Here is a 55,825-nt window from a genome sequence, read left to right as displayed (position 1 = left end):
TGTCGTGGCTGGCGCGGTCTGGCCGATCCTCATCCCGCTGTGCGTGGCGATCATCGGCACGCGCCAGCTCGGACTGGCCATATTGATGCACGAGGCGGCGCACGGCGGCCTGTCGCCCAATGCCCGCCTGAACGACTTTCTCGGCCACTGGCTGTGCGCGGTCCCGGTGGGCGCCTCGCTGCCGCTCTATCGGCCCTATCACCTGTCGCACCACAAATACGCCCAGCAGCCCGAAGACCCCGACCTGGTCCTCTCGGCCCCCTTCCCGGTCACCCGCGCCAGCCTGCGCCGCAAGATCATCCGCGACCTGACCGGCCAGACCTTTTTCAAGCAGCGCGTCCTGTTCGCCTTCAAGGCCTTCGCCAGCCGGCGGGACGAAGACCTGGCCGAGGGCGCCGTCGTCACCGGACGCTCGATCGCTCCCTTCCTGCTCGTCAACGCCGCCCTGCTGATCGGGGCGACGCTGGCCGGCGTCTGGTGGGCGTATTTCGCGCTCTGGCTGCTGCCCCTCGCGACCTGGTTCCCCATGGTCACCCGGCTGCGCAACATCGCCGAGCACGCCTGCGTCGAGGGATCATCCACCGACCCCTTCCGCGCCGCCCGCACGACCCGCGCCGCGTGGTGGGAGCGCGCCTTCATCGCCCCCTACTGGGTCAATTTCCATGCCGAGCACCACCTGTTCATGCACGTGCCCTGCTGGAAGCTCCCGGCCCTGCACCGGGCGGTGCGCGCCCTGCCCCAGGGTGGCCGGATGGAGGTGGCGCCTGGCTATCTGGCGGTTCTGGGCAAGGCGTCGGCCCAGGCGTGATCCCCGACCCCGCCGCCTTCATCCTCGCAAACACCCGCCTCCAGCCCGTGCCCCACGCGCCGGAGATTTCGCTGTGGCTGGCCGATGAGATCACCCCGATCTGGCGGCTGACGGAGGAAGAACTGGGCGAGATGGGCCTGCCGCCGCCGTTCTGGGCCTTCGCCTGGGCGGGCGGGCAGGGGCTGGCGCGCTGGCTGCTCGACCACCCCGCCGAGGTCGCGGGCAAACGGGTGCTGGATCTCGCGACCGGTTCGGGCCTGGTTGGGATCGCCGCCATGCAGGCGGGCGCGGCCGCGGTCCTGTGCGCCGACATCGACCCCTTCTGCGGCGCCGCCGTCGCGCTCAACGCCGCCGCCAACGGCGTGACCCTGGCCTTCACTGATGCGGACCTGCTGGACGCCCCGCCGCCGGACGTGGATGTGATCTGCGCCGGCGACGTGTTCTACGAACAGCCGATGGCGGGCCGGGTTCTGGCCTGGCTGACCGGCGCGGCGAACCGCGGAATCCGCGTCCTCGTCGGCGATCCCCTGCGGACCTATTTTCCGAAGACCGGCTTTGACCTTCTGGCCGAGTACGCCGTCCCCACCACGCGCGAGCTTGAGGACGACGCGGTCAAACGCACGCGTGTCTGGACCCTGGCCCGCCCCGGCTGACGGCCACGCTTGGAGGTCAGAGCCGCAGGCGCCATCTCTACAGACATGATCGTCCTTCGCGCCCTGCTCGCCCTCACCGTGCTCGCCGCCGCACCGGCCGCGGCCGAGGCCCAGACCTGGCAGCCCCGTCCCGGCGCGCCCGCGGTCGATCCGCATCGCTACCAGGCCGACCAGCACCGGATCGAAATGGACCGGCTGCGCGCCCAGGCGGATCAGCGCGAGGCGTTCGCGCGCCAACTGGAGATCGAAACCCGGCTCAATCGCCTGCGGATCGAAGCGGCCCGCCAGCCCGAGCCGATCCAGCCGCCCGCGCCGCGTCCCCTGCGCTCGTCGGAGGAAGAAGCGGCCCTGCGCCGCTCGGCCTCGGAGCGTCGGGCCGACGTCAGCTCGGACGTGGGCCAGATCGACGCCTGGCTCGACCGTCCCCGCGACTGAAGACGGCGTGTCGCCGTCACTGCATCCCTTCCCCTCGTCCCGCGTTCCGGCCTAGCTTGGGCATCAGGCTGAGGGAGAACGACCATGCGTTGGCAGGGTGGACGGCGCGGCGGCAATATCGATGACCGGCGTGGCATGGGCGGCGGCACAATCGCCGGCGGCGGCATCGGGGCGCTCGTTCTCGCCGCCATCGGCTATTTCGTCTTCGGCATCGATCCCCAGACCACCACCCAGCTGGCCAGCCAGTTCGGCGGCGTCGGCGCGTCCGAGGGTCGCCAGGGCAGCCCCACCGACCAGGCGGGCGCCTTCGTCGACGTGATCGGATCCAATATCGACGACGTCTGGAAGACCAGGCTTCAGGGCTATCAGCCGCCCACCGTCACCCTCTACGAACAGGGCACGAGCACCGGCTGCGGCTTCGGCCAGTCGGCGATGGGACCCTTCTACTGCCCGACCGATCGTCATGTGTATCTGGATCTGGCCTTCTGGAGCGACCTTGAGACCCAGCTGGGCGCCTCCAGCGCTGATTTCGCCCGCGCCTATGTCATCGCCCATGAGTACGGCCATCACGTCCAGACCCTGACCGGCGCCTCGCAACAGGTGCAGGCGGCCCAGCAGCGCGCCTCGGGTCAGGCCGAGGCCAACCGCTATTCGGTCGCGCTCGAGCTCCAGGCCGACTGCTACGCCGGCGTCTGGGCCCGCAACGCCGCCCTCGTCTCGAACGGCGAGGTCGCCCTCGAAGCCGGCGATCTGGAAGCCGGGATGCAGACCGCCTCGGCCATCGGCGACGACACGCTGCAACGCCGTCAGGGTGGATCGGTCCAGCCGGACGGCTTCACCCACGGCTCGTCGGCCCAGCGGGTCGAATGGCTGCGGCGCGGCTATGAATCCGGCGACCCGGCGTCCTGCGACACCTTCGCCGCCCTCTAGGGATCAGCGGACCGTCAGGTCGAGCGGGCGCGAGACGAACAGGGCGCCGGAGCCCAGGTCCATGGCCACGCGCCGGCCCGCAAAGGCCTCCATGCCGACAAGCCCGCCCGGGAAGTTGGGCAGCGGCGGCTGGTCGAAGACGCCGACGGAGACGCGACGGTACATATGATCGGCGAAGGTCACCGTCCGGGCCACAACCGTGGCCGACCTCAGGGCGCCGCCCAGCACCAGGCTGACCTCGCTCTGCTGCGGCCGTCCGTCCAGGAGACCCGCCCCGTCGGCGGCGTCCCGACTGAGACCCAGCAGGGCCGAGGCGCCGGTATCGACCACGGCCGTCACCGCCGCCCCCTCGACCGTCACCTCCGTGGTCATCGCTCCACCCTGGCGCCGCACCGTCGCCGGGGCCAGATCGGGCGGGCGAACGAAGGCCTCGCGCCGGAGCAGCCGCGCATGCCGCCGCCGAGGGTCGAGCGCCAGCACCGCCTCGCCGAGCACGTCCTGACCCAGGATCAGCGGCGTGCGCAGCCCCTCGTCTGACGCCAGCGGCCCGAGGTCGAGGATGGCCGCGCGCAGACCCGTGATGGCCAGCCCCGGCAGATCGACCTCCAGGGTCGTGCCGCGGCCCACCTGCGCCCCGCCGCCCACGCCATAGGCGACCAGCGGCATGTCGAACAAAGACCGGCCGGCGGGCGGCAGACTGGCGAACAGCGCGCGATCGATCACGGAATACTGGGCCCCGCTGTCGATCAGGGCGACGACCTCGCGCCCGCCGAGCCGGACCCGCACCGTCGGCACGAGCGCATTCCGTGCATAGGCCAGCCACGGCGTCGCCCCGCCTTCCCCGAACGTCAGCGTCGGCTCGGGCCACAGCAGGGTCTCGCGCGCCCACCAGGCCCCGCCGACGATGGCGGCCAGTCCTGTGGCGCGGATCAGAAGCGAGCGGCGGTTCATGCCCGCCCAAGATGGCGCGTGCCCGCCCGCCGCGCCAGCGTCGCCTTCGTCGCGGCGGCTCAGGCCGCCGGCCAATGGTTGGCGGTCCGGTCCGCGCCCCCCGACGCCATCCGGACCGCCACCGCGAGCGCCTCTCCCCCAAGGCCCCGCGAACTCATGGTTAACAACCACTTAAGTCCCATCGAAACGCATCTGGCTTGGCAACCGCGTGCGAGTCGACAGGCTTCACCGTTCACGCGAACCGATCGCCGGCTACCTGTGGCCGAAGGGAACCACCTTGTTCTCGCGATCGTGACCGACATCGGCGGCCCCGAGGTACGGGATGCCGGACCTCTGGCACCAATAGCGGGCGATCTCGTCCGCGGTCAGGCCGAAGTCCGGGTCATTCTCGACGATGTCCGACACCCGCCCCATCCGGATCCCCGCCACCCGGCGGATCGAGGCCTGGCCGGTCAGGTGGAACATCATCCGGTCGATCCGGTAGAGCGGCTCCGACACATCCTCCAGCATCAGCACATGGCCCGTCAGGTCGGGCTCGAGCGCCGTGCCGACGAGGGCGTCCAGAATGCTGAGGTTGAAGGCGACGGCCGGACGGGGGTCCTCCGCCAGCGTCGGCTCCCATGAGGCCGGATCGCCCGACCTCAGCCAGTTGATCGCCCGCCACGCCGTGGCGTCGTTGCGCACCGAATCCGAGGCCATCGGCCCATGGGCGACATGCGGGAAGCCGGCCTTGTAGAGCAGGGCCAGGATGCTGCCGGCGTCGGAATAGCCCAGATACCGCTTCTTGCGCGCCGCCGCCGTCAGACGGGGCAGGACCGCCTCTGCGATCCGGCATGAGCCGTAGCCGCCGCGCGCGAACCAGACCGCGTCCAGCCGCGGATCGTTGGCGTATTCCACGAACGCATTGGCCCGGCTGGCGTCGTCGCCGCCGAAATGGCCGTGCTTGCCGAAGCTGGCGGGGTGGAAGGTCGCGGTGACCGACCCATCGGGAAAATTGGCCGCGATCCAGGCCAGAACAGCCTCGGCGCGCGCCTTGTTGAAGCGCGAACTGGCGTTGACGATGCCGATCTTCATGCTCAGCCGCTGGCCTCCAGCCTCGCCCGTGCTAGTCAGGCCGCCGGACATTCCCCGGTTTCGCCCTCATGAATCAAGACGACTATTTCTTCTGCGGCATTGGCGGATCGGGAATGCTCCCGCTGGCGATGATCGTCCAGGCGCGCGGCGGCCGGATCGAGGGGTCCGACCGGTCCCGCGACCAGGGCCGCACGCCGGAGAAATTCGCCTGGCTGGAAGCCCACGGCGTCACCCTTCATCCGCAGGACGGCTCGGGCGTCACGCGGTCGGACCAGACGGTCGTCGCCACCGGCGCCATCGAGGACACCGTCCCCGATATCGGCGCAGCCAAACGCGCCGGGGCCCGCATCGTCACCCGGCCGGAACTCCTGTCGCAGCTCTTCAACGCCGCCCCGACCTCGATCGGCGTGGCGGGCACCAGCGGCAAGTCGACGATCACCGGCATGATCGCCTGGATCCTGCATCAGGCGGGCCGCGCGCCGACGGTCATGAACGGCGCGGTGATGAAGAATTTCGCCGACGCCGATCATCCCTTCGCCAGCGCCCTGATCGGCGGTCCCGACCTGTTCGTCTCCGAGGTCGACGAGAGCGACGGCTCCATCGCCCGTTACGATCCCACGGTCGCCGTGGTCTCGAACATCTCGCTCGATCACAAGTCCATGGAGGAGCTGCGCGACCTGTTCGGCGGCTTCACCGGCCGGGCGGCGAAGGCCGTGCTCAACCTCGACAATGTCGAGACCCAGGCGCTGGCCCAGTCCCTTCCGGCCGACAGGGTCATCACCTTCGCCCTGGGCGAGGAGTCCGCCACCCTCAACGCCCATGACCTCGAGCCCCTGCCGACCGGGATGCGCTTCACCTTGACGGAGCTGGGCGGCGCCCCCGTTCCGGCCGTGCTGAACGTCCCCGGCGCCCACAATGTCGCCAATGCGCTCGCCGCCCTCGGCGCCGTCCGCGCCATAGGCCTGCCGCTCGATCAGGCCGTCGCCGCGCTGGAGACCTTCGCGGGCATCCGTCGCCGCATGGAGGTGGTCGGGACCGCGGACGGCGTCACCGTCATCGACGACTTCGCCCATAACCCGGACAAGATCGCCGCCACCCTGAAGACCCTGCACGCCTTCGACGGCCGGCTGCTGATCCTGTTCCAGCCGCACGGCTTCGGACCGCTGCGCCTGATGAAGGCCGAGTTCATCGAAGGCTTCGCCGGCCTGATGCGTGAGGACGATGTCCTGCTGATGCCCGAACCCGTCTACTATGGCGGTACGACCGACCGCAGTGTCGGCAGCGAGGATATCGCCTCGGGCGTTCGCGCCGCCGGCCGCACCGCCGAGGCCCTGGCCACGCGCGAGGCCTGCGGCGACCGGCTCACCGACCTCGCCCGCCCCGGCGACCGGATCATCGTCATGGGGGCCCGGGACGACACCCTGTCCGTGTTCGCAGCAGGGCTTCTGGATCGCCTCATTCGTCCGCTTAGGGATTGATTTTCAAAAGACTTTCCGAAAAGTTTCACGCCCGGCAAAGCCGATGTTAAGGGCCGCCGTCTATTCCCGAAGTTCAGCGGGAGTTGTTATGGCCAGGATTGGTGACTTTGCGAGTGCTGCGGCGCCGATCGGTCCGGAGACGCCCGGCGCGGATGTGTTTGACCGCTTTCAGCGCGAACCTGACACCCTGATCATCGCCGTTGTCGATGGCGATCAACGACCGGTCGGCCTGATCGAGCGCAACGCCTTCACCCTCAAGATGGCGGCCGAGTTCGGGCGCGCCCTCTATGCCAAACGCCCGGCATCGACCTTCATGGATGCCGCCCCGCGCATCCTCGACGCCGAGGCCGACGCCGAGACCCTGTTCCAGTCGATGGACGACACCAATCTGGGCGGCCTCCTCAACGGCTTCGTCGTCACTTCCGCCGGCCTCTATTTCGGCGTGGGCGCCGGCGTGCACGTGCTTCAGGCCGGCAACGCCATTCACCGCCGCCGGGCCGAAGCCATGAGCGCCCTGGCCAGGGATCTCTCACGAGCCGAGGCCGAAGCCCGGGCTTCCAGCCGAGCCAAGTCCGAATTCCTGGCGGTCATGAGCCATGAGATTCGCACGCCGCTGAACGGCGTCCTGGGCGTCGCCGCCCTGATGGAACGCGAGCTGACCCAGGAGGCCATGCGCCCCTATGCCCGGACCATCCTGGATTCCGGCCAGAGCCTGTTGCGCCTGTTGACCGATGCGCTGGACATGTCCCGGGCGGAGGCGGGGCTGATGACCTTCGAAACGGCGCCGGTCCACCTCGATTCAGTCGCCGCCGACCTCAAGGCCCTGTGGAGCCCGCGCGCCCAGGAGAAGAACCTGACCTTGACCATCACTCATGACACGGCCGGTCATGACTGGGTGGCCGGCGACGAAATGCGGCTCAAACAGTTGTTCAACAACCTGATCGGCAACGCCCTGAAATTCACCGAGTCCGGCCAGGTGGTTGTTCATATCGCCAGCCACGACATCGACGGCCAGATCGCCCTGACTGCCACCGTTGACGACAGCGGTCCGGGCGTGCCGGAGGACGCCGCCGGGACCATATTCGACCCGTTCAACACGGGTCATGCCGGCCGGGAAGGCGCGGGCGCCGGCCTCGGCCTGGCCATCTGCCGCCAGATTGTCGAACTGATGCACGGCGCCATCGGGGTGGAGCGGTCGCCGCAGGGCGGCGCGCGCTTCCGGTTCACCCTGACTCTGCCCGGCGCCAGTCGCGAGATGCGGGCGGCCGCCAGGCAAATGGCCGAGCCAACGGCCCATGAAACCCTGCATGTCCTCATCGTGGACGACAACGCCACCAACCGGTTCGTCGCCGCCAAGGTGCTGGAGCTGTTCGGCTGTAGCGCCGAAACCGTCGAGGGCGGACAGGAGGCGATCGAACGGGTCCAGACGGGTGCATTCGACCTGGTCCTGATGGACATCAAGATGCCCGGCATGGATGGCGTCAGGGCCACTCGACTGATCCGGAGCCTGTCAGGACCTGTGGCCGACATCCCGATACTGGCCCTCACAGCCAATGCCGATCCCCGTGATGAAGCCGAGTATCTGGCGGCCGGGATGAACGGGGTCGCGCAAAAGCCCATCCAGCCCGACGTCCTGCTTAACGCCATCCGCCTGGTCATGAGCCAACCGGCGTTCCTGAGGCAGACCCTGACAGAAGCTGCTTGAGCTGCGGGGCGATCTCGGACCTATTGTTGCGTTTGATGTTGCAGCTTCCCCCTCCTGAACTCCCTGAGGTCGTCGTCACCGGCGCGCGCCTGCCGCCCGCCGCCGGCGAGGCCGCCTTCGCGGTTGTCCGGCTGTCTGAGGCCGAGCTGTATACCGAGCAGCGCCTCGATGAGGCGCTCGCCTCCGTCCCCGCCGTCTCCCTCTTCCGCCGCACCTCCAGCCTGTCCGCCAATCCGACCACCCAGGGGATCAGCCTGCGCGCCATCGCCCCGTCCGGCGCGGGCCGCACGCTCGTCACCCTCGACGGCGTTCCCCTGAACGACCCGTTCGGCGGCTGGGTGATCTGGTCGCAGGTTCCGACCGAAAGCCTGTCCGGCCTCGACATCGTGCGTGGTTCCGGGGCCGGGCCGTACGGCGCGGGCGCCCTGACCGGCGTCATCAGCCTGCGCGAACGCGACGACGGCGCTGTGCTCGACGCCTCGGTCACAGACGGCGGCGACCGACTGTCAGCCTCCGGCGCAACGGCCATCGGCCCTGTCCGCCTCGTCGCCTCCGGCCTGTACGAGACCCGCGACGGCTATGTCCCTGTCCGGGGCGCGGCCGCCGGCGCCGCCGACACGCCGCTTGACCTCGAGGTCCGCAGCGCCGCCCTGCGCGCCGACGTGCCGATCGCCGACGCGGTGATCTCCCTTCGCGCCGCCGCCTTTGAGGAGGACCGCGGCTCCGGCCTCGCCGGCGCCAGGGCGACGGCCGGCGGCAACCTGCTCTCCGCCACGGCCGTGGCGCCTCAGTCTGACCGGCCCGGCTGGCGGCTGCAGGCCTGGCGCCGCGAGAGCGACCTCGCCAACACCTCGGTCGCCGTCGCCGCCGACCGCGCGACGACCACGCCCGCCAACGACCAGTTCGAGACGCCCGCGACCGGCTGGGGCCTCAACGCCGCCCTGCGCCGGACCACGGTGTCGGGCATTGGCCGGGCCGAATGGGAGCTCGGCGCCGACGCACGCTTCAATGAGGGCGAGACCCGCGAACGCTTCCGATACATGGCCGGCGCCTTCACGCGCGACCGGATCGCCGGCGGCGAGACCTCGGTGGTCGGCGCCTATGCCGAAGGATCGTCGGCCATTGGCTCCTGGCTGATCGCGGGAGGTCTGCGTCTTGATCAATGGCGCAACGAGGGCGGCCGCCGCCTTGAACGCGACCTGGCCACGGGCCTGCCGACGCTGGACGAGACCGATCCTGATCGCTCGGGCGAGGTTGTCAGCGCCCGACTGGGGGTCCGGCGCGAGATCGCGACGGGACAGGCGTTGCGGCTGGCCGCCTACACAGGATTTCGGCCCGCCACCCTGAACGAACTGCACCGCCCGTTCCGCGTCGGCAATGATCTGACCGAGGCCAATGCGGCGCTGGAGCCCGAGCGGCTGAGCGGCGTGGAGGCAGGCTGGGCACGGGTCGGCGAGCGAACCTCCCTGACCGCGACCGTGTTCTGGACCGAAGTCGAGGACGCCATCGTCAATGTCACCATCGGCGCCGGCCCCGGCGTCTTCCCTCGCGCCGGTTTCGTGCCCGCCGGCGGCGTGCTGCGCCAGCGCATGAACGCCGGGACCATTGAGGCGACGGGACTGGAGATCGACGGACGGTTCGAGGTCGGCGACGCCCTGTCCGTCCGGGCGGCCCTGTCGGTGACGAACGCCCTCCTGGACGGCGGAGCCCTGGCCCCGCAGCTGACCGGCCTGCGTCCCGCCCAGGCGCCGGACTGGAGCGCCACGGCCGGGCTGAACTGGCGCGCGACCGACCGGCTGACCCTCGCCGCCGACCTCCGTTGGGAGAGCCGCCGCTTCGACGATGATCTCAACAGCCGGGTGCTGGAGGCGGCCGCGACCGCTGACATCCGCGCCGAATGGGTGATATCCCCCTCTGCCTTGATATGGTTCGTCGCCGACAATCTGTTCGATGCGGAGGTCGAGGTCTCCGAGACCGCCACGGGCGTCGCCGGCTTCGGCCCGCCTCGTACCTACAGCGTCGGCGTCAGACTTTCGCGCTGAGTCCCTGGTCACGGCTATTGAAAATCGTTCGCAACTTCGGCACAAGCCACGCGTGACCGACACCGCAGCGCCAGCCAAGCCTCCCAAGGCGCCGAAGACGGCGCTCAACGCCACGCGGTCATTCTGGCTCAAACAGCTACATCAGTGGCACTGGATCTCCGCGGCGCTCAGCCTGATCGGCCTTCTGCTCTTCGCCGTCACCGGCATCACCCTGAACCACGCCGCCCAGATTCCGGCCGAGCCGGTCACGGTCGAGCAGACCGGCGTCCTGCCCGCGCCCCTGCTGGCCCGCCTCCCGGACTTCCCGGCCGAGACCACCGACCCTGTTCCGGACGCGGTCGCCCGCTGGGCCTCGGGCGCCTTCGATGTCCGGATCGCCGGCCGGCCCACCGAGACCACGCCCGAGGAAATCTACGTCGCCCTGGCCGAGCCCGGCGGCGACGGCTGGCTGACCATCGACCGCGCCACCGGCGAGGCCCTGCGCGAACGCACCACGCGCGGCTGGATCGCCTGGCTCAACGACCTGCACAAGGGCCGCAACACCGGCCCGGTCTGGTACTGGTTCATCGATGTCTTCGCCGCCGCCTGCATCGTCTTCGCCGTCACCGGCTTCGGCCTGACCTGGCTGCACGCCCGGCAGCGCCCCTCGACATGGCCCCTCCTCGGCCTTGGTCTGCTGATACCCGCCGTCATCGCCCTGCTGTTCATTCACTGACGAGTCGCCATGCGTAAGCTCACCCTCGCCCTCACCACCGTCGCGGCCAGCGCCATCGCCGCGCCCGCCATGGCCGCCGACCTGACCGTCTCGGTCGAGATCCCGCGCCTGACCGTCGCCGCCTACCACCGGCCCTATGTCGCCGTCTGGATCGAGCGCCCGGACCAGACCGCGGTGCGCACCCTCGCCGTCTGGTACGAGGTCTCCAACGTCGCCGAGGGCAAGGACTGGCTCAAGGACATGCGGACCTGGTGGCGTCGCGGCGGCCGTAGCCTGACCATGCCCGCCGACGGCGTCTCCAGCGCGACCAAGGCCCCCGGCCGCCACGCCGTGACCGTGTCAGGCGCCCGCCTGTCGAGCCTGCCCGCCGGCGACTATGTCATGGTCGTTGAGGCCGCCCGTGAACTGGGCGGGCGCGAAGCCGTGCGCGTCCCCTTCCGCTGGGGCGCCGCCAACACCGGCTCGGCCGCCGGCTCCACCGAACTCGGCGCCGTGCGCGTCACCGTCACCCGCTAGAGGAACCCGCCATGAAGAAGCCGCTCGCCCTGCTCGCCGCCCTCGCCGTTCTGGCCCTGCCGATGTCGGCCCAGGCCCACCGCGCCTGGCTGGCCCCGACCTCGACCGTCCTGTCCGGAACCGACGCCTGGGTCGGGTTCGACGCCGGCATGTCGAACGGCGTCTTCATCGCCGACCACGCCGCCATGAACCTGTCGAACCTGGTGATCACCGGCCCCGACGGCGCGCCCGTACAGCCGGAAAACCTCCACCAGGCCCGCTATCGCTCGTCCTTCGACCTGCACCTGACCAAGCCCGGCACCTACCGGGTCGCCAATGTCATGGGCGGGGTCGTCGTCGCCTGGACCCTCAATGGCACGACCACCCGCTGGCGCGGGGCCGAAGCCGACATCGCCGCCAATGTCCCGGCCGGCGCCACCGACGTCACCGTCACCCGATCCGACAGCCGGGTGGAGACCTTCGTGACGCTCGGGGCGCCCACGACCGAAAACCTCCAGCCGACCGGCCAGGGCATCGAACTGGTGCCCGTCAGCCATCCGAACGACCTGGTCGCCGGCGAGGCCGCCACTTTCAAACTGGTCCGCGACGGCCAGCCGGCCGCCGGCCTCGATGTGACCGTCGCCCGGGGCGGCACGCGCTATCGCGACGCCCCCGAGGAGATCACCGTGCGCACCGGCGCCGACGGGTCCTTCACCGTCACCTGGCCCGAGGCCGGCATGTACTGGGTGAACGCCTCGGTCCGGACGCCCGCCTCGGGCGACCAGCCGGCCGCCAGCGCCCAGTACAACGGCGTCATGGAAGTCCTGCCCTGACCGCTGGGGATCCGGGATCGGCCGGAACCTCCCCGCCCCCGCTGACCGCGGGCGGGGACGCCGCGCCGCGTCCGGACAACCGCGTCCTCATCCCGACCCACGGCCGCAGGCCCGGGCCGCCGCCCGGCGCCTCCATCCATGATTTCTCGGGCGAGACCATGGGCACGACCTGGTCGGTTCGGCTGGTCCCGCCGTCTCCCTTCGACCCCGCCGTCTTCCAGGCGGCGATCGAGGCGGAACTGGCCCGCATCATCGCCCTGTTCAGCCACTGGGACCCGCGTTCGGAACTGTCGCGCCTCAACGCCGCCCCGACCGGCTTCTGGGCTGTATCCGAGCCGTTCTGGGATCTGCTGAACAAGGCCATGGACCTGGCCGACGACACCGATGGCGCGGTCGATCCGGCGCTGGGCGCCCTTGTCGACCTGTGGGGTTTCGGCCCCCCGGGACCGCGGCCCATGAACGCCTTCGGGACCGGTCCGACCGTGCCGTTCGAGGAAGAGATCGCCGCCGCCCGCGCCCTGTCGGGCTGGGGCATCGTCCGCTTCAACCGCCCCGCCCGCGCGGTGCAGCAACTGGGCGGGGTCAAGCTGGACCTTTCAGGCATCGCCAAGGGCCACGCCGTCGACCGCGTGTCGGAGCGCCTCACCGCCATGGGGGCGACCCATCATCTGGTCGAGATCGGCGGCGAACTGCGCGGCGCCGGCGTCAAGCCCGACGGCCAGCCCTGGTGGGTCGAGCTGCAGCAGGCCCCCGGCGCCCCGGCGCCCCGCACCGTCGCCGCCCTGTTCGACCTCGCGGTCGCCACCTCGGGCGACTGGGTCCGGTCGTTCGAGGCCCATGGCCAGACCTACAGCCACACCATCGACGGCCGGACCGGCCGCCCGGTGGACAAGGGCGTCGCCTCCGTCACCGTCCTGGCCGAGACGGCGATGTACGCCGACGCGATGGCGACGGCCCTGACCGTCATGGGGCCCGAGGAAGGCCCGGCCTACGCCGCGGCCATGGGCATAGCGGCCGCCTTCGTCGTCCGGACCGCAGACGGACTGACCGAGGTCGTCACCCCCGCCTTCGCCGCCATGCTGTCCGAGGACGCGTGACCCACGATCCGGTTCGCTGGCTCTGGGCGGCGGTCGCCGTGGGCCTCTGGCTGGCGGTCATCGCCCTGGTGCGGTGGTCGGGAGCGCGCGCGCGCAAGTCCGCCGACGCCCGGGCCGCCGCCCTGTCCCCCCCGGGCGACGCCCCCGCCGTGCTGGTCGCCTTCGCCAGCCAGACCGGCCTGGCCGAGGAGCTGGCATGGATGACCGCGCGCAGCCTGTCCGACGCCGGAACGCCGACGCGGTTGGCCTTGTTGGGCGAACTGCAGCCCGCCGACCTCAGGGCGGCCGGACGGGTGCTGTTCATCGCCTCCACAACCGGCGAGGGCGACGCGCCCGACGCCGTGTCCCGGTTCGTGCGTCAGTCCATGCGCGAGCCGGCCGATCTCGCCGGTCTGTCCTATGGCCTGCTGGCGCTGGGCGACCGGACCTATGCCGACTTTTGCGGCTTTGGACGCGCCCTCGACGACTGGCTGCAACGCTCGGCCGCCGAGACCCTGTTCGACCGGGTCGAGGTCGACGACGGCGACACCGGAGCCATCCGGCACTGGCAGCGTCAGCTGGGCCTGCTGACCGGTTCCACCGTCGAGCCCGACTGGACCCCGCCGACCTTCGACCGCTGGCGACTGGTCGAGCGTACCCACCTGAACCCCGGCAGCCCCGGCGGCGAGGCCTGGCTGATGGCGTTCGAGCCCGTGGAGCATATGCCCGGCTGGGTCGCCGGCGACATCGCCGAGATCGGTCTTCCCGCCGTCGAGGGCCAGGCCCCTGCCGGCAGCCGCGAATATTCCGTCGCCTCCCTGCCGGCCGACGGTCGCGCGGAGTTCATCGTCCGGCTTGTGACGCGTGCCGACGGGTCGCCCGGCCTCGCCTCTGGTTGGCTGACCCGGGGCCTCGCCGTCGGCGGAGAGGCCGCGATGCGCATCCGCACCAATCGCAGCTTCCACGGTCCGGCGTCGGACACGCCGCTGGTCCTGATCGGCAACGGCACCGGTCTCGCCGGACTGCGCGCCCACTGGAAGGCCCGCGCCGGACAGACGTCCGGCCCGACCTGGCTGATGTTCGGCGAGCGCACCCGCGCCCATGACACCTTCCTCGACGCCGAACTCCGGGCGGCCCTCGCCGACGGGGTCCTGAACCGTCTCGACCGGGTCTTCTCCCGCGACGCGGACGACGGCCGCTACGTCCAGGCGCTGATCGCGGAGCACGCCGCCGACCTTTCCGACTGGGTCCGGCGGGGCGCCGTGATTCTCGTCTGCGGCAGCCTCGAGGGCATGTCGAAGGGCGTGCACGAAGCGCTCGAATCCGCTCTCGGCGCCGACGAATTGCGCGGTCTCGCCGAGACCGGACGCTACCGCCGGGATGTTTATTGACGCCGGCGCACGGAAGGCCTTGCCAAGCCAGTTGCGAACGCTAATGAGAGCCACTCGCAACTAGTGAGACTGGCATGACCGTTCGACATCTGACCCTGGGCCTTGTTCTGGCGACCGGAGCCTCCGGCCTGGCGCTCTCCGCCGCGGCTCAGGACGCCTTCGCGTCGACGGGCGATCCGGTCGAGATCGGGGACATTGTCATCACCGCCGCGGGCTTCGAGCAGCGGATCGAACAGGCCCCGGCCTCGATCAGCCTGATCTCGGGCGAGGAGATCCGCAGCCAGCGCGCCGGCTCGATCGCAGAACTGCTGGCCTCCGTCCCCGGCGTCGACGTCGGCGCTCCGGTGGGAAAGACCGGCGGCCTGACCATCAACATCCGCGGCCTCGGCTCGGACTACACCCTGATCCTGATCGACGGCCGCCGCCAGAACACGGCCGGCAGCGTCACCCCCAACGGTTTCGGTGAGACCTCGACCAGCTTCCTGCCGCCGGTGTCCGCCATCGAGCGGATCGAGGTCGTGCGCGGTCCGGTCTCGACCCTGTACGGCTCCGACGCCATCGGCGGCGTCATCAACATCATCACGAAAAAGGTCGGCGACGACTGGTCCGGCACGGGCTCGGCCAATGCCACGCTCCAGGGCGATGAGGAGTTCGGCAACCTGTACGGCGGCGACCTCTACGCCAACGGGCCGCTGATCCCGGACCTGCTCGGCCTGGCGGTGCGCGGCAGCTATCTGACGCGTGCGGACTCCGAACTGACCTATGAGACGGTCAACGGCGTTCAGACCCCGGTCGGCGGCTTCGGCCGCAGCGCTGCCGAGAGCGAGATCTGGTCCGCCGGCGGCCGTCTCAGCCTGACGCCGCACCCCGACCATGACCTGTGGCTCGACGTCGACGTGGCGCGCCAGTGGTACGACAATTCCAACGCCGAGCTGGGCACCAACACCACCGCCGGCGGCTACGCCGACGCGCTCGAGTTCAACCGCGACCAGGCCGTGCTGGCCCATGACTGGACGCTGCCCTTCGGCCGGCTCGAGAACACCCTGTCCTGGGGCCGGACCGAAACCATCGGCCGGATCATTCCGCCGGGCGTGCCCGGCGCGGGCGGCCCGCGGACCCTGGAGACCGAAAGCGTCATCCTCGACACCAAACTGTCCTCGGAATGGCGCAACCACACCTTCACCGTCGGCGGCCAGTACTGGGACGCCAGCATGGTCGACGGCGTCGCGCCGCAGGCCTTTGAATTCACCCAGTGGGCCCTGTTCGCCGAGGACGAATGGCGGTTCACCGATGCCCTCGCCCTGACCCTGGGCGGCCGTCTCGACGACCATTCGACCTTCGGCGACCAGTTCAGCCCGCGCGCCTATCTGGTCTGGAACGCCACCGACCATTGGACGATCAAGGGCGGTGTCAGCCGCGGTTTCAAGACGCCCCGGCTTGAGCAGCTGGCCCCCGGCATCAACGGCTTCGGTCAGCAGGGCCGCCTGCCCCTGCTCGGCTCGCCCGGCCTGCAGCCCGAGACCAGCACCGCCACCGAGGTCGCGGTCTTCTACGACAACCGCGACGACTTCCGCGCCAGCCTGACCCTGTTCGACAACCAGTTCGAGGACAAGATCGCCTCCGGAACCCCGGTCGTGAACTGCGCCTTCGGCGTTTCCGCCGCCGACTATGCGGCCGGAAACTACCCGCAGACCGGTTGCACCGACGTCGGCTTCTTCCCCAACGCCCCGACCTTCGGCCAGAGCGTCAATATCGATGAGGCCGTCACCCGGGGCGTCGAGGTCACGACGCGTTGGCGACCGGCCGACGCCTGGACGGTCAGCGCCAACTACACCTGGACGGACAGCGAGCAGAAATCGGGCGCGAGCCAGGGCCTGCCCCTGACCAACACGCCCGCCCATATGCTGAACGCGAGCGTGAACTGGCAGGCGACGGACCGGCTGTCGCTGTGGCTGCGCGGCGAGCACCAGTCGGACCGCTATCGCGGCGAGGGCGCCGCCCGCGACGCGCTCGGCGACTACAAGGCCTATGAGCTGTTCCACCTCGGCGGGGCCTGGGAGATCAATGACCGCGTCACCCTGAACGCCGTGGTCTACAACCTGCTGAACAAGGATTTCGTCAGCCTCATCCCCTATGGCGCGCCGGTCGCCTATGGGTCCGAATACGCCAACAACCAGGAGCCGCGCCGGCTGTGGGTGTCGATGCGGGTCGATTTCTGATCCCACAGACCTCGGTGCGGCGAGTTTACGCGGACTTCACCCCGACGACCTACAGTGGTCGGATGCGCAGCCTGTTCGCTTTCCTGCCGGCGCTGTTCCCGGCCGGGTCCGCCCGGACCCTGCGCGACCGCGAGGCGCGGCTGACGCATATGGCCTTGCACGATCAGGAAACCGGTCTCGGAAACCGGCTGGCGCTTGAGCGGCTGGCCTCCGGACCCGGCCAGACCTACGTCATCCTTCTGTGCATCGATCGGTTCGAAGTGGTCCGGAACGCCATCGGCTACGACTCGATGGCCCGGCTGCTCATCGCCCTGGGACAGAGGCTGTCCGCCCTGTCCGGCGGCAACCCGGTCGCCCGGGTCGGCGGCGGGACCCTGGGGCTGGTGTTTGGTTCCGACAGCGATGAAGCCGCCGTCACCCTGGCGGCCCGGCTGTGCGAGGCCGCGCATTCACCGATCACCCTGAACGGCGCCCCCGTGGACATCGCCCTGACCGCCGGCGTGGCGCGGGCCGGAGAGGTCAATCGCAACGTTCCTTCCCCCATCGACCGGGCGTCGATCGCTCTGGATCAAGCGCGGGCGACGCGCCGGCGGGCCGCCGCGTTTGACGCGGAACGCTATGGAGACCCCGCCGGCAATCTGTCCCTGATCAGCGAGATGATGGCCGCCCTGGGCAATGGCGAGCTGTCGCTGGCCTACCAGCCGAAATACGATTTCCGCGCGGACCGGATCAACGGCGTCGAGGCGCTCATGCGCTGGACCCACCCGCGCCGCGGCTGCGTGGCGCCCGACCTGTTCATCGGCATGGCCGAGGAAACGGGGCACATCCGCCCGCTGACCGAATGGGCCATCCGCCGCGCGATCGCCGATCAGAAGACCCTGGCCGCGGCCGGACACAGGCTGGCGGTCTCGGTCAACATTTCCGGCCGACTTCTGTCCGACGAGAGTTTCGCAGACTTCGCCCTGGCCGAGGTCGCCGCGGCGAAGGCCGACCTCTGTTTCGAAATCACCGAGACGGCCGTGGTGGAATACCCCGACCTTGCCTTGCGGATCGTCGAGCGGTTCGCCGGCGCCGGCATTTCGGTCTCGCTGGACGACTATGGCTCGGGTCTCTCCTCCCTGACCTATCTGAAACAGATCCGCGCCGACGAGCTGAAGATCGACAAGAGCTTCATCCTCGGCCTCGACCAGTCCGCCCGCGACGGGCTGCTGGTCAAATCGACCATCGATCTGGCGCACAGCCTCGGGCTCAAGGTCACCGCCGAGGGCGTCGAGACGCCGACGGCCCTGGCCCTGTTGCGCGGCATGGGCTGCGACATGGCCCAGGGCTATCTGATCGGTCGTCCGGTCCCGCTCGCCGCGCTGACGGAACAGCTGTCCGCGCCGGCCGATGACCTGAAACGCGCGCGTCAGGCCTGAGCCGCCGCGACCTCCTTCATCGACACGGACCGGTCAGCCAGCCTCGCCGCATCCACCGCCTGCCCCCGGCTGATCATCTGTCGCCCGGCCATGAATTCCGCGGGCGCGTTGACCGCCTCGACGCAGACGATCCGGTCGCCGGCGAGGTGGAAAACCGCAAAGGCGCCGCCCGCGACATCGCCGCGCACGACCTGACGATCGGCCCCGTCGGGCAGGCCGGCGATCTGCAGCTTGAGGTCATACTGGTCGGACCAGAACCACGGGACCTCGGGCGTCGGCGGCGCGCGTCCGGTGATCGCCGCCGCGGCCTGTTTCGCCTGTTCCAGAGCATTGGGCACGCTTTCCAGCCGATGCCGCCGCCCCCCGTGGACCGGGATCGGCCGGAAGGTCATGTCGCCGATGGCCCAGATGGCCGGATCCGACGTCCGCGCCGTCTCGTCCACCACCACCCCGTTCTCGCAGGCCAGCCCCGCCTCGCGGGCCAGGCTGTCGCACGACAGCGCCCCGACGCCCACCAGAACCGCATCCGCCTCGATCAACCGCCCGTCGGCCAGCCGCACCCCGCCATCCTCGAAGGCGACAGCCTCGACCGAGGTCAGAATCTCGACCCCCTGCGCCCGGTGGTGGGCGGTGAAAAAGGCCGACAGCGTCTCCGACGCCACCCGCGCCAGCACCCGGTCCATCCGTTCGATGACCACGGCCTGCGCCCCCAGCGCCCGCGCCGAGGCCGCCGCCTCCAGCCCGACATAGCCGCCGCCGACCACCGCCAGCCGTCGTCCCGGTCCCAGGACCGCCTTCAGCCGCTCGGCATCCGCCAAGGTTCTCAGCTCCAGCAGATCCGGTCGGTCCGCACCCGGGATCGTCAGCTTCCGCGCCGTCGAACCGGTGGCCAGGATGAGGGCGTCATAGGACTCCACCACCCCGTCGGCGAAGGTCACGGTCCGCGCCGCCGCATCGATCGCGGTCGCCGTCACGCCGGTCCGAAGCGCGATGTCGTGTTCGGCGTAGAAGGCCTCGGGCCGCAGCAGCAGCGCCTCCAGATCGGCCTCGCCCTTCAGCCAGGCCTTGGACAGGGGCGGCCGCTGATACGGCGCCGCCGGCTCCGCGCCCGCCAGCACGATCGGCCCCTCATGCCCGTACTGGCGCAGCAGCGCCGCCGCCGTTCCGCCCGCGTGGCCCGCGCCGATGATCAGAACCTTGGTCATGGGAAGCAGATAAAGGGGCCAGGGGTCAGGGGCTAGGGGTTAGGGAGGGGAACGACCCCTGCTCTTGTCTGTTGCTTCTTCCCTGGCCCTTAATCCCTGACCCCGAGGCCCTGCTTCCGCGTAACTTGGTGTTTCAGGACGGGTCAGACCGGTTGGCTCGACGGGCGGAAGCGGCCAAACACAAACCCGGTCAAGCCGGGCAGCGAGGATTGAAGACGCATATGGCGGCATTGGTGCTCTTCGGCGGCGGCGGCGACCTGGCCATGCGGATGCTGCTGCCCTCGCTCTATTTCCTCGAGCATGACGGCCTGCTGCCCGACGGGCTGAAGATCATCGGCGCCGCCCGTTCCGAAGAAAGCCGCGACGAATACGTCGCCAAGGTCCGCGCGGCGGTCGAGGGCAAGGCCCGGGCCGACGACGCATGGTCGGACCAATCCTGGGCGCGGCTGGACGCACGGCTCGACTATCTGCCGGTCGACGCCACCGACGCGGCCAGTCTGAAACCGCTCAAGGCGCGCGTCGGCGACGGCCCTGTGACCTCCTTCCTCGCCGTCTCTCCCTCCCTCTACGGCCGCATCGTCACCGCCCTGAAGGCCGCGGGCCTGGCCGAGGCGGCCGACCGCGTGGTGCTGGAGAAGCCGGTCGGGCGCGACCTTCAGTCCTTTCTCGAGATCGACGACGCCGTCGCCCACGCCTTCTCCGAGGACCAGGTCTTCCGCATCGACCACTACCTCGGCAAGGAGACGGTCCAGAACCTGATCGCCCTGCGTTTCGGCAACACCATCTTCGAACCGCTGTGGAACAGCCTGTCGATCGACCACGTCCAGATCACGGTCGGAGAGACCGTCGGCGTCGGCGACCGCTGGCCCTACTATGACGAATACGGCGCCCTGCGGGACATGCTGCAGAACCACATGCTCCAGCTGCTCTGCCTCGTGGCGATGGAGCCGCCGTCCGACCTCGACCCCGACTCGGTGCGCAACGAGAAGGTCAAGGTCATCCGCTCGCTCCGTCCGATCACGGAGCATGAGGCCGAGCGCGTCACCGTGCGCGGCCAGTACGTCGCCGGCGCCGTCGAGGGCAAGCCGGCGGCGGCCTACAGCGAAGAGCGCGGCCAGGCCTCCGACACCGAGACCTTCGTGGCCGTCCGCGTCGACATCGACAACTGGCGCTGGGCCGGCACCCCCTTCTTCCTGCGCACCGGCAAGCGGCTGGCCGAAAAGCGGACCGAGATCGTCATCCAGTTCAAGCCGGTGCCCCACTCCATCTTCGACCACGGCGAGCGCGGCCACATCGAGGCCAACCGGCTGGTCATCGAACTCCAGCCCGAGGAGGACATCGCCCTGTCGGTGATGAACAAGCAGCCCGGGCTGGACCAGCGCATGAAGCTGCAGCCGATCCAGATGTCCCTGTCCTGGGGCCAGGGCGACAAGGACGCCCGGCCGCCCCGCCGCCGCATCGCCTATGAGCGGCTGCTGCTCGACGCCCTGGCCGGCGACTCCACACTGTTCGTCCGCCGCGACGAGGCGGAACAGGCGTGGAAATGGGTCGACGAAGTCTCCGACGCCTGGCGCGGCGCGGCCTTCAAGCCGAAGGAATACGCCGCGGGAACCTGGGGCCCGGCCGAGGCCGACCTCCTGCTCGAGCGCGGCGGCCGGGCGTGGAACACCGGCCATGGGTGAGGCCGCGCCCGCCATCGAGTCCTTCGCCGACGGCGAGGCCTGGGCCGCCGCCTGCGCTGTCCGCCTGACCGACGCGCTGTCCGCGGCGCTGGCTGAGACCGGCAAGGCGGTCTTCGCCGGGTCTGGCGGCTCGACGCCCGCACCGATCTACCGCCGCATGGCCCGGGCCGATCTCGACTGGTCGCGCATCGCCGTCACCCTGATCGACGAACGCTATGTCCCCGAGACCTCGCCGGAGTCCAACGCGGCCCTGCTGAAGCAGACCCTGCTGACCGGTCCGGCCGCGGCGGCCCGTTTCGTCCCCCTGTTCCATCCCGCCGTGACGGTCGATCGCGCCGCCGCCCTGGCCGCCCATGTGCTCGCGGCCGAGGGCGGCAAATTGGACGCCGTCCTTCTCGGCATGGGGGAGGATGGCCATATCTGCTCCATGTTCCCGAACAGTCCGACCCTGAAGACCCTGCTCGCCCCTGCCCTGAAGCCGACCGTTCTCGGCGTCCCGCACGGCCGCGACGGCGCCGCGCCCGGCCTCGAGCGGCTGACCATCAACCTGCCGTATCTGATGACCGCCCGCCGCGTCGTCCTCGCCCTGACCGGCGCCGCCAAGCGCGCCGTCTTCGAACGCGAGGCCGCCGGCGATCCCGCGACCCAGCCCATCGCAGCCCTCATCGCGGCCGGGGTTCCGCTTGACGTTCTGTGGACGGAGAAAGCGTGATGCCCCCAAAAACCGCAATGCTCCACCCCGTCGTCGCCGGGGTCACCGCCCGCATCGTCGAGCGCTCGAAGACCACCCGCGCCGACTATCTGCGCCGCATGGACGCCGCCGGCTCTTCCGGCGTCGGCCGCGCCAAACTGTCCTGCGCCAACTGGGCCCACGCCTTCGCCGGCGCGCCGGTCAAGGACAAGCTCAACGCCATGTCGGGGACCCAGCCCAACGTCGGCGTGGTCACCGCCTACAATGACATGCTGTCGGCGCATCAGCCGTTCGAGCGTTTCCCGCAGATCATCCGCGACGCCGCGCGCGAGATGAACGCCACCGCCCAGGTCGCGGGCGCCACGCCCGCCATGTGCGACGGCGTCACCCAGGGCCGGCCCGGCATGGACCTGTCGCTGTTCAGCCGCGACCTGATCGCCATGTCCACCGCCGTGGCCCTGACCCACGACGCCTTCGACTCGGTCATCTGCCTCGGCGTCTGCGACAAGATCGTGCCCGGCCTGTTCATGGGCTCGCTGGCCTTCGGCCACCTGCCCGTGGTCTTCGCCCCCGCCGGGCCGATGCCGTCCGGCATTCCCAATTTCGAAAAGGCCCGGGTCCGCGCCGAATACGCCCAGGGCAAGGTCGACCGCGCGACCCTGCTGGAAAGCGAGATCGGCTCCTACCATTCGCCGGGCACCTGCACCTTCTACGGCACGGCCAACTCCAACCAGATGATGATGGAGCTGGGCGGCCTGCACCTGCCCTCGACCGCCTTCGTCCATCCCGAGACCGGCCTGCGCGACGCCCTCACGGCGGCGGCGGCGAAGCGCGCCGTCGAACTGGCCCGCACCGGACAGGGCCGAATGGCCGACGTCATTTCCGAGAAATCGATCGTCAACATGGTCGTCGCCCTGCTGGCCACCGGCGGCTCGACCAACCACGCCATCCATCTGGTCGCCATGGCGCGCGCCGCCGGGGTCCTGATCGACTGGACCGACATGGACCAGCTGTCCTCGGTCACACCGCTGCTGGCCCGGGTCTATCCCAACGGCTCGGCCGATGTGAACGCCTTCCAGGCCGCCGGCGGCGTCGCCTTCGTGGCCCGCGAACTGGCCCAAGCGGGAAATATCCATTCCGACGTCACGACGATCATGGGCGAGGGCATCCACCACTATTTCCAGGAACCGATGCTGATCGACGGCGACCTGGTCTGGAAGGACGGCGTCGCGGAAAGTCTGGATACGGACATTCTTCGCCCCGCCTCCGATCCCTTCGACCACGAGGGCGGCCTGCGCCTCGTCCAGGGCGACCTCGGCCGGGCCGTGATCAAGGTCTCGGCGGTCAAGCCGGAGAACCGCGTCGTCGAGGCCCCCGCCGCCGTGTTCGAGACCCAGGAGGATGCGCTCCAGGCCTTCCAGGACGGCAGGCTGGACCGCGACGTGGTCGTCATCCTGCGCTTCCAGGGCCCGCGCGCCAACGGCATGCCCGAGCTGCACAGCCTGTCCCCGGCCCTGTCGGTTCTGCAGGATCGCGGCTTCAAGGTCGCCTTCGTCACCGACGGCCGCATGTCCGGCGCCTCGGGCAAGACCCCGGCCGCGATCCACGTCTCCCCCGAGGCCCTCGCCGGCGGCCCCCTCGCCCATGTGCGCGACGGCGACATCATCCGGCTGGATCCCGAGGCCGGGGTCCTGACCACCGTGGGCGTCGCCGACCTGACCGCCCGCCCGGCCGCTGCGCGGACGCCCGCCCACGCCAGCGGCGCCGCCTCGGGCTACGGCCGCGAACTGTTCGGCGCCTTCCGCAAGATGGTCAGCACGGCCGAGGCGGGCGCCTCGATCTGTTTCGATTCCCCGACCGGCGGTCCGGCCCCGGCCGACGCCGCGCCGGACCCCAATCTCGTGGACCGCACGGTGGACGCATGACGACCGACCGCACCCTTCTCGTCGGCGACGTCGGCGGCACCAACGCCCGTTTCGCCATCGCCCGCATGGTCGACGGCCAGCGGGTGCTGGAGCATCACGAGAGCTTCAAGGGGGCGGATCATCCCACCTTCCTCAAGGCCGTGGCGGGCTTCATCGACGGCTGCGCGGTCAAGCCGACGGGCGGCGTCATCGCCGTCGCCGGCCCGGTGACCGACGGCGAGATCGACCTGACCAACTCCCCATGGCGGGTTTCCGAGCCGCAACTGCAAACGCTCGGCCTCAATCCCGTCCGCCTGATCAACGATTTCGAGGCCCTCGCCTGGGGCGCGCCCGCCGTGCCCGCGGACATGCTGGCCTCGCTCGGCGGACCCGAGGAGGGCGATCCGCATGCCGCCATCGCCGTCCTCGGCCCCGGCACCGGCTTCGGCGTCTCCGCCCTGGCGCGCGACATCCACGGCCATGCCGTCGCCATGCCGTCCGAGGGCGGCCACGCCTGTTTCGCCCCCGGCGACGCCGTCGAGGACGAGATCCTGCGCATCCTGCGGCGGCGCTATGAACGGGTCTCGATCGAACGGCTGATCTGTGGTCCCGGTCTGCTCAACATGCATCGCGCCCTGGCCGAGATCGACGGCCGCGAGAGCCATATCGACGACCCGGCCCAGATCACCGCCGAGGCGCTGGAGAACCCCAACAGTCATTGCGGCGCCACCCTGGCCCGGTTCTGCGCCATCCTCGGCGCGGTGGCCGGCGACATCGCCCTGACCACGGGCGCGCGCGGCGGCGTCTATATCGCCGGCGGCATCGCACCCCGCATCCTGCCCTTCCTCAAGGCCAGTCCGTTCCGCGAACGGTTCGAGCGCAAGGGCCGGTTCCAGGACTATATGGCGGCCATCCCGACGCATGTGATCCTGCACCAGCACGCCGCCCTTCTCGGCGCCGCGCGGGTCGCCTTCGCACAGGCCGGATGAGGTTCCAGCACTTTTTTCTCACGCGACCGTGAACCCGAACGGGGCGGCAGAGTTATGAGGTTTCCACTCTGGAAGGATATCCTCATGCGTAAACTGATCATCGCCGCCGCCGCCACCTTCGCCTTCGCCGGCCTCGCCGCCTGCGGTGAAAGCGCCGCCGACAAGCAGGCCGAAGTGCAGGCCGACGCCCTGGAAGAACAGGCCGCCGCCGCCCCGACCGAAGCCGCCGAAACCGCCCTCAACGCCGAAGCCGACCGCATCGAGCAGCAAGCCGGCAACGTCGACGGCGGCATGACCACCGAGAACACCCCGAACACCTCGCCGAGCGCCCCGGCCCAGTAATCGGGTTCGGCCCCGGGGAGTCATGACCCCGGTCTCGACAGAACGGTCAGCCCCCGTCGCAAATTGCGGCGGGGGTTTTCCGCGCCTGGTTCAGGGCTTGGGCGGCCAGGGAATGAAGGCGCTGGTCCGGCGGACATAGTCGGCATAGCCGGGCTTCGTCTTCGCCGTCGCCTTTTCGGTGATTCCGATCCCGGACCATCTGGTCAGGGTGAAGGTCAGGAACAGGGGTCCGGCGATCGCCCACAGTCCGGGGCCGGTCTCCGCCGCGATCAGGTACAGCCCCCACCAGACGCAGGCGTCGCCGAAATAGTTCGGATGCCGGGTCCAGCGCCACAGGCCGGTGTCCATGACCTTGCCCTTGTTGGCCGGGTCCTTCTTGAACGCCGCCAGTTGTGCGTCGCCGACGCTCTCGAAGCCGATGCCGATCACCGCCAGAACCGCGCCCGCCCAGCCCATCCAGCCCACGGCCGGCGCATAGGCGACCTGCCCCAGTTGCACCGGCAAGGCGGTCAGCCAGGCCAGCACCGCCTGCGGCAGGAACACCACCAGCAGCGCCGTCTTGCCGAAGCTCCAGCTTCGGGTCTTCTCCATCCGTTCGACGATCTCGACGTATCGGCCGTCCGCCCCCGACCGGCGCCAGCGGGTGAACAGGTGCCAGCCCAGTCGCAGCGCCCACACCGCGACCAGCCAGATCAGCAGCCATTTCCGGATCGGATCGCCGTCGGTGCGCGGAAAGGTCGCCAGCGCCAGCAACAACATGCCCATGGGCCAGACGGCGTCGATGAAGCTGACATCCTTCAGCCGAAGCGACAGCAGCCACAGTCCCAGCATCACCGCGATGATCAGGGCAAGGTTCAGGCCCAGCAGGGCGACGATCTCGGTCAGGCTCATGGGATCAGGAACGGCGCCGCTGGGGCTGTGGATGCAGGGTCAGTCGACGCACAGGGTGGCTTCGGCCTTGCCGTCCTCGACCCGGGTGAAACAGCCGAAACGGTTGCTGTCCGCCTGGCAGACGCCGGCCACCGCCGCGCCCTCGTCCGGACGCGCCGTGACGTCGGCCGTGCGGCACTCGCCCGCGCACTGGTCGCTGTCGGTGCAGCGCTCTCCGGCATCGGCGTAGCGGACCACGCACTGCATCGTCTGCATCCGGCCGACCGGCTGCAGGGTCCCGTTGCGAGCCAGGCAATCCGCCGCCGCGTTCTCCGGAACCGCCACGGGCGCCGGCTCGTCGCCATAGCCCAGCGTGCCCTTCTCCGGGCCCGGCTGGCAGGCCGCCAGCAAGACGGCCGCGATCATCGCAAGATACTTCATGTCACCTGTCCCTTCTGGAACCCGGTCCAGACGTCGTCATAGTCGAGCTGCATCGTCGGACTGGTTTGCGCCCATTCCGTGGTGCGGATCGGCGCCCGGGTCTCGAACATGAAGGCCAGGGTGTTCTCGATCTTGACCGGCTTGAGCTCGGCGGCGACCGCCTTGTCATAGCTGGCCTGATCCGGCCCATGCCCGCTCATGCAATTGTGCAGCGAGGCGCCGCCCGGCGCGAACCCGCCCTCCTTGGCATCGTATTCGCCGGTCACCAGCCCCATGAACTCACTCATGACGTTGCGGTGGAACCACGGCGGGCGGAAGGTATCCTCGCCCACCATCCAGCGCGGCGGGAAGATCACGAAGTCGCAGTTCGCCGTTCCCGCCGTATCGCTCGGCGAGGTCAGGACTGTGAAGATCGACGGGTCCGGATGGTCGAAACTGACCGTGCCGATCGTGTTGAACCGGGCGGTGTCATATTTGTACGGCGCATAGTTGCCATGCCAGCCGACCACATCCAGCGGCGAATGCGGGAAGGTCGTGGTCCACAGCCGCCCGCCGTATTTCTGCACACACTCGGTCGGCCGGTCGACGTCCTCAAAGGCGGCCACGGGCGTCTGGAAATCGCGGTGGTTGGCCAGCCCGTTCGAGCCGATCGGCCCGAGGTCCGGCAGGCGGAAGAGCGCGCCGTAGTTCTCGCAGACATAGCCGCGGATCGGACCGGAACACTCGACCCGGAATCGCACCCCGCGCGGAATAATCACGATCTCGCCGGGCTTCGCATCGATCCGCCCCATCTCGGTGACGAAGGCCTGATCGCCTTCCTGCGGCACAATCAGCAGCTCGCCGTCGGCGCAGTAGAAGACCCGGTCGACCATCGACCGGTTGGCCGCATACAGATGGATGCCGACGCCCGACAGAGCCTCCGCATCCCCCGTGCCGCCATAGGTCACCAGCCCCTCGACCCAGTCGGTCGGCGCGGTCGGCAGCGGCAGCGGATCCCACCGCATCCGGTTCGGCGACGGCGGCGCATCATGGAAGGGCCCGGTCCGCACCCGCCCCTGGGCGAACGGCTTGTAGGCCGGATGCTGGGCGCTCGGCCGCAGCCGGTACAGCCACGACCGCCGGTTCTCGCTGCGCGGCGCGGTGAACGCCGTCCCCGACAGCTGTTCCGCATACAGCCCCATCGGCGCCCGCTGCGGCGAGTTCCGGCCCTCGGGCAGGGCGCCGGGTACGGCCTCGGTCGCGAAATGATTGCCGAAACCGCTCAGATAGTGAGGCGCGTTGGTTCGCGTCGTCATGGTCAGAGTCTCCCTGCCCCTCGATCTAGGACAGGCCGGACCGGTTGGCCACTCCGGCGTGAACCGGAGGTGCCCGAACGGATCAGAACCCCTGCGCCCGCGCCATCCGTTCCTGATGGAACCCGGCATCCCCCAGCAGTTCGTTCAGCACCCGCACCCGCTTCATGAACAGGCCGACGTCGTACTCGTCCGTCATCCCGACGCCGCCGTGCATCTGCACCGCCTCCTGCACCGCCAGTTCGGCGACGCGCCCGGCCTTGGCCTTGGCGACCGAGACGACCAGCCCGGCGTCCGGCCGCCCGTTGTCCAGCGCCGTCAGCGCCCCCATCACCGCCGCTCGCGCGATCTCGATCTCGCTGAACAGATGCGCCGAGCGATGCTGCAGCGCCTGGAACTCGCCGATCAGCTTGCCGAACTGTTTGCGCGTCCGCAGATAGGCCATCGTCGTCTGGAAGGCCTGATCCCCCGCCCCGTTCAGCGACGCCGCCGCGCAGGCCCGGCCGAGGTTCAGCGCGCCCTCCAGCAGCGCCTCGCCGCCATCGACTGACCCGATCACCGCATCCGCATCGACCTCGACATCCGTCAGCGTCACCCGCGCCGCATTGTGGGCGTCGACCATGACGGTCCGCTCGATCTCGACGCCCGCCGTCTTCGGATCGACGAGGAACAAGGTCAGGCCGTTCTCGGTCAGGGCCGCCACGATCAGGGCGTCCGCGACATGACCGTCCAGCACAAAGCCCTTGGCCCCGTTCAGTTTGAAGCCGTTGCCCGACCGCTGCGCCACGGTCGCCATGCGCGCCGGCGCGTGTTTGGCGCCCTCGTCCACCGCCAGCGAGACGATCGCTTCGCCCGCCGCGATCCGCGGCAGCCAGGCCGCCTGCTGCGCGCCCGAGCCGCCGTCGATCAGGACCTTCGCCGACAACACCCCCGAGCCCAGGAAGGGCGACGGCGTCAGCGTCCGCCCCAGCGCCTCGGCCATGACCCCGGCCTCGACCGCGCCGAGGCCCGAGCCGCCGTGTTCCTCGGGAATGATGACGCCCGCGAACCCCATCTCGCCAAAGGCCCGCCACAGGTCGCGCGACACGCCGTCCGCATCCCTGCTGTCGCGCAGCTTCCTCAGATGCGCGATCGGCGCGTGCTCATTGAGGAAGCCGTCAGCGGCTTCCTTCAGCATGGACTGCTCTTCCGTCAGGATCAGGGGCATGGGCTCAGGCTCCCGGCAGCTGAAGCAGGTGTTTGGCGATGATGTTCAGCTGAACCTCCGAGGTCCCGCCCTCGATCGAATTGGCCTTGGTCCGCAGCCAGTCGCGCGCCGCCTTGCCGCCGCGCGACCGCTCGCCTTCCCACTCCAGCGCGTCCGATCCGCCGGCCGCCATCAGCAATTCGTGGCGCCGCTTGTTCAGCTCCGAGCCATAGTATTTCAGCATCGAGGCGATGGCCGGATGGGCCTGCCCCGCCTTCACCTGATCCCCGGCCCGCTCCATGGCCAGGCGGAAGGCCGCGGCGTCGATCTCCATTTCGGCGATCCGGGCCCGGAGCATCCCGTCATCCAGCCGGCCTTCGTCGTCCATCCCGATTGACCCGGTCGCCACCTGACCCAGAGGACGCCCGCCGCCCAGCTCACCCATGGCCCCGATCATGGTCCGCTCATGCGCCAGCAGATGTTTGGCCACGTCCCAGCCGCGGTTCAGCGTCCCGACCAGATTGGCCTTCTCGACCCGCACATCGTCGAAGAAGGTCTCGCAGAACGGGCTCTTGCCGCTGATCAGGGTGATCGGCCGCGTACTCACCCCCTTCGTCGCCATGTCGAACAGGACAAACGAAATGCCCAGATGCTTCGGCGCCTCGGGATCGGTCCGCACCAGGCAGAAGATCCAGTCGGCCTTGTCGGCATAGGACGTCCAGACCTTCTGGCCGTTGACGATCCAGTGGTCGCCCCGGTCCTCGGCCCGCGTCTGGATCGACGCCAGATCGGAGCCCGCGCCCGGCTCGGAATAGCCCTGGCACCAGCGGATTTCGCCACGCACGATCTCGGGCAGGAAGCGCTGCTTCTGTTCCTCGGTCCCGAAGGCCAGCAGCGCCGGCCCCAGCATCCAGACCCCGAAACTGGCCAGCGGCGCCTGGGCGTCGATGCGGCGCATCTCCGAGCCCAGCACCTTGGCCTGTTCGCGGCTCAGCCCGCCGCCGCCGTATTCGGCCGGCCACTCCGGCGCCGTCCAGCCCTTGGCGCCCATCCGGTCGAGCCAGACCTTGTGCGCCGGGGTCGGAAAGACGGCGTTGCGCCCGCCCCAGACCCGGTCCTCGTCGCTCTCCACCGGCCCGCGGCATTCCGCGGGACAGTTGGCCTCAAGCCAGGCGCGGGTCTCCGCGCGGAATGTATCGAGATCGGTCATGTCGGCCTCCTGCGGGGAGGTTTAGCAGCGATTCACCGGTGACGTAGCGTCAGCCGCCGCGGGGCAGGAACGGCGAGAAGGTGATCACCGTGAAGGTGTCGCGGATGTTCGGCCGCGTCTGCACCGACTTCGTCACGAACGTCCCGATATCCATCTCCTTCGGCAGCTGGAATTTGGCCAGAAGGTCGTACTGGCCCGAGGTCGAATAGACCTCCGAGACGTGCTCGACATTGTCCACCATATCGGCCGCCACATCATTGGCGTGGCCCAGCTCGCATTTGATGAAGACGAAGATGGCGGTCATCATGGCGGTTATCCGAGGGTCGAGAGGCGAGGGGCAAGGGTCGAGGGACCCGGTCACCAGACCTCTATACGCGGGCGGCAGGGTAAGGCGAGTTGATGCGTAAGGAAATCCGATGAGCGGCCCCACCCTCGACCCTCGACCCTCGACCCTCGATCCTGAAGCCGAATACAACAACCGCGCCCGCGTGCCCGACCACCCCGCCGTCATGGCGATGTGGCGCGAGACCGCCGAGGCCGCCCGGCCGCCGCTGGAGATCGCCTACGGGCCCGGTCCGCGCGAGGTGTTGGACCTGTTCGAGGCGGCGCCCGGAGCCCCGGTCGCCGTCTTCCTGCACGGCGGCTACTGGCAGGCGCTGGACAAGGGCTGGTTCAGCGGGATCGCCCCCACCTTCCTCGCACACGGCGTCAGCCTCGCCATACCCTCCTACGACCTCTGCCCCGCCGTCCGCCTCGGGGTGATCCTGCGCCAGGTCCGCACCGCAGTCGAAGCCGTCCGCGAGCGCAGCGGCGCCCGGCCCGTCGTCTTCGGCCATTCCGCCGGCGGGCATATGGCGGCCTGCATGCTGTCCGAAGGCCGCGCCTCGGCCGCCGTCGCCATCAGCGGCGTCTTCGACCTCGCCCCCCTGATCCCGACCTCGCTGAACACCGCCCTCGACCTCGACGAACGGGAGGCCGCCGCCCTGTCGCCGATCCACTGGCCGGTCCCCAACGGCTCCACCCCCGGCGGCACGGTGCTGGACTGCATCGTCGGCGGCGACGAGAGCCCGGAGTTCCTGCGCCAGTCGCGGATGATGGCGGACCACTGGGGCGCCAACGGCGTCGAGACCCGGTACGAGGCCCTGCCCGGCCTGAACCATTTCACCGTGCTGGACCCGCTGTTCGACAAGGACAGCCCGCTGGTGAACCGCATCGTGGCCCTCGCTCACAAGGGCTGACGCGCTGACGCCGGCGAGGTGCTAGGCTGAGATCCTGACCGGTCAGGCGCTTGCTCCTGATCGCGCCGCGCCAGGGGGCAGTCGGCGCAAGGCTCCGGGAGCGTGCATGCCCAACCGCGTCGACGCCCTCATCGACCGCATCCGGTCGCTCGAGCACGAGCTCGAGGTCGAATTCTCCAAACAGCGCTCGGGCTTCCGGTTCGGGCTCGAGCACGGCCGGGCCCGCTTCGAGGAAGAGGCCATCCGCCGCCTGACGGAGCGCCGCACCCGCCTGCTCAACTACATGTTCAGCTCGCCCCTGCTGGTCGCGGTGACGGCGCCGGTGATCTATTCGCTGATCATCCCCTTCGCGCTCGTGGATCTCTGGGTGTCGCTCTACCAGGCGATCTGCTTCCGGGTTTACCGCATCCCCCAGGTGCATCGCGGGCGCTACATGAATTTCGACCGCAACGGCCTGCCCTACCTCAACGCGCTCGAGAAGCTGAACTGCGCCTACTGCTCCTACGTCAACGGCGTCATCGCCTATGTCCGCGAGGTGGCGTCGCGCACCGAACAGTACTGGTGCCCGATCAAACACACCCGCCGGGTCGTGGGCGCCCATACGCGCTATGACGGCTTCGAGGATTTCGGCGACGGCGACGGCTACCGCCGCCACCTCGAAGACCTGCGCTCGGCCCTGCGCACGGAACAGGAGCCGGCCGAGCCGGCCGCGAAACAATAAGTTCCGCCGCACCCGACGAAAGCCGCGTCCGCGTGCTTTCACGAGGCGCATTGCGTGGGATAGGCTGCGGTGCGATCCCGGTCCGACCGATCGCTCTCAGAACCGGATCCCGGCTGTCGTCGGGATGAGCGGACAAAGGTATTCCATGCGCCACGACCGCCTGACCGTCCTGACCGCCCTGACCGCCCAGGGCGTGGCCCCCGTTTTCTACCATCCGGACGCGGACGTCTGCCTGAACGTCATCCGCGCCTGCGCCCGCGGCGGCGCGCCGGTGATCGAGTTCACCAATCGCGGCGATTTCGCCTGCGACCTGTTCGGCGATATAGCGCGCGAGCTGCAGAAGACCGATCCCCACATCATCCTCGGCATCGGATCCGTGGTCGATGCCGGTACGGCCAGCCTCTACCTCAACCGCGGCGCCCGTTTCGTGGTCAGTCCCTGCCTCGTCCCCGAGGTCGCCCGCGTCTGCAACCGGCGCATGGCGGCCTATTTCCCCGGCTGCGGCTCGGTCACCGAGATCGGCCAGGCCCATGAACTGGGCTGCGAGATCGTCAAACTCTTCCCCGGCGCCAGCGTCGGCGGCCCGGACTTCGTCAAGGCGGTCATGGGCCCGATGCCGTGGACGAAGATCATGCCCACGGGCGGCGTCGACCCCGACGCGGCCAGCATCGCCAAATGGTTCGGCGCCGGCATCGTCGCCGCCGGCATGGGCTCGAAACTGGTCACCGACGCCGCGGTCAAGGCCGGCGACTGGGCGGCGATTGAGGCCCAAGTGCGCCAGACCGTGGACGCCATCGCCGCCTTCCGGGCTTCCCGCTAGGCCAGGATCGCCTCGACCTCCGCCCGAGTCGGCATCGACGGCTGGGCCCCCGGCCGGGTCGCGGCGATCGCCCCCGCCGCGCAGGCGAACCGCAGCGCCGCTTCGGGCTCCATGCCTTCCAGCAGGGCGACGCAGATCGCGCCGACGAAACAGTCGCCGGCGCCGGTCGCATCGACGGCCCTGACCTTCGGGGGCGTCGCCCGCGCGATCTCGGACCCGCGCTGCAGCATGACGGCCCCGCGCGCGCCCAGGGTCACGATCACCCGCCCGCCGCCCTGGTGCAGCAGCTCGCCATAGAATTCCGCTTCGGTCTCATTGACCACCAGCAGGTCGGCCCGGCGCAGCAGCTGGTCCGACACCGGCGCGGCCGGGGCCAGGTTGACGCAGACGAACTCGGTCGCCCGCCCCGCCGCCGCCTCGACCGTCTCGATCGGCAGCTCCAGCTGCAGGATCAGCGGCGTCTCGATCCGCGCCGGCAGCTGTTCGGGCATGGCGCTGTGATTGGCGCCCGCCGCCACCACGATCTGGTTCTCGCCCTCGGGATCGACCGCGATCAGGGCCACGCCGGTCGGCGCCGCGGCGTCGGTGATCACCCCACCCACATCGACGTCCTCGGCCAGCAGCAGGGCCATCGCCTCCTCGGCCATCCCGTCGCGCCCGACCCGGCCGATCATGCAGACCTCGGCGCCCAGCCGCTGCGCCGCCAGCGCCTGGTTGGCGCCCTTGCCGCCCGGATGCCGCGCCAGGGTCGCCCCGGTCACGGTTTCGCCCGCGCGCGGCAGATGCGGCGCGCTGGCGACGAAATCCAGATTGATCGACCCGACGACCGTGATCCTCAACGCGTCACCTCCCGGTCAGAACAGGCGCGAGACGCCCACGCCCGCGCCGGGGTTCGGCGCGGGCGCCCCGCCGGGTCCGATGGCGTAGGTCTGGGCCCGGCTGCGTCCGCCGATCACCGCCACGGGGGCCACGATCTCGGGCGACAGCCGCATCACCGCCACCGACGACCCACTCGGGCAGAAGGCGCGGCCCTCCGGATAGCGCTCGAACACCATCCGGTTCAGCCGCTCGACCTCGGCCAGGTCGGTGATCTCGACCGCTCGCCCGGCCAGGGACACGCCCACGGTGTCGGCGTCGGCGCCTTCGGGCCGGATCGCGACCGAGACCCGCGGGTCGGACTGGATGTTGCGGAATTTCTGGCTGTCGCGGGCGATCACGAAATACAGCTTCAGCCCGTCGTTGACGTAGCCGATCGTCGTCACCTGCGGCCAGCCGTCGGGCCGGTTGACGCCCAGGGCCATCAGCCGCGCGGACCCCAGCAACTCCGCCACGGCCGCGACCGCGCCGCCATGAATGGGCGTGACTTCGGTCGTCTCCGTCATCGGGGCCTCCTCACGTTCGCGTTCGCGCTCGGTGGACAGCAAAACGGCGCGACCGGACGAAGGCGTTATAGCCCCCGCCGCGGCCGCGCCGCCAGCCGATCCGGCGTCCGGGCGTCTAGAATTTACGGCCGAAGCCGACCGACACGACCCACGGATCGAGATTGACATCGCTCGTCAGGGCCCCGCCGTTGACCGTCGCCTCGGTGTCGAACCACACCTTCTTGACGTCGACATTCAGGGTCCAGGGTCCGGTGATGGCGACATCCGCCCCGGCCTGCAGGGCGTAGCCGAAGCCGTCCTCCAGATCGACGGTGAAGCCGTTCTTGTCCTCGCCGTCGAAGAACAGCATGTAGTTGATCCCCGCCCCGACATAGGGGCTGACGCGCGCCTCGGGCATGGGCCGGTATTGCAGGGTCACCACCGGCGGGAGCACCCAGGTCTCGTGCACCGCGACGTCCGGGCCGGGGCCCTGGGCCCGGATCTCATGCTGGGTCGCGCCGAGGATGGCCTCGACCGAGATGTGGTCGGTCAGAAAATAGGTGAAGCCCAGCGTCGGCATGATGTCGTGTTCGACATCGACGTTCAGGCCGGTGTCCACGCCGCCCGAGGTGAAGATCGAATCGTCGGCGCTGCTGGACACGTCGGTCAGGCGTCCGGTGACGATCCAGTCGCCCTTGCGCGCGACCTGCCAGTCGTTGGCGGTCTGGGCCATGGCGCCGCTCGCGGCGCCGGTCGCCAGCGTCATCACCGCCACTGCGGCCGCCAGCGTCATGTTCCGTTTCATCTTCGTCTTCCACGACGCGGTCCGGACGCGACATGCGGCCGGTGCGAGCGTCATGGATGTCCTGGTCCCGGCCCCGGACGGCAGCCTTGCGCCAGCGCAAACCCTGGCCGTACCGGCCTGCGTCAGATTGTCCGGCGCTGCCCGACGGCGCGGGCAACCAGGCCGAAGACCCCGTCCGCGTCGGCCGAAACCGCCCAGCGGTGCGGCAGCGATCCCGCCACGGCCGCGCGGAACTCGACCGCCGTATGACCCCGCGTCAGGTCGCTTTCGGTCTCGACCGCGATCCGGCAGGGTTTCAGCGCGAACAGGTCAGGCTGCAGCAGCCAGGCCACCGGACAGGGGTCATGCACCGGCGGCGCGTCCCAGCCCACGATCCGCCGCTCGACCCGCTGCGAGAACCGCATCATCGAGGCCGCCACGTCGGCCATCGGCGTCCCCGCCGTCTCCAGCGCCGCGATCCGCGCCTCGGTCGCCCGCACCTGATGCGTCGCGTCCAGCCCGAACAGCACGGCGTCGCAGCCGGTCGCCAGCACCTCGGCCGCCGCCTCGGGATCGGCCCAGATGTTGAACTCGGCCGAGGCGGTGATATTGCCGCCCTCCGACCGCGCCCCGCCCATGACCGCCACAGGCCCGAGCCGCGCCGCCAGGGCCGGTTCCTTGCGCAGCGCCAACGCCAGATTGGTCAATGGCCCCAGCACGGCCACCGCCACCGACTTCGCCGGCCGGCGCATGACCAGATCGATGATGGCGTCGGCCGCATGTCCGTCCGCGCACGGCGCGTCGGGCTCGAACGGCGTCATGTCGCCCAGCCCCTCGGCCCCGTGAAACTCACCCGCCCCCGCCGGTTCGCGCCGCAGCGGCCGGTCCGCGCCCATGAACACCGGCACGTCCGCGCGCCCGGCGATCTGGCGCAGCATCCGCGCATTCCGCGCCGTCTTCACCACCGGCACATTGCCGCCCACGGCGGTGACGGCCAGCAGCTCGAACGCCGGCGAACCGAAGGCCAGCATCAGGGCCACGGCGTCGTCCACGCCGGGATCGCAGTCGACGATGAGAGCCTGTCGGGTCACGCGCCTATTTGCACCGGTCCACACACGCCTGCGCCAGCACCTCGGCCGAATCCACCAGCGGCACGGAGACATCCTCCGCCCCCAGCAACAGCGGCACCTCGGTGCAGCCGGCGATCACCGCCTCGGCCCCGCCGGCGACCAGCAGGGCGGCCAGACGGCGCATCTCGGCGCGCGGCGCCTCGCCGAGGTCGCCGCGTTTCACCGCATGGACGCAGGCCATGAAGCCCTCGCGCGCCGCGCCGCTCAGACGCACGATCTTCGCCCCCTTGCCCTGCAGCGCCTTGGTGTACAGCGCCTCGCCGCCCGGCGTGGCCAGGACGCCGATCTTCTTGGCCCCGCCCGCTGTCGCGACCTCGGTGGTCTCGGCGATCATGTCGATGAAGGGCAGGCCGATCTTCTTCACCCCCGCCGCCTGGGCGTGGGCGGTGTTGCACGGCATGGCCAGCACCTGGGCCCCGGCGTCGCGCAGCCGCATCGCCATCTGGCCCAGAATCTTCTCGGCGGCGTCCGGCGCGCGGTTGCGGTCCGGCACCTGCGGGTTGATGTCGGCGATGATGCGGATGTGATCCGCGTCGCCCTGGGCCGGCGTCAGCGCCTGCACACGCGCCAGAAAGGCCACCGTCGCCGCCGGTCCCATGCCGCCCAGAACGCCCAATACCTTGCCCATTGTACCTTTGAACTCCTCGCCGCCTTCGCGAGGCGGTCAATCAGCCGCCCTTATGCGCGAAAACCATCAGTGAACGCCATGCCGACGGAAACGGGGGCCAACGCGGCCGGCCGGGCGCGCTGGACGGGCGGGGCGTCCACCGGCGCAGCTTGCGGCGATGAAGGCCCATTTGGCCCGTCTTGAACGGCTCGGCGTCGAGGTGATGGGATCAAGCGGTGCGATAGCGCGTGAAGCTTCTAACGCGCGCCTTTCCGCTGTACGCCTTGCCCCATGAGCGTCGTCGCCGCCTACCTCTATCAGCACGGTCAGCGGGTCCGGCCCGTGACCATCGACGAGCGGATTCACTGTCCCGAGGACAAGTCGCAGTTCGTCTGGATCGGTCTGGTCGATCCGACTCTCGAAGAACTGCAGACCCTGCAGGCCAGCTACGACCTCCATCCGCTGGCCGTCGAGGACGCCGCCAAGGGCGAACAGCTGCCCAAGCTGGACGTCTTCGGCGACCAGCTCTTTGTCGTAGCCCGGACGGCCTGGCTGGAAGACGGCTCGATCCGCTACGGCGAGACCGCCATCTTCGTCGGCCACAGCCATATCATCAGCGTCCGCCGCACCTCGAGCCGCGGGCACGCCGACCTGCGGCTCCAGCTCGAATCCTCGCCGGCCCAGCTCAGCCACGGCGTCGACTATGTGCTGCACGCCATCCTCGATTTCATCGTCGACGGCTATCTGCCGCTGGGCGAGGCCCTCGAGGATGAGGTGCTGGCGATGGAGCAGCGGGCGGTGGACAATTTCCTCGCCCGCGGCGAGGTCAAACGCATCTTCGAGATTCGCCGCCAGCTGATCCGCTTCCAGCGCATCCTCGCGCCGACGGGCGAGGTGGTGTCGAAGCTGATCCGTCTGGACCTGCCCGGAATCGACGCCGCGGCGCGCCCGTATTTCAGCGACGTGCTCGACCATGTGCGCCGCGTCCAGGGCATGGTCGACGGCCTGCGCGACGTGCTCGGTTCCGTGTTCGAGTTCAGCAGCCTGCTGGAGCAGCAGCGCACGGGCGTCATCACCCGCCAGCTCGCCTCCTGGGCCGCCATCCTGGCCGTTCCCACCGCCGTCGCCGGCATCTACGGCATGAATTTCACCCACATGCCCGAGCTGGAAAGCGTCTGGGGCTATCCCGCCGTGCTGGTGCTGATCGGCGTAACCTGCGCGGCGCTGTATATCCGGTTCAAACGGACGCGCTGGCTTTAGCGCCCGACGTCAGGGCACAAGCCCCGAGATTTCCCCCACGCCCTCGTCGTTCTCGCCGTCTGTCGGAAGCGGAATGGCCCGGTCAGGACGGTCCATGGCCTCGGCGTCCTCCTCGAGGCGTTCGACCTTTGTCTCCCTGTCATCAGGCGTTGTGCGGTCGGGATCGGTCATGTGCGGCTCCTCCGGTTACTCCAACAGGAAACCGGAAGGCCGGCCGCCGTTCCCTCAGCCCGGCCTGACCATATGGCCTTCCTCCGGGCGCGCCGCGCCGGCGAGGACCGTCTGATAGATCGCCCCGAGCGCCTCGGAGCCCGTGTGTGTCGTCACCTCCAGCCAGTCGTTGTCGGCGATGAAGGCCTCCAGCGCCGTCTGGATGCGGGCGTTAAGCGCCTCGCCGCCCCAATCCTTCGACCGCTGCCGCAGCCGCTCCGGCGCGAAGAAGAAGGTCGGGCGCGGCCCCGGCAGGCGACCCGGGCCGACGGGGCCGTCGGTCTGGTGGGTGCTGCCGACCACGGCGCTGTGCGTCAGCCGGTCGCCCAGGCTGTTGTGGACCGCGGCCACGACCCCCGGGTCGCCGGCGAAGTCGACAAAGACCACGCGTCCCTCGACCGGGCTGTCGGCGAAGGCGTCATAGGTCCGGCTCTCGGCATAGCAGCCGACGCCGGCGACGAAGGCGGCATTCCGGGGCGAGGTCAGGCCGATCACCTGCACGCCGCGCCGGGCCAGCAGCCAGCCCAGCGCCAGGGCGGTCTTGCTGGAGGCGCTGGACAGGATGAAGGTCCCCGCCCCGAAATCCGCGTTCTCCGCGAAATAGTCGTCCAGCAGGAAGGCCGTCAGGAACAGGGGCCGCAAAAGGGCGATCTGGTCGTCCAGCGGGCCGGGGGCGGCCTCGACCAGACTGTTGTAGGCCGCCGGCAGCTCGGCCCGATGCGGCGAGACGTCGACCACGCCCCACGGTCGCCGCTCGAGCCGGGTCACGAGGTGCGTCGCCATCGGCAGATAGCCGAACAGCCGCGTACCGACCGGGATGGTCTCCACCGTCGACCGGCGGACCGTGGCGAAGCCCCAGACCGGAATCCGGCCCCAGGTGTCGTCCGCCGGGAAGAACCGCCAGTAGCCGAGCCGGTCGCCATAGACCCCGTAGGTGATGTTGTTGGCCGTCAGCGCGAAGCGCTCGATGTCCAGCAGGACCTCGCCGTCCTCCAGAACCACCGCCTCCGGCGCGGGCAGGGCGCGAACCTCGGTGCGGGACAAGTTCGCCCGGTCGATCAAAAAATCCCAGCCCTGCATCATTCGCCCCCTGATCCTTCTCCCTCTAAAGGGAGCCCTCGATCTCGCCCTGATAGCCGAACAGCCCCTGCGCCCCGCCGGTGTGCAGGAACACCACCGTCTCGTTCTCGAACCGCCCCGCCTTGGCCAGGGCGATCAGCCCCTTCATCGCCTTGCCGGTATAGACCGGGTCCAGCACGATGGCGTCGGTCCGCGCCGCCAGTTTCAGCGCCTCGATCACCGCGTCGTCCACCAGCCCATAGCCCGCGCCGACATAATCGCAGTCGGCGACCACCATCTCCGCCGTCACCGCCCCGGGCCGCCCCAGCAGGGTCGCCGTCTCGCGGGCCAACTTCAGCACATTCTCTTCCTGCTTTTCCTTCGGCGCCCGCACGCCGATGCCCAGCACCGGAATGTCCGCCCCCATCACCGCCAGCCCCGCCACCAGACCCGCGTGGGTCCCGGCGCTGCCCGTGGCGGTGATGATCCGGTCGATCTGCATATCCAGCTCATCGGCCTGGACCACGATCTCGCGGGCGCAGTCGACATAGCCGAGCGCTCCGACCGGGTTCGAGCCGCCGCCGGGGATGATGTAGGGCTTGCCGCCCCGCGCCCGCACCTCGGCCGCCGTCTTCTCCAGCTCGGCCGGCATGTCCGATCCGCCCGGCACGGTGCGGATGCCCGCGCCGAACAGCCGGTCCATCAGGACGTTGCCGTTGCGGGTGTAGTCGATCGCCTTCGACCCGGTCCGCTCCTCCAGAATGACCTCGCACGCCAGCCCGTGCGCCGCCGCCGCCGCCGCCGTCTGGCGCACATGGTTCGACTGCACCGCCCCCTGGGTCACCAAGGTATCGGCCCCGCATTCGAAGGCGTCGCCGAGCAGGAATTCCAGCTTGCGGGTCTTGTTGCCGCCGCCGGCCAGCCCCGTGCAGTCGTCGCGCTTGATCCAGATCTCGACCCCCAGCGCCTCGCTCAGCCGGGGCAGCGGCTCCAGCGGTGTCGGCAGATGGGCGAGGCGGATGCGGGGAAAGCGGGCGAGGTGCATGGGGCGGGCTCCGATGTGCGAGCCGTTCTAGACGCCCGCGGCCGGTTTGCCGACCGGGTTCCCGGTCTAATGACGGTCGGCGGAGTCCACCGAGTCGAGCATGATCCGGATGACGTCGTCACCGGTCAGTCCGTCGCGATCCATCAGGACGTCGAGCGCCTTCGCATGGGTCGGCGCAATGCGGGCGCTCGCCATCGACCATTGGCCGAACAGGCGGGACGACACGGGTGCACGGTCCAGAATGACGATGTCGCGGTGGCGGGGGTCCTTCGCCAGCCGTCGCAACAGGGAATCCAGGGCCTGCCCCGGGCCCTCCAGAACCTGAATGTACCGTTCGCGGTGGGCCACCAGGGCGCCCGTCAGGCCATCCCGGTCATTGTTGCGCTGTGACTCGGCGAGGATGACCGCGAGATTCAGGACCGACTCCGTCGTCCCCGTCGCGGCGCTTTCATACACAATCCGTTCAAGACGAAGACTCATCCTGCTTCGCTCCCTGTTCTGGCGACGCGCGCGGGGCTCATAGGCGGGAGAACTTAAATCATTGTCTCCGAAAGAAAGTTCCACCGTTTCGAACAACGCCGTTTGGCGTTGATCCGGATTTTCCGGCGCCGCCGGGAACGGAATTCCCCTGACCCGGTTTATCGATCAGACCTTGCGGCGATGCGCGCTCGACAGAGTCTACTGCGGCCCGGTCTCTGCCACGCCCCCCGACGCAGACCGGGCCGCACCTTCCTTCCCTCCGACAGCCGTTCCGCTTGCCGACTCACATGGCGCGGCCCGATGCTGCGTCCATGGCCGAATCGCCCGCCAGTCCCGCTGTCCGCCTGCGCAGCCGCCCTGCCACCGAGGCCTCGATCGTCGAGGCCGGCGAACGCATCCTGCTGCGCGACGGCTTTCCCGGTCTCAATGTCCAGACCTTGGCCGCGGAGGCCGGCTGCGACCGGAAACTGGTCTATCGCTATTTCGACGGCGTCGACGGCGTGGTGGTCCGCATCGCCGCCCGCGCTCATGCCGAACTGGTGCGTACGCTCGATGCCACGCCCCCTGCCGGCTCGGAGTCCCTGCGCGCCTTCGCCCGCGAGAGCCTGTCGGCCTGGCTGGGCGCGCTGAGGGCCAGCCCCCTGACCCTGCGCCTCATGGCCTGGGCTCTTGTCGAGGCCTCGCCCCTGCTCAACCGCATCGAGTCCGAGCGCTCGGCCGTGCTCCAGGCCTGGATGCGCGAGCGCCGGCCGCGGCTGCGTGTCCCGCCCTCCGGCGATGCGGTGGCCATAAACGCCGTCCTTCTGGCCGCGGTCCAGCACCTCGCCCTGTCCGGCGGGTCCCGGCCGGGCGTCGGCGGCGTCTCACTGGACGAGGCGGGCTGGACCCGTATCGAGGGCGCGCTCGACGCGCTGCTCGCCGCGTTCCCGGACCAGGCGCAGGATTGAGCTGAGCGAACGCGGGTCGGGCAAATGTAGCTGCCGGATGACACGCGCAGCATTCCCGAGGGTGCATCCGCGTAATTTGTTAAAACCCTTGATCATTGGCCGTAAATTGTGCCCACTAGTCGCCACAATTGACCGAGCGGGGATGTACCGATGCGTGTATTTTCAGAACAACCGATGATGAAGCGTGGGCTGAGGAAGCTGCTGCTCACCTCCGCCGCCGGCCTTTGCGTGGGAGCCTTGGCGGGCGCCGCGCAGGCGCAATCGGCGCAGGGCGGCTTCATTGACGGCGGCCAGGCCGAACTGGCGCCGCATGGCGAGTTCGTCGATATGCGCGACGTCACCCGTGCGCCGCAGATCGTCATCGGCCACCCCGGCACGCCGACCACGGCCCGCGATCCGGTGAACGTCACCGGCGTCGCACAGATGATCATCGACCAGCAGAACGGCTTCATCGGTCTCTGCACCGCCACCCTGATCAACCCGCGCACCGTGATTTTCGCGGCCCACTGCGTGAACGACCGGGCGGGCAGCGCCTATGGGTCGGGCACGGGCGGCACCCCGATCGGCTTCGGCTTCTCGAACGCCAACCTGCCCGGAATCATCGACTGGTATCTCCCCGGCGCGGGTCAACACCAGACCAACACGGACAACTATTTCTACAACAGCAACTACGTCACCTATCACCCGGCCTCGCTCGACCCTGAGGCCGCCAGCTTCCTGTACGGCGACGTCGCCATGGCCTCGCTGGATACTGTGGCCAGCGACATCCCCAGCTGGGCGATGCTGTTCTCGGCGCTCCCGGCGCCCGAAATCACCGCCAACGGCACGGGGTACCATGTCGATCTGGCCGGCTACGGCAACAACGGCACCGGCGCGACCGGTTCGAGCGGCGGCATCGACTATCGTCGTCGCCTCGCCGAGAACATGCTCGGCGCCCTGGCCTCGATCGATCAGTTCGAAAACTTCCTGTTCGGCGGCGGGGGCGGCCTGCCGCAGAACCTGTACTGGATCGATTTCGACGACCCCCGCCGTGGCACGGCCCAGGCCGACATCCGTGACTTCAACGCCTGGCGGGACAACCCCCAGCCCAACGAGGGCATCACCGCCTCCGGCGATTCCGGCGGCCCGCTGATCCTCGACGAGGAATTCGATAAGCCGGTCGTGATCGGCGTCCTTTCGGGCGGCTACACCCGCTTCTTTGGCGGCGCGCCCGCCAACGGTTACGGCACCGCCTCCTTCTACCAGCCGCTCTATCTCTACTGGGACTGGATCGCGGCCAACAACCCCTACCGCTACGTCGCGGCCCTGGCCGGCAATGGCAACTGGGAAGACGGCGCGCACTGGGTCAGCAATCTCGACCCCAACTATCAGATCATCGGTCCGGACGGCGAGCTGGTGAACGGCGTCCCGACGGAACTGGGCGAAGGCCCGGCCGGCACGGACGGCAGCTTCGGCCAGGCCTGTTTCGAAGGCCCCATCAACGGCGGGAACGCCGACTGTCAGGACATGTCCACCGGTGAAGTGACGTCGGAAGTCCGGCCGATCGGCACGGACGGCGCCTCCGATGCGTCCGCCGTGGTTTCGGCCGGCAGCCTGCAGAACAACGCCGGCGTCGGCTCGATCGCCGACTTCGAGGTCGGTGACGCGGTCCGGGTCGCCCAGAACGCCCAGGTCGGCCCCGCCGCCCAGGTCAACGCCGCCGCCCTGCCGCCCGCCACCGTGGCGAACGGCCTGCCCGGCGCGACCGGCTTCGTTCCGAACAACACCGACGGCGACCGGCTGGCCGACATCGCGCCGCGCTATTTCGACGTCACCCTGTCGGCCAACGGCACGACCACGCTCAGCAGCGACGTCACCGTCGACCGGCTGACGATGTCGGGCATGGGCGCCGGGCTGAACATCACCGGCGCCGGCTCGCTGTTCAGCAACATCGACATCACCCAGCTGACCGGCACGCTCAACGTCGACGGCCACCTGGGCACGTCGGGCGACTTCTTCATGATGACCGGCGGCCTCAGCGGCTCGGGCACGATCACCACGCCCTTCTTCACCAACATGGCCGGGGTCATCGCGCCGGGAACGCCGAGCCAGATCGGCACCCTGACGTTTGACGGCAATCTCATCCTGGCCTCGGGCAGCACCCTGCTGATCAACCTGGGCTCCAACGGGGCCTCCGACCTGATCTCGGTCACCGGTCAGGCGGATCTGGGCGGCCTCGTCGCCTTCAGCTTCGCCTCCACCCCGACCTATGGCCAGAGCTACACCTTCCTGACCGCCGACGGCGGCCTGACCGGCGGCTTCGACTCGGCCCCGATCAGCGCCATCCTGACGCCGGAAATCGTCTACGGCCTGAACTCGGTCAGCGTTCAGATCGCGGCCAACGACTACGCCGACGTGGTCTCCGAGGACTCGCCGATCCAGCAGGCCTTCGCCCAGCTGCTCGACCAGAACCGGGTGCTGTACGACCAGTTCGCCGACTTCTACGTCCCGCTCGACGCCCTCGGCGCTGGCGGCCAGTCCGCCCCGTCGGCGGCCCCGGCCACCCTCAGCTCCAGCGCGATCACCCCGCTGGCCCTCTCGCCCGCCGAGCAGGTCCAGCAGGCGCTCGAGAACATGGCCCCGCGCGCGGAAACACTCCGGACGGCGATGGGCACCGCGGCCCTCGACGGCATCGGCAGCTTCTATCGCGACCGCCTGCTGTTCGTCGAAGTCGGGGATCTTGACGGCTCGTTCCAGGTCATCGGCCGGCCCGTCGACTACGCCTCCGCCGCCATGGATTCCCTGGACGGCGGCTCGATCTCCCCGGTCGGCGACAACGAGACCATGGTCGTCCCGGGCGCCCTGCCCGACAACATGCGCGGCTTCATCGCCGCCGGTTATATGGACGGCAAGGGCGCGCCGATGGCCACGGCCCCCGGCGGCGGCGAGGATGAGTTCGACGGCTACTTCATCGCCACCGGCATCGAGGCCGCGATCGACCGTCAGCGGGTCGTCGGCATCGCGCTGTCGACCACGGACCTGTCCGGCTCGACCGCCGTCCTGCCCCAGTCCGCCGATGGCCAGCTCTGGCTGGCCACGGTCTACGGCCACTACCAGAGCGACGCCGGCCTGACCCTGAACGGCCAGCTCAGCTTCGGTGAGTTCGACACCGCGACCCAGCGTCTGGTGACGATTGGCCCGGACACCTTCACCCTCCGCACCGAGGACGCGGTGGGCGTGGTCGCGGGCGAGTTCGGCTTCGGCTACCGCATGGCGCGCGAGCAGTTCAACTTCACGCCGGGCGGCTCCCTGCGTGTCAGCAAGATGAACTACGGCACCACCAAGGAGTCGGGCGCCGGTCCCGCGCTGCAGTACCAGCGCGACGACACCACCTCGCTCGAAAGCCGCCTGGGCTTCACGGTGGCCGGCGTCTCGCCGACCTTCCGGCCCTGGGCCACGGCCAACTACGTCCATAGCCTGAACGACGCCACCACGGCCTTCGGCGCCAACTTCGTCGGCGGCGTCGGTCCGGACGCGATCTTCGCCCTGGCCAGCGACGACAAGGACTGGTTCGAGGTCGGCGTCGGCATCGAGGCCATCCGCGACACCTGGCGCCTCACGGTCGGCGCCGAATCCACCGTCGGTCGCGACAACGTCGAGAGCCAGTCCTACCGGGCTGCGGTCTCCTTCCGCTTCTAGGCGGATCTCGAAACGGCCTGCGCCTGCTTGACCCTTGCGGTCGGCGGGCGCAGGTTCCGCACGTTCTCCGGGGGGTCGCATCCAAGCGGCTGAGATTGAGGTGTTCCTCTGACCCGTCGAACCTGATCCGGGTCATGCCGGCGAAGGGATGAGTAACGCGCGGTCTGACGCCCCGGCATGCGGGGCCCACGACCCTCGCCCGACGTCGGCGCCCTCAACACCGAGGCCGCCATGAACATCGCCGTCACCCCGCCGACCCTCCCCGAAGAGCCCAATGTCGACCTGGCTCTGAAAGACGCCCGCGATCAGGTGATGCGCGAGACGGGGACCATCCCGACCGGCGAACGCGCCGGCAGCCGCAAGGTCTATGTCGCCGGCGAGCTCTACCCCGACATCCGCGTCCCCTTCCGCGAGGTCGCCGTCCACCCCAGCGCCAATGAGCCGCCGGTGACCATCTATGACTCCTCGGGCCCCTACACCGACCCGACCGTCACCATCGACATCAAGCGCGGCCTGCCGCTGGTCAAGTCCAGCTGGCAGCTCGACCGCGGCGACATCGCCCCCGTGCTCGACCCGCGCGAGGTCAAGCCGGAAGACAACGGCCACGCCAGCGGCAAGAACCTCGCCCCCCGCTTCGATGTCTCGAACCACAGGGTCTTCAAGGGCGTCGAGGGCCGCCCCGTCACCCAGTACGAATATGCGAAGGCGGGCGTCATCACGCCCGAGATGGAATACGTCGCCATCCGCGAAAACCTGCGCCGCGAGCAGAACGCCCCGTGCATCCGCGACGGCGAGGATTTCGGCGCCTCCATCCCCGACTACGTCACCCCCGAGTTCGTCCGCTCCGAGATCGCCCGCGGCCGGGCCATCATCCCGCACAACATCAACCACCCCGAGGTCGAGCCGATGATCATCGGCCGCAACTTCCTGGTGAAGATCAACGCCAACATCGGCAACAGCGCCGTCCTCTCCAGCGTGGACGACGAGGTCGACAAACTGGTCTGGGCCACCCGCTGGGGCGCCGACAACGTCATGGACCTGTCGACCGGCCGCAACATCCACAACATCCGCGACTGGATCATCCGCAACTCCAGCGTCCCCATCGGCACCGTGCCGATCTACCAGGCGCTGGAGAAGGTCAACGGCGTCGCCGAGGACCTGACCTGGGAGGTGTTCCGCGACACCCTGATCGAACAGGCCGAACAGGGCGTCGACTATTTCACCATCCACGCCGGCGTCCGCCTGCCCTTCGTGCCGATGACCGCCAAACGCGTCACCGGCATCGTCTCACGCGGCGGCTCCATCATGGCCAAATGGTGCCTGTCGCATCACCGCGAGAGCTTCCTCTACGAGCATTTCGAGGACATCTGCGACATCATGCGGGCCTATGATGTGTCGTTCAGCCTCGGCGACGGCCTGCGCCCCGGCTCCATCGCCGACGCCAATGACGAGGCCCAGTTCGCCGAGCTGCGCACCCTCGGCGAGCTGACCAAGATCGCCTGGGCCAAGGGCTGCCAGGTCATGATCGAGGGCCCCGGCCACGTGCCGATGCACAAGATCAAGGCCAACATGGATGAGCAGCTGAAACACTGCCACGAGGCGCCCTTCTATACGCTCGGGCCCCTGACCACCGACATCGCCCCCGGCTATGACCACATCACCAGCGCCATCGGCGCGGCCATGATCGGCTGGTTCGGCACGGCCATGCTCTGCTACGTCACGCCCAAGGAGCACCTCGGCCTGCCCGACCGTCAGGACGTCAAGGACGGCGTCATCACCTACAAGATCGCCGCCCACGCCGCCGACCTGGCCAAGGGCCACCCGGCCGCCCGCCTGCACGACGACGCGCTGTCCCGCGCCCGGTTCGAGTTCCGCTGGGAAGACCAGTTCAACCTCGGCCTCGACCCCGAAACGGCCCGCAAATACCACGACGCCACCCTGCCGAAGGAGGCCCACAAGACCGCCCATTTCTGCAGCATGTGCGGCCCGAAATTCTGCTCGATGAAGATCAGCCAGGACATCCGCCGGGATGCGGCGGCGCAGAACGACGCGGGCGGTTCGCTGGCCGAGGCGGAGGCCGGGATGGCGGAGATGAGCGCGAAGTTCAGGGCCGGGGGTGGGGCCATCGAAGTTAAGGTGTGAGCCGAGGGTGCCACTGATAGCTCAAGCGCCAAAACGCGCTGGATGCCAAGCTGAGCCTGCTCGGCCAAGCCTTGGCATTGTCCGCGCGGCCGTCTAGAATTGGTTCGAGCCGGGTGTGGACCCCGGCTCGACTGCACCCAACGTGGGCTGGCGACCTAGGATCGGTTGGACCCGATCTTTGGCGGCGTGAGCCAGCCAGCCCCCGTATTTCTCCAATATTCCCGAATCGCTCGGCCCGCAAGCGCATTATGCGCTTTTGCGCGCCTTTCTGCGCCAACACTATGCGGCGGATGCGGTCGAGCAGATCATGCCGCGCGATGATCTCGTTTTTCGTATTAAAAACAGTATCTTATTTGCGGCCCGCCTCCGCTGCTCCTCGCGGACCCGGGCGTTACCGAAAGAGCATACCTTAGCTTAGATTGACCGCTATCTTTTCCGCATACTTTCCGATATCGTGTGCGGAAGTCTGAGGAAACTCGCTATGTCGAATGAAACGAGAAGCCCAAGCTACCCCCAAATGAGCTTGGGGAAAGCCTTGGATTTGGCAGCTAAGCTCTACAAAGGAATCCACCGAGCTTCGGTTGGTAATAGCGAAGCCCAACAGATTATGGGCTACGCTCCCAAGTCTGGCAGTGCCTTGGCGGCGCTGTCGGCGCTGAAAAGGTACGGCCTGCTGGAAGGTCGAGACCCCCATATCAAACTCACCGAGTTGGCACTGCAGATCCTTGAGCCAGCGGACGCACGTGAACGCGCAGACGGGATCGCACAAGCCGCAACAAAACCAGAAATGTTTGCCGAAGTCCTTGAGTCGTTCGGAGGAAAAATGCCTGCCGACTCAGCGATCCGTGCGAAATTGGTGCGAGACCACGCGTTTACCTCTGCTGGTGCAAACGCCTTCATTCGGTCATTCAAAGAGACTTTCTCTTTCGCCGAACGAGAGGCCAGCGCCTTTAGGGCGGCCGATGACTTCGTTGACTCGGCAGATGATGATCCGGAGGACGCTTACCCCTCAACGCCGACCAGCGCACCTCGGCAGAGTATCGCTCAAACAGCTGCAGCTACACCGGGTGTGGGACCGATCTCGGCTTCTCAAATGCAACATCTGCCTGGCCCGGGCATGCAGCAGGCGGTTTTTCCGCTCGTAGAAGGCCCAGTCTACCTCAATTTTCCGAACGAGCTCACGTCGGACGGTTACGCAGAGCTAGCGGAGTATCTTGAAATTTTCCTCAGACGTGCGGCGCGAACAAGGCGACTGGAGGAAGGCAAGCACGATGAGGGATAGCCTACACGCTGAAGGCAGCTTCAATTCAAGTGGCCGGATCATCCCATGAAAGCTTGGGATTGGGTGATGGCGGGCCTGTGTATGGCTTGGTTGTTCGCTCTGGCTATGTTGAGTGGCATTCCGGGAGGCGCAGCAGCGGACGCGCCAGCATGGGTGCAGGCGATCGGCTCCATCGCCGCGATACTTGTAGCTGTGGGCCTAGCCGGTTGGCAGCATAATCGAAGCGACCAACTCAATCGACGGAGCCTTCGAGCCGCGAGGTTTGAACGCGTTGCCCCACTACGTGCCCTCGTTGATGTTGCGGCGGAGCTCGCTTTGGCCGCTCAGGCGAATTTCGGCTGGCTTGAGGAGAAATGGGAACCAGATTTTTGGACTCGTATCGAAACAGAGTTGGAAGAGGTCTCTGTGATGAGCCTCGGTGACTACACGATCGCAAAAGACGTTCTGATACTTCAGCGCGCATTCAGCGCCCTTCGGTGGGGGCTAGGAGTGCATTATGGAGAACTGCAGGACGAGATGCTCGGGGAAGGGCCGCCAGTCGACCCTGACGATCTCGAGTGGTTCACCAGCCGACGAGAGACCATTGCGGAGTCGGCCAAACGCATCTCCGACAGGCTAATCCTATTTGAGGTCGTAGAGTAAGCTCTACGACCATGCCCACCTTGGTCGACCCGCCGGTGATCCCGTGCGCACACCTCCTTTCCCTTCGAGGGGGCTATTCGCTGGCCATGCCCCGCAACGCCTCCTCAAACACCCCCGCTGGCTGCCCGCCCGAGGAGGCGCCGTCCGGTCAGACCTTCGTCTCGTCGGGGAAGGCCGTCTCCGCCTCCAGCAGCGCAGCCTCTTCCTCGGGCGATAGGTCTTCGTCCCCCGCCAGCAGCGCCTCGACATCGAAATAGGGGTTCAGGGCGATGTTCTTGATGTTGGCCGCCTCCAGCATCACAAAGGGGATCATCGACCGGCTGACCGCCACCCGCTCCAGCCCGTCGGGCTTCACCGTCAGCACGAACCGGTCGCAGTCCGACAGGGAGATCGTCTTGATCTCCCCGTCCGTGCCGATCTTCAGGTCCTGGACGATGCCCTCATAACCCAGATAGCTGCCGTCGGTGCCCAGGTCCGAGACGACGAAAGCGCTGACCACGAGGGCGTCCGAGAAGGCCAGGTCCGCCGTCCAGCCATAGATCAGAGACCGTAGCCTAAGCGACTTTTGCGCTCGCCACGCCGCCAGCCAGCCGATGCCGAACCCCAACACGGTGACGACGGCCAGCGAGACCAGCAGGGCTGCGGCCGTGCCCTGCCCCGGCACGCTCGACGGGCTGCGGAAGCGCAGCAGTTCCAAATACAGGTTCGGCTCCCAAGGCACCGAAGCGCACGGACCGACAGAACACCACGCCGCATTGCCCGCCAGCAAGATCGCGGCGACCGCATGGGCGATCAAGGCACCGAAGGTAATCGCCGCCAGCGCGAGGAAGGAGTTGGGCGGTGCGGGAGCCTGCCGGACCGGCCCTCTCAGCGCACCGAAATAATAGCCGGCGAAGGCCGCGAATCCGGGCGCGAGAAGCAGGATCGAAACAACGAAGCCGAAACTCGGCGTCACTTGGCCTTCAGCGCCGCGGCCTTCTCATGCAACCGGCCAAGATCACGGGGCTTGACCAGAAGGACGCCGTGCTTGCCGGGCTGGCTGGCCTCACGGACTTTTTCCCACGAGCCATAGGTCTTCAGAAGCCTGCGCCCCGTATCGACCGATTTGCGCGTGTTCAGCGTCATACCCGCATTATGGACGCGATCCGTGCGCAGGCAAGCCCGGATCGGTCACCTCCCCCGCCATCCCCCGCAACGCCTCCTCGAACACCCCCGCCGGCTGCCCGCCCGAGATCAGCCACTTCCCCTCCACCACCACGGCGGGCACGCCGTTGATCCCGCGCGAGACCCACTCACGGTCCCTTCTCCCATTGGGAGAAGGTGCCCCGCAGGGGCGGATGTGGGTCGGCTGATCCAGTCGGCGTAAGCCGTCGCACGGTCGGGGACACGGCTTACGCCGACGGCCGACCTTAGCCCCTCACCCTTTCGCGCAAGAACGATCGCTTCGCGCTCGTGCGCTCAAGCCCTCTCCCGCCGGGAGAGGGATCAGAGCCCCCGCGTCCAAATCTGACGTACCGCCGTTCCATACTCCCCCCGAACCCCAAGGGAGGACCCCATGCCCGACGGCGCCCCCGCCAGCCCCGCCAACGGCCATCGCCCCGCGCCCGACGAGGTCTGGGCCCAGGTCCGCGAGGATTATCTGGCCGGGATCTCCGCCCCCGAATGCTGCCGGCGGCACGGGGTCGGGCTGACCGCGCTGCGCAAGCGGGCGGCGAGCGAGGGCTGGCGGCGCGCCGACCAGCCGTGGACGCCGCCGGTCCGGCTGGACCCGTGGGACGAGGGCGTGCTGCTGGAGGAAAGGGTCGCCGGCGACCTTGACCAGATCGAGATGCACGAGCTCGAATGGATCGCCGACCGGCGGATGATGCGGGCCGTCCTGCGCGGCGACGCCGTCGAGGCCCTGCGCTGGCGCCGGGTGTTCGCCTTCCTCGCGGCCGAGGCCCGGGAGATCGACCGGCTGGTCGCTGCGGAGGAGGCCATGGAATGCGTCCGCAAGGAAGCGCACGATGTGAACGGTGTGAACGGTGTTTCCGGACCCGGCGCGTGAGGGCCGGCTCAGCCCCCGGCGGCCATCTGTCTGAGGGCCTCTTCAAACACCCCCGCCGGCTGCCCGCCCGAGATCAGCCACTTCCCCTCCACCACCACCGCCGGCACCCCGTTGATCCCACGCGAGACCCACAGCGCCTCCGCCGCCCGCACCTCGGCGGCATGGAGGTCGTCGGCCAGCACCTCGACCGCCTTGTTCCGATCCAGCCCCGCCGCCGCCGCCGCGTCGGCCAGCACATCGGCGTCCGTCATCGTCCGGCCCTCGGTGAAATGGGCCGTGAACAGCGCCGCCTTCAGCGCCCTCTGTTCCGCCGCCCCGACCGTCCCCGCCCAGTGCAGCAGCCGGTGGGCGTCGAAGGTGTTCCAGATCCGGCTGTCCGGCCCCATCCGCATGGCGAAGCCCGGCCAGGCCTCGGCCGCCCGTTCGGTGATCATGGCCCGGTTGGCCGCCGACTGTTCGGGGGTCGAGCCGTATTTGCGGCCGATGTGTTCGACGATGTTCTCGCCCTCGGGCGGCATCTGCGGGTTCAGCTCGAACGGCTGGAAATGCACCTCCGCCGTGATCCCCTCGGCCTTCAGCGTCTCCAGCGCCGCCTCCAGCCCGCCCAGCCCGACGACGCACCAGGGGCAGACGATGTCGGAGACGAAGTCGATGTGCAGGGTGCGGGGCATGGGGCGTCTCCTTGGGGCGTCTCATATAGGCGCCCCGCGGCGCCTCGCCTCAAGACCGCTGGTTCATCACCAAGGCCACGAAGGGCCACGAAGGACACCAAGGGGCCGGTGACCCCGCGGCTCCCGCCAGGGAGACGCATCAAATCGAAGGCGGGCAAGGGCCCGCGAGAGGCCGAAACAGACCCGCTCCCTTCGTGTCCTTCGTGGCCCTTCGTGGCCTTTGTGATGAACCAACCGGCCCCTGAACCTGGGCCGGATAGAACGGGGAAAGGCGAAGGACCTCAGTCGCGCTCGACGCACATCGCCACGCCCATGCCCCCGCCGATGCACAGCGTCGCCAGCCCCTTCTTCGCCCCGCGCCGCTTCATCTCATGCAGCAGCGTCGTCAGGATGCGGGCGCCCGAGGCGCCGATCGGATGGCCGATGGCGATGGCGCCGCCGTTGACATTGACCTTGTCCGGATCGAGCCCCAGCTCGCGCAGCACGCACAGGCTCTGGGCCGCGAAGGCCTCGTTGGACTCGACCAGATCGAGGTCGGCGACGGTCCAGCCGGCCTTCTCCAGCGCCTTCCGCGACGCCGGGATCGGCCCGGTCCCCATCACCGCCGGATCGACCCCTGCCGTGGCCGCCGACACGATCCGCGCCAGCGGCTCCAGCCCCCGGGCCTTCGCATCCGCCGCGCTCATCAGCACCAGGGCCGCCGCCCCGTCATTGAGGCCAGAAGCGTTGGCCGCCGTGACCGAGCCCTCTTTCGTGAAGGCGGGCTTCAGCCCCTGCATGGCCTCCAGCGTGGCCCCGTGACGGATGAACTCGTCCTTGTCGACGACGACATCCCCCTTGCGGCCCTTGATGGTGACCGGCGCGATCTCGTCGTCGAACCGCCCCGCGGTCTGCGCCGCCTCGGCCTTGTTCTGGCTGGCCACGGCGAAGGCGTCCTGGTCGCCCCGGCTGATGCCGAATTTGTCCGCCACGTTCTCGGCCGTCTGGCCCATGTGGTAGCCGTTGAAGGCGTCCCACAGGCCGTCGCTGATCATGGTGTCGACCAGCTTGATGTCGCCCATCTTCTGGCCGGTGCGCAGGGCCTGGGCGTGCGGCGCCTGGCTCATGCTCTCCTGCCCGCCGGCCACCACGATGCGGGCGTCGCCCAGGGCGATCTGCTGGGCCGCGATGGCCACCGCCCGCAGGCCCGAGCCGCAGATCTGGTTCAGGCTCCAGGCCGCCGCCTCCTTCGGGATCCCCGCCCCCATCGCCGCCTGCCGCGCCGGCCCCTGCCCCGCCGCCGCCTGCAGCACATGGCCGAGGATGACCTCGTCGACCTCTTCCGGCTTGACCCCGGCCCGCTCCAGCGCCGCCCGGATGGCGACCTCGCCCAGCTTGGACGCCGGCAGGCTCGACAGACCGCCGAGGAAGGATCCGACCGGCGTGCGCGCGGCGGAGACGATGACGACCTCGATGGACATGGTGTGACCCCTGGTACCGGCCGGGACGGGGAAGCGTCCGGGCCATGGAAAACGAAACCTCTACGCCCTCACCGGGCGTTAGGCCCCGCGAAACGAGTCGTGGCGTTTCTGCCGCATCCCGCCGCCTTCGTCACGCCTGACCGCCCCGTTCAGCGAATGGTCACCCGCCGCCCGCATGATGGCGGGAACAAACAAGAGCGAGAAAGGCTTGATGGGGCCATGCTCAAGAGATTGAAGAACGTCTTCGTGCAGGTCTGCGTCCCCGATGAGCTGGACATGGCCGAGCATTACCGGACGCCGGCGGAGAAGACCGCCGACCTGATCGTGCATGTGGTCGGCCTGACCCTGGCCGCCGTGGGCGGCATCGTCCTGGCGGTGCTGGCCGCCATCTACGCCGGGGTCGGCGCGGTCATGGCTACGGCCACCTACGCCCTGTGCCTGATCGCCATGCTGGCCGTCTCGACCGTCTACAACCAGACCCGCCCCTGCGCCGCCCGCCCGATCCTGCGCCGCATGGACGAGGCGGCGATCTTCCTGATGATCGCCGGCAGCTACACCCCCTTCACCACCCAGCGGTTCGAGGGGGCCTGGGCGATCGGCTTCACCCTGCTGGTCTGGTCCGTCGCCCTCGCCGGCGTGGCCGTCAAACTGGTCGCCCCGCGCATCTCCGACGCCTTCTGGAGCGCGGTCTATATCGGCTTCGGCTGGCTGGCCGTGCTGGCGCTCAAGCCGATGATCGACACCGTCCACCCGGTCGCCCTCGGCCTGCTGGTGCTCGGCGGCCTGATCTACACCGCGGGCGTCTTCGTGTTCATCAGCCCGCATGTGAAGTTCCGTCGCGCCATCTGGCACGGCTTCGTCGTCACCGGCGCCACCGTCCACTGGGCCGCCGTGCTGGTCGGCGTGGTCCTGGCCCCGGCCGCCACGGGCTGATTTGCATGCGGCATCGCACTGCGGGATAGTGCGGCAGTGCAACAGGTCGGGGGTTTGGCGTGGCGGACAAGAAGGCCGGAGCGGGCGACACCGTCGTTATCAAGAAATACGCCAACCGGCGGCTCTACAACACCGCCACCAGCGCCTATGTGACGCTCGAGGACCTGGCGAAAATGGTCCGCGAGGGCACCGATTTCGTGGTCTTCGACGCCAAGACCAATGACGACCTGACCCGCCAGATCCTGACCCAGATCATCTTCGAGGAAGAGAGCCGCGGCGAGGCCCTGCTGCCGGTCCAGTTCCTGCGCCAGCTGATCGGCTTCTACGGCGGGCAGATGCAGGGCGTGCTGCCCAGCTATCTGGAGATGTCGCTGGACAGCTTCAGCCGCCAGCAGGAGCAAATGCGCGGCCAGTTCTCCAAGGCCTTCGGCGCCGCGCCCGGCGCGGGCATCCTCGACGAGGCGGTCAAGCGCAACATGGCGCTGTTCACCGACGCGATGAAGATGTGGCCCGGCTTCAACGCCCTGACGCCCGGCGGCCCCGCGGCCGGCGCGGCGGCCGAGCCCAAGGCCCCCTCCGCCGCCGATCCCCTGGCCGAAATGCGTCGCCAGATGGACGAGATGCGCAACCAGCTCGACAAGCTGTCGAAGGGCGGCTGACATGACCGACGAGGTGCGCCCCGTCGGGCCGGTCCAGCGCCGCGAGGACCGTCGCGCGGACGATCGGCGGGCCGCCGAACGCCGCGGCAGTTCGGCCTCGCGGGCCCTCGTCCCCGTCGACTTCCCGGTCGAGCCTGCCGAGCCCCCGGCAAGACCTGCCCCGACCCCGCCCGCCGATCCCGGCGCCGCCGTCTTCGCCGCCCAGATGATCGGGCAGACCGGTCAGCGCCGCGGCCTGAAGGGCGGCCCGCCGGTGCTGGACGCGGCCCGCTCGGCCTATCTGGGAACCGAGCACTCGGGGGCCGCCGAGCGTCGTCCGCAGCCGGGCAAGGCAAAGAACACCGACGTCTGAAACCGCGGCACGGTCCTTGCTGAACGACAGGTTCTCAAGCCTCGTTCGGGACCGCCGCCATGCTGACCATCCTCGCCCGCACCGTCGACGTCACCGTCGTGGCGCTGATCTTCATGGCCTTTTCCTGATTTTCAAAGACCATGTTTTTGGGCCGCGGTCAGAAGGCTTCGCCTTCTCGACCCGACGCGGCCTGGCGCTTCGCGCAGGCTGACGCCCTTTCCGGCAGGACTGCCGGAAAGTCAGGGAGGGCGCGGAGCGGCCG

At 69.2% G+C, this 55,825-nt stretch carries 54 protein-coding genes and 1 riboswitch (1 of these 55 cut by a window edge); of the genes, 32 read left to right on the top strand and 22 right to left on the bottom strand.

All coding sequences use genetic code 11. The annotated features are described in order from the left end of the window. From B2742_RS01330 to ypfJ, 4 genes are all read left to right on the top strand, one after another. Window positions 1–808, top strand: partial view of a fatty acid desaturase family protein gene (locus B2742_RS01330; RefSeq protein WP_292062097.1) — the 3' portion only. It extends 128 nt beyond the left edge of the window; 808 of the gene's 936 nt are visible here — the last part of the coding sequence; the start codon falls outside the window, past its left edge; its stop codon occupies window positions 806–808. Next, a complete protein-coding gene (locus tag B2742_RS01325; protein WP_292062094.1) occupies window positions 805–1,461 on the top strand; it encodes a class I SAM-dependent methyltransferase in 657 nt (218 codons plus the stop codon). The genes B2742_RS01330 and B2742_RS01325 overlap by 4 nt, the downstream gene beginning before the upstream one ends. 45 nt (window positions 1,462–1,506) lie before the next feature. Beyond that, the gene (locus tag B2742_RS01320; RefSeq protein ID WP_292062092.1) at window positions 1,507–1,896 is read left to right on the top strand and encodes a hypothetical protein; all 390 of its coding nucleotides are present in this window, start codon (window positions 1,507–1,509) and stop codon (window positions 1,894–1,896) included. Window positions 1,897–1,980: 84 nt separating this feature from the next. After that, window positions 1,981–2,826, top strand: coding sequence for a KPN_02809 family neutral zinc metallopeptidase (gene ypfJ, locus B2742_RS01315; protein ID WP_292062089.1), 846 nt, complete (start codon window positions 1,981–1,983; stop codon window positions 2,824–2,826). Window positions 2,827–2,829: 3 nt separating this feature from the next. Here ypfJ and B2742_RS01310 read toward each other — a convergent pair whose 3' ends face one another. Beyond that, a complete protein-coding gene (locus B2742_RS01310) occupies window positions 2,830–3,777 on the bottom strand; it encodes an aspartyl protease family protein (protein WP_292062087.1) in 948 nt (315 codons plus the stop codon). Between the two features lie 252 nt (window positions 3,778–4,029). Next, on the bottom strand, window positions 4,030–4,902 hold the full coding sequence (locus B2742_RS01305; protein ID WP_292062084.1) for an LD-carboxypeptidase: 873 nt from the start codon (window positions 4,900–4,902) through the stop codon (window positions 4,030–4,032). A gap of 62 nt (window positions 4,903–4,964) precedes the next feature. Here B2742_RS01305 and B2742_RS01300 point away from each other — a divergent pair, with 62 nt between their 5' ends. The 10 genes from B2742_RS01300 to B2742_RS01255 all read left to right on the top strand — a co-directional run bounded on the left by B2742_RS01300 (window position 4,965) and on the right by B2742_RS01255 (window position 18,223). After that, a complete protein-coding gene (locus tag B2742_RS01300; RefSeq protein ID WP_292062082.1) occupies window positions 4,965–6,329 on the top strand; it encodes a UDP-N-acetylmuramate--L-alanine ligase in 1,365 nt (454 codons plus the stop codon). Window positions 6,330–6,483: 154 nt separating this feature from the next. Then, window positions 6,484–8,034 (top strand): ATP-binding protein, encoded by a 1,551-nt coding sequence (locus tag B2742_RS01295; RefSeq protein WP_292062080.1) that lies wholly within the window; start codon window positions 6,484–6,486, stop codon window positions 8,032–8,034. A 35-nt stretch (window positions 8,035–8,069) separates the two neighbouring features. Beyond that, window positions 8,070–10,076: a TonB-dependent receptor gene (locus B2742_RS01290; protein ID WP_292062078.1), complete on the top strand. Its 2,007-nt coding sequence runs from the start codon at window positions 8,070–8,072 to the stop codon at window positions 10,074–10,076. 52 nt (window positions 10,077–10,128) lie between these two features. Next, window positions 10,129–10,791: a PepSY-associated TM helix domain-containing protein gene (locus tag B2742_RS01285; RefSeq protein ID WP_292062075.1), complete on the top strand. Its 663-nt coding sequence runs from the start codon at window positions 10,129–10,131 to the stop codon at window positions 10,789–10,791. Window positions 10,792–10,800: 9 nt separating this feature from the next. Further along, window positions 10,801–11,307, top strand: a complete 507-nt coding sequence (locus B2742_RS01280; protein ID WP_292062073.1) for a DUF2271 domain-containing protein — start codon at window positions 10,801–10,803, stop codon at window positions 11,305–11,307. Window positions 11,308–11,318: 11 nt separating this feature from the next. Next, window positions 11,319–12,119, top strand: coding sequence for a DUF4198 domain-containing protein (locus tag B2742_RS01275; protein WP_292062069.1), 801 nt, complete (start codon window positions 11,319–11,321; stop codon window positions 12,117–12,119). A 158-nt stretch (window positions 12,120–12,277) separates the two neighbouring features. Then, window positions 12,278–13,216, top strand: a complete 939-nt coding sequence (locus B2742_RS01270) for an FAD:protein FMN transferase (protein ID WP_292062067.1) — start codon at window positions 12,278–12,280, stop codon at window positions 13,214–13,216. Continuing rightward, window positions 13,213–14,586, top strand: a complete 1,374-nt coding sequence (locus B2742_RS01265) for a sulfite reductase subunit alpha (RefSeq protein ID WP_292062064.1) — start codon at window positions 13,213–13,215, stop codon at window positions 14,584–14,586. Before B2742_RS01270 ends, B2742_RS01265 begins: the two co-directional genes overlap by 4 nt. Before the next feature lie 74 nt (window positions 14,587–14,660). Beyond that, the gene (locus tag B2742_RS01260; RefSeq protein ID WP_292062059.1) at window positions 14,661–16,805 is read left to right on the top strand and encodes a TonB-dependent receptor domain-containing protein; all 2,145 of its coding nucleotides are present in this window, start codon (window positions 14,661–14,663) and stop codon (window positions 16,803–16,805) included. 62 nt (window positions 16,806–16,867) lie between these two features. Beyond that, on the top strand, window positions 16,868–18,223 hold the full coding sequence (locus tag B2742_RS01255) for a putative bifunctional diguanylate cyclase/phosphodiesterase (protein ID WP_292062057.1): 1,356 nt from the start codon (window positions 16,868–16,870) through the stop codon (window positions 18,221–18,223). On the opposite strand, the gene B2742_RS01250 is transcribed toward B2742_RS01255, so the two are convergent. Then, window positions 18,214–19,428 carry an NAD(P)/FAD-dependent oxidoreductase gene (locus B2742_RS01250; RefSeq protein WP_292062056.1) on the bottom strand — a complete coding sequence of 405 codons (1,215 nt, stop codon included), beginning with the start codon at window positions 19,426–19,428 and terminating at the stop codon, window positions 18,214–18,216. The two genes, B2742_RS01255 and B2742_RS01250, sit on opposite strands and share 10 nt — an antisense overlap. 221 nt (window positions 19,429–19,649) lie before the next feature. On the opposite strand from B2742_RS01250, the gene zwf reads away from it, so the two are divergent. From zwf to B2742_RS01225, 5 genes are all read left to right on the top strand, one after another. After that, complete coding sequence (gene zwf, locus B2742_RS01245) at window positions 19,650–21,110, top strand: glucose-6-phosphate dehydrogenase (RefSeq protein WP_292062052.1); 1,461 nt, start codon at window positions 19,650–19,652, stop codon at window positions 21,108–21,110. Continuing rightward, the gene (pgl, locus tag B2742_RS01240; protein ID WP_292062050.1) at window positions 21,103–21,822 is read left to right on the top strand and encodes a 6-phosphogluconolactonase; all 720 of its coding nucleotides are present in this window, start codon (window positions 21,103–21,105) and stop codon (window positions 21,820–21,822) included. The genes zwf and pgl overlap by 8 nt, the downstream gene beginning before the upstream one ends. Next, window positions 21,822–23,726, top strand: a complete 1,905-nt coding sequence (gene edd / locus B2742_RS01235) for a phosphogluconate dehydratase (protein WP_292062048.1) — start codon at window positions 21,822–21,824, stop codon at window positions 23,724–23,726. Before pgl ends, edd begins: the two co-directional genes overlap by 1 nt. Continuing rightward, window positions 23,723–24,694 carry a glucokinase gene (gene glk / locus B2742_RS01230; RefSeq protein WP_292062046.1) on the top strand — a complete coding sequence of 324 codons (972 nt, stop codon included), beginning with the start codon at window positions 23,723–23,725 and terminating at the stop codon, window positions 24,692–24,694. Before edd ends, glk begins: the two co-directional genes overlap by 4 nt. A gap of 84 nt (window positions 24,695–24,778) precedes the next feature. Next, a complete protein-coding gene (locus tag B2742_RS01225; protein WP_292062043.1) occupies window positions 24,779–25,036 on the top strand; it encodes a hypothetical protein in 258 nt (85 codons plus the stop codon). 90 nt (window positions 25,037–25,126) lie between these two features. Here the strand turns inward: B2742_RS01225 and B2742_RS01220 are convergent, their stop codons facing one another. From B2742_RS01220 to B2742_RS01195, 6 genes are all read right to left on the bottom strand, one after another. Continuing rightward, entirely contained in the window at window positions 25,127–25,927 is an 801-nt protein-coding gene (locus B2742_RS01220; RefSeq protein WP_292062041.1) for a DUF1295 domain-containing protein, read from the bottom strand. Window positions 25,928–25,966: 39 nt separating this feature from the next. Then, window positions 25,967–26,347: a hypothetical protein gene (locus B2742_RS01215; RefSeq protein WP_292062038.1), complete on the bottom strand. Its 381-nt coding sequence runs from the start codon at window positions 26,345–26,347 to the stop codon at window positions 25,967–25,969. Next, complete coding sequence (gene hmgA, locus B2742_RS01210) at window positions 26,344–27,642, bottom strand: homogentisate 1,2-dioxygenase (RefSeq protein WP_292062037.1); 1,299 nt, start codon at window positions 27,640–27,642, stop codon at window positions 26,344–26,346. Before hmgA ends, B2742_RS01215 begins: the two co-directional genes overlap by 4 nt. Before the next feature lie 82 nt (window positions 27,643–27,724). Then, window positions 27,725–28,846 (bottom strand): acyl-CoA dehydrogenase family protein, encoded by a 1,122-nt coding sequence (locus B2742_RS01205; RefSeq protein WP_292062035.1) that lies wholly within the window; start codon window positions 28,844–28,846, stop codon window positions 27,725–27,727. Between the two features lie 4 nt (window positions 28,847–28,850). Next, on the bottom strand, window positions 28,851–30,035 hold the full coding sequence (locus tag B2742_RS01200; protein ID WP_292062032.1) for an acyl-CoA dehydrogenase family protein: 1,185 nt from the start codon (window positions 30,033–30,035) through the stop codon (window positions 28,851–28,853). Window positions 30,036–30,084: 49 nt separating this feature from the next. Beyond that, a complete protein-coding gene (locus tag B2742_RS01195; protein WP_292062030.1) occupies window positions 30,085–30,342 on the bottom strand; it encodes an Lrp/AsnC family transcriptional regulator in 258 nt (85 codons plus the stop codon). 109 nt (window positions 30,343–30,451) lie between these two features. Here B2742_RS01195 and B2742_RS01190 point away from each other — a divergent pair, with 109 nt between their 5' ends. The 3 genes from B2742_RS01190 to B2742_RS01180 all read left to right on the top strand — a co-directional run bounded on the left by B2742_RS01190 (window position 30,452) and on the right by B2742_RS01180 (window position 32,814). Further along, window positions 30,452–31,273 carry an alpha/beta hydrolase gene (locus B2742_RS01190; protein WP_292062028.1) on the top strand — a complete coding sequence of 274 codons (822 nt, stop codon included), beginning with the start codon at window positions 30,452–30,454 and terminating at the stop codon, window positions 31,271–31,273. Window positions 31,274–31,379: 106 nt separating this feature from the next. Continuing rightward, entirely contained in the window at window positions 31,380–31,994 is a 615-nt protein-coding gene (locus B2742_RS01185) for a hypothetical protein (protein WP_292062026.1), read from the top strand. Window positions 31,995–32,139: 145 nt separating this feature from the next. Then, window positions 32,140–32,814 (top strand): bifunctional 4-hydroxy-2-oxoglutarate aldolase/2-dehydro-3-deoxy-phosphogluconate aldolase, encoded by a 675-nt coding sequence (locus B2742_RS01180; protein ID WP_292062024.1) that lies wholly within the window; start codon window positions 32,140–32,142, stop codon window positions 32,812–32,814. Here the strand turns inward: B2742_RS01180 and B2742_RS01175 are convergent. From B2742_RS01175 to B2742_RS01155, 5 genes are all read right to left on the bottom strand, one after another. Beyond that, a complete protein-coding gene (locus B2742_RS01175) occupies window positions 32,811–33,653 on the bottom strand; it encodes a ribokinase (RefSeq protein ID WP_292062021.1) in 843 nt (280 codons plus the stop codon). The two genes, B2742_RS01180 and B2742_RS01175, sit on opposite strands and share 4 nt — an antisense overlap. Before the next feature lie 15 nt (window positions 33,654–33,668). Beyond that, a complete protein-coding gene (locus tag B2742_RS01170; protein ID WP_292062018.1) occupies window positions 33,669–34,196 on the bottom strand; it encodes a pyridoxamine 5'-phosphate oxidase family protein in 528 nt (175 codons plus the stop codon). Window positions 34,197–34,311: 115 nt separating this feature from the next. Continuing rightward, window positions 34,312–34,980 carry an OmpW/AlkL family protein gene (locus B2742_RS01165; RefSeq protein WP_292062015.1) on the bottom strand — a complete coding sequence of 223 codons (669 nt, stop codon included), beginning with the start codon at window positions 34,978–34,980 and terminating at the stop codon, window positions 34,312–34,314. Between the two features lie 122 nt (window positions 34,981–35,102). Next, window positions 35,103–36,050 (bottom strand): nucleoside hydrolase, encoded by a 948-nt coding sequence (locus B2742_RS01160; protein ID WP_292062013.1) that lies wholly within the window; start codon window positions 36,048–36,050, stop codon window positions 35,103–35,105. Between the two features lie 4 nt (window positions 36,051–36,054). Continuing rightward, a complete protein-coding gene (locus B2742_RS01155; RefSeq protein WP_292062010.1) occupies window positions 36,055–36,717 on the bottom strand; it encodes an aspartate/glutamate racemase family protein in 663 nt (220 codons plus the stop codon). A 270-nt stretch (window positions 36,718–36,987) separates the two neighbouring features. Here B2742_RS01155 and B2742_RS01150 point away from each other — a divergent pair, with 270 nt between their 5' ends. Further along, complete coding sequence (locus tag B2742_RS01150) at window positions 36,988–37,956, top strand: magnesium and cobalt transport protein CorA (RefSeq protein ID WP_292062009.1); 969 nt, start codon at window positions 36,988–36,990, stop codon at window positions 37,954–37,956. 9 nt (window positions 37,957–37,965) lie between these two features. On the opposite strand, the gene B2742_RS01145 is transcribed toward B2742_RS01150, so the two are convergent. The 4 genes from B2742_RS01145 to B2742_RS01130 all read right to left on the bottom strand — a co-directional run bounded on the left by B2742_RS01145 (window position 37,966) and on the right by B2742_RS01130 (window position 40,750). Continuing rightward, window positions 37,966–38,127, bottom strand: a complete 162-nt coding sequence (locus B2742_RS01145; RefSeq protein WP_292062007.1) for a hypothetical protein — start codon at window positions 38,125–38,127, stop codon at window positions 37,966–37,968. Between the two features lie 54 nt (window positions 38,128–38,181). Next, window positions 38,182–39,210: a DUF2855 family protein gene (locus tag B2742_RS01140; protein ID WP_292062005.1), complete on the bottom strand. Its 1,029-nt coding sequence runs from the start codon at window positions 39,208–39,210 to the stop codon at window positions 38,182–38,184. Window positions 39,211–39,271: 61 nt separating this feature from the next. Then, complete coding sequence (locus B2742_RS01135) at window positions 39,272–40,270, bottom strand: D-cysteine desulfhydrase (protein ID WP_292062002.1); 999 nt, start codon at window positions 40,268–40,270, stop codon at window positions 39,272–39,274. A gap of 66 nt (window positions 40,271–40,336) precedes the next feature. Then, window positions 40,337–40,750 carry a BLUF domain-containing protein gene (locus B2742_RS01130; RefSeq protein ID WP_292061999.1) on the bottom strand — a complete coding sequence of 138 codons (414 nt, stop codon included), beginning with the start codon at window positions 40,748–40,750 and terminating at the stop codon, window positions 40,337–40,339. 311 nt (window positions 40,751–41,061) lie between these two features. Here B2742_RS01130 and B2742_RS01125 point away from each other — a divergent pair, with 311 nt between their 5' ends. The 5 genes from B2742_RS01125 to B2742_RS01105 all read left to right on the top strand — a co-directional run bounded on the left by B2742_RS01125 (window position 41,062) and on the right by B2742_RS01105 (window position 49,441). Then, window positions 41,062–41,697, top strand: a complete 636-nt coding sequence (locus B2742_RS01125) for a TetR/AcrR family transcriptional regulator (protein ID WP_292061997.1) — start codon at window positions 41,062–41,064, stop codon at window positions 41,695–41,697. 174 nt (window positions 41,698–41,871) lie between these two features. Continuing rightward, window positions 41,872–45,375, top strand: a complete 3,504-nt coding sequence (locus B2742_RS01120; RefSeq protein WP_292061994.1) for an autotransporter domain-containing protein — start codon at window positions 41,872–41,874, stop codon at window positions 45,373–45,375. 58 nt (window positions 45,376–45,433) lie between these two features. After that, a riboswitch (TPP riboswitch) is annotated at window positions 45,434–45,542 on the top strand. A 145-nt stretch (window positions 45,543–45,687) separates the two neighbouring features. Next, a complete protein-coding gene (gene thiC, locus B2742_RS01115) occupies window positions 45,688–47,517 on the top strand; it encodes a phosphomethylpyrimidine synthase ThiC (RefSeq protein WP_292062118.1) in 1,830 nt (609 codons plus the stop codon). A gap of 481 nt (window positions 47,518–47,998) precedes the next feature. After that, the gene (locus B2742_RS01110) at window positions 47,999–48,799 is read left to right on the top strand and encodes a hypothetical protein (protein WP_292061992.1); all 801 of its coding nucleotides are present in this window, start codon (window positions 47,999–48,001) and stop codon (window positions 48,797–48,799) included. 45 nt (window positions 48,800–48,844) lie between these two features. Further along, on the top strand, window positions 48,845–49,441 hold the full coding sequence (locus tag B2742_RS01105; RefSeq protein ID WP_292061989.1) for a hypothetical protein: 597 nt from the start codon (window positions 48,845–48,847) through the stop codon (window positions 49,439–49,441). Window positions 49,442–49,589: 148 nt separating this feature from the next. Here the strand turns inward: B2742_RS01105 and B2742_RS01100 are convergent, their stop codons facing one another. Together B2742_RS01100 and B2742_RS01095 are read right to left on the bottom strand one after the other, a co-directional pair. Beyond that, complete coding sequence (locus B2742_RS01100; protein WP_292061987.1) at window positions 49,590–50,396, bottom strand: hypothetical protein; 807 nt, start codon at window positions 50,394–50,396, stop codon at window positions 49,590–49,592. Next, window positions 50,393–50,566, bottom strand: a complete 174-nt coding sequence (locus B2742_RS01095; RefSeq protein ID WP_292061985.1) for a hypothetical protein — start codon at window positions 50,564–50,566, stop codon at window positions 50,393–50,395. Before B2742_RS01095 ends, B2742_RS01100 begins: the two co-directional genes overlap by 4 nt. Window positions 50,567–50,996: 430 nt before the next feature. Between B2742_RS01095 and B2742_RS01090 the strand changes: the two genes are divergently transcribed. Further along, entirely contained in the window at window positions 50,997–51,488 is a 492-nt protein-coding gene (locus tag B2742_RS01090) for a hypothetical protein (protein WP_292061982.1), read from the top strand. An 8-nt stretch (window positions 51,489–51,496) separates the two neighbouring features. On the opposite strand, the gene B2742_RS01085 is transcribed toward B2742_RS01090, so the two are convergent. Beyond that, complete coding sequence (locus tag B2742_RS01085; RefSeq protein ID WP_292061979.1) at window positions 51,497–52,159, bottom strand: DsbA family oxidoreductase; 663 nt, start codon at window positions 52,157–52,159, stop codon at window positions 51,497–51,499. Window positions 52,160–52,440: 281 nt separating this feature from the next. Then, window positions 52,441–53,619 carry an acetyl-CoA C-acetyltransferase gene (locus tag B2742_RS01080; protein WP_292061977.1) on the bottom strand — a complete coding sequence of 393 codons (1,179 nt, stop codon included), beginning with the start codon at window positions 53,617–53,619 and terminating at the stop codon, window positions 52,441–52,443. Between the two features lie 219 nt (window positions 53,620–53,838). On the opposite strand from B2742_RS01080, the gene trhA reads away from it, so the two are divergent. Genes trhA through B2742_RS01065 form a run of 3 tightly spaced genes read left to right on the top strand, consistent with a single transcriptional unit; the run spans window position 53,839 to window position 55,563 of the window. Further along, window positions 53,839–54,552, top strand: a complete 714-nt coding sequence (trhA, locus tag B2742_RS01075; protein WP_292061975.1) for a PAQR family membrane homeostasis protein TrhA — start codon at window positions 53,839–53,841, stop codon at window positions 54,550–54,552. Between the two features lie 59 nt (window positions 54,553–54,611). After that, entirely contained in the window at window positions 54,612–55,211 is a 600-nt protein-coding gene (gene phaR / locus B2742_RS01070; RefSeq protein ID WP_292061973.1) for a polyhydroxyalkanoate synthesis repressor PhaR, read from the top strand. Window position 55,212: 1 nt separating this feature from the next. Further along, window positions 55,213–55,563 (top strand): hypothetical protein, encoded by a 351-nt coding sequence (locus B2742_RS01065; RefSeq protein ID WP_292061970.1) that lies wholly within the window; start codon window positions 55,213–55,215, stop codon window positions 55,561–55,563. Window positions 55,564–55,825: the final 262 nt, after the last annotated feature.

The organism is Brevundimonas sp. UBA7664, assembly GCF_002483305.1.
Taxonomy (GTDB): domain Bacteria; phylum Pseudomonadota; class Alphaproteobacteria; order Caulobacterales; family Caulobacteraceae; genus Brevundimonas.
The sequence above is the reverse complement of the archived record's forward strand: the minus strand, read 5'-3'. Positions and strand labels throughout refer to the sequence as shown.

Bases quoted from the DNA above. Each gene is read 5' to 3' on its own strand.
- B2742_RS01320 (WP_292062092.1), top strand. From the start codon at position 1,507: ATGATCGTCCTTCGCGCCCTGCTCGCCCTCACCGTGCTCGCCGCCGCA.
- B2742_RS01260 (WP_292062059.1), top strand. From the start codon at position 14,661: ATGACCGTTCGACATCTGACCCTGGGCCTTGTTCTGGCGACCGGAGCC.
- B2742_RS01165 (WP_292062015.1), bottom strand. From the start codon at position 34,980: ATGAAACGGAACATGACGCTGGCGGCCGCAGTGGCGGTGATGACGCTG.
- B2742_RS01220 (WP_292062041.1), bottom strand. From the start codon at position 25,927: ATGAGCCTGACCGAGATCGTCGCCCTGCTGGGCCTGAACCTTGCCCTG.
- B2742_RS01105 (WP_292061989.1), top strand. From the start codon at position 48,845: ATGAAAGCTTGGGATTGGGTGATGGCGGGCCTGTGTATGGCTTGGTTG.
- B2742_RS01110 (WP_292061992.1), top strand. From the start codon at position 47,999: ATGTCGAATGAAACGAGAAGCCCAAGCTACCCCCAAATGAGCTTGGGG.
- B2742_RS01255 (WP_292062057.1), top strand. From the start codon at position 16,868: ATGCGCAGCCTGTTCGCTTTCCTGCCGGCGCTGTTCCCGGCCGGGTCC.
- B2742_RS01280 (WP_292062073.1), top strand. From the start codon at position 10,801: ATGCGTAAGCTCACCCTCGCCCTCACCACCGTCGCGGCCAGCGCCATC.
- B2742_RS01310 (WP_292062087.1), bottom strand. From the start codon at position 3,777: ATGAACCGCCGCTCGCTTCTGATCCGCGCCACAGGACTGGCCGCCATC.
- B2742_RS01065 (WP_292061970.1), top strand. From the start codon at position 55,213: ATGACCGACGAGGTGCGCCCCGTCGGGCCGGTCCAGCGCCGCGAGGAC.
- B2742_RS01125 (WP_292061997.1), top strand. From the start codon at position 41,062: ATGGCCGAATCGCCCGCCAGTCCCGCTGTCCGCCTGCGCAGCCGCCCT.
- B2742_RS01185 (WP_292062026.1), top strand. From the start codon at position 31,380: ATGCCCAACCGCGTCGACGCCCTCATCGACCGCATCCGGTCGCTCGAG.
- B2742_RS01200 (WP_292062032.1), bottom strand. From the start codon at position 30,035: ATGACCGATCTCGATACATTCCGCGCGGAGACCCGCGCCTGGCTTGAG.
- B2742_RS01135 (WP_292062002.1), bottom strand. From the start codon at position 40,270: ATGCACCTCGCCCGCTTTCCCCGCATCCGCCTCGCCCATCTGCCGACA.
- B2742_RS01190 (WP_292062028.1), top strand. From the start codon at position 30,452: ATGAGCGGCCCCACCCTCGACCCTCGACCCTCGACCCTCGATCCTGAA.
- B2742_RS01090 (WP_292061982.1), top strand. From the start codon at position 50,997: ATGCCCGACGGCGCCCCCGCCAGCCCCGCCAACGGCCATCGCCCCGCG.
- thiC (WP_292062118.1), top strand. From the start codon at position 45,688: ATGCGCGAGACGGGGACCATCCCGACCGGCGAACGCGCCGGCAGCCGC.
- B2742_RS01080 (WP_292061977.1), bottom strand. From the start codon at position 53,619: ATGTCCATCGAGGTCGTCATCGTCTCCGCCGCGCGCACGCCGGTCGGA.
- B2742_RS01155 (WP_292062010.1), bottom strand. From the start codon at position 36,717: ATGGGCAAGGTATTGGGCGTTCTGGGCGGCATGGGACCGGCGGCGACG.
- pgl (WP_292062050.1), top strand. From the start codon at position 21,103: ATGGGTGAGGCCGCGCCCGCCATCGAGTCCTTCGCCGACGGCGAGGCC.
- B2742_RS01120 (WP_292061994.1), top strand. From the start codon at position 41,872: ATGATGAAGCGTGGGCTGAGGAAGCTGCTGCTCACCTCCGCCGCCGGC.
- B2742_RS01150 (WP_292062009.1), top strand. From the start codon at position 36,988: ATGAGCGTCGTCGCCGCCTACCTCTATCAGCACGGTCAGCGGGTCCGG.
- B2742_RS01275 (WP_292062069.1), top strand. From the start codon at position 11,319: ATGAAGAAGCCGCTCGCCCTGCTCGCCGCCCTCGCCGTTCTGGCCCTG.
- B2742_RS01085 (WP_292061979.1), bottom strand. From the start codon at position 52,159: ATGCCCCGCACCCTGCACATCGACTTCGTCTCCGACATCGTCTGCCCC.
- B2742_RS01095 (WP_292061985.1), bottom strand. From the start codon at position 50,566: ATGACGCTGAACACGCGCAAATCGGTCGATACGGGGCGCAGGCTTCTG.
- trhA (WP_292061975.1), top strand. From the start codon at position 53,839: ATGCTCAAGAGATTGAAGAACGTCTTCGTGCAGGTCTGCGTCCCCGAT.
- ypfJ (WP_292062089.1), top strand. From the start codon at position 1,981: ATGCGTTGGCAGGGTGGACGGCGCGGCGGCAATATCGATGACCGGCGT.
- B2742_RS01290 (WP_292062078.1), top strand. From the start codon at position 8,070: ATGTTGCAGCTTCCCCCTCCTGAACTCCCTGAGGTCGTCGTCACCGGC.
- B2742_RS01180 (WP_292062024.1), top strand. From the start codon at position 32,140: ATGCGCCACGACCGCCTGACCGTCCTGACCGCCCTGACCGCCCAGGGC.
- B2742_RS01170 (WP_292062018.1), bottom strand. From the start codon at position 34,196: ATGACGGAGACGACCGAAGTCACGCCCATTCATGGCGGCGCGGTCGCG.
- B2742_RS01305 (WP_292062084.1), bottom strand. From the start codon at position 4,902: ATGTCCGGCGGCCTGACTAGCACGGGCGAGGCTGGAGGCCAGCGGCTG.
- B2742_RS01215 (WP_292062038.1), bottom strand. From the start codon at position 26,347: ATGAAGTATCTTGCGATGATCGCGGCCGTCTTGCTGGCGGCCTGCCAG.
- B2742_RS01130 (WP_292061999.1), bottom strand. From the start codon at position 40,750: ATGAGTCTTCGTCTTGAACGGATTGTGTATGAAAGCGCCGCGACGGGG.
- B2742_RS01270 (WP_292062067.1), top strand. From the start codon at position 12,278: ATGGGCACGACCTGGTCGGTTCGGCTGGTCCCGCCGTCTCCCTTCGAC.
- zwf (WP_292062052.1), top strand. From the start codon at position 19,650: ATGGCGGCATTGGTGCTCTTCGGCGGCGGCGGCGACCTGGCCATGCGG.
- B2742_RS01300 (WP_292062082.1), top strand. From the start codon at position 4,965: ATGCTCCCGCTGGCGATGATCGTCCAGGCGCGCGGCGGCCGGATCGAG.
- B2742_RS01225 (WP_292062043.1), top strand. From the start codon at position 24,779: ATGCGTAAACTGATCATCGCCGCCGCCGCCACCTTCGCCTTCGCCGGC.
- B2742_RS01195 (WP_292062030.1), bottom strand. From the start codon at position 30,342: ATGATGACCGCCATCTTCGTCTTCATCAAATGCGAGCTGGGCCACGCC.
- glk (WP_292062046.1), top strand. From the start codon at position 23,723: ATGACGACCGACCGCACCCTTCTCGTCGGCGACGTCGGCGGCACCAAC.
- edd (WP_292062048.1), top strand. From the start codon at position 21,822: ATGCCCCCAAAAACCGCAATGCTCCACCCCGTCGTCGCCGGGGTCACC.
- B2742_RS01145 (WP_292062007.1), bottom strand. From the start codon at position 38,127: ATGACCGATCCCGACCGCACAACGCCTGATGACAGGGAGACAAAGGTC.
- B2742_RS01250 (WP_292062056.1), bottom strand. From the start codon at position 19,428: ATGACCAAGGTTCTGATCATCGGCGCGGGCCACGCGGGCGGAACGGCG.
- hmgA (WP_292062037.1), bottom strand. From the start codon at position 27,642: ATGACGACGCGAACCAACGCGCCTCACTATCTGAGCGGTTTCGGCAAT.
- B2742_RS01205 (WP_292062035.1), bottom strand. From the start codon at position 28,846: ATGCCCCTGATCCTGACGGAAGAGCAGTCCATGCTGAAGGAAGCCGCT.